The sequence below is a fragment of the Variovorax boronicumulans NBRC 103145 genome, assembly GCF_001591345.1.
Lineage (GTDB): Bacteria > Pseudomonadota > Gammaproteobacteria > Burkholderiales > Burkholderiaceae_C > Variovorax > Variovorax boronicumulans.
In genome coordinates, this window is the sequence record NZ_BCUS01000036.1 from 1 (window position 1) to 53,084 (window position 53,084).

Here is a 53,084-nt window from a genome sequence, read left to right on the forward strand (position 1 = left end):
CGCGCCGCTGGCGGGCGGCACGGCCAGCGGCGCGATCAGCTCGGGCAGGCGCACGCCGCGCAGCGCGGGCGGCGCAATGCCATCGTCGTCGTGCGATGGCATGGCACCGGCGCCCAGTAGCCGGAAGGCCGCGGCGTTGCCCGACCCGATGCGCCCCTCTTCGTCGCAGATCAGCATGGCCACGGGCATCGCCTGCATGGCCTTGTCCATGAGTTGCTGCATGCGCCGCAGGCGTGCAATGGCGCGGTCGAGCGCCTGCTTGGGATGCTCCGCCGGATCGGCAGGCGCCGGCGAGCGGGCCGGCATGACTTCGAAGGTGCCGCCGGGGAGGGCGTCGAGCACCTGCGCGCGCTTGCGCAGGTAGACGAACTGCGATTCGAGACGGCGCCAGCTCCACAGCAGGTAGAGGATGGCCAGGCCGAGCATCGGCGCCACAGGCGGCAGCCAGTGGTGCCACGCCAGCATGGCGACGCCGCTGATCAGCAGGCACGCGCTCGCGAGGCCGGCGGCGATCGGCAGTGCGTGCCGGCCCCGCCGGACCAGCAGCCACAGCGCGAGCCACAGCGGCACCACGGTCCAGGCTGCGTGCCACAGCGGCGGCGATACGCTCACGTTGCGGCCGTGCATCAGGTTGTCGATGGCATTGGCATGCACCTCCACGCCGGGCAGCACGCCGCGGATGCCGGCGTTGGGCGTGAGCGTCTGGTCGCCGAGGCCGGGCGCGGTGGCGCCCACGAGCAGCAGCTTGTCGCGCAGCAGCTCGGCGGGCACTTCGCCGCGCAGCACGCTCACGTAGGGCACGGTGCGGTAGCTGCCGCGCGGGCCGGCGAACAGCAGGCGCAACGGGCTCTGGCGCAGCCAGTCGACCGGCGTCGCTTCGGGGTCGACCACGGCCGGCGGGACGCGCTGCGCCATCAGCGCGCCCACGTAGGGCTGCAGCTGGTTCGGATAGCCCTCGAGCAGGTACAGCGTGCGCGCCACGCCGTCGGTGTCGGGCGCGAGGCCGGCGTGCCCCACGCCGCGGGCCTGGGCGGCAAAGTCGGGCAGCGGCGGCAGGAAGCCCGGCCATTCGTGGCTCGTGAAGGCCAGGGGGCTCGCATGCAGCAGCGGCAGGTACACGGGCAGCAGGCCCATGGCCCGCGCCAGGTGCGCGTCTTCGCGCGGGTCTGCGCTCGGCTCGGTCAGGAAGAGGTCGAGCAGCACCGCGCGCGGCGCCGCCGGCGCGAGCCGTTCGAGCAGGCGCGCGTGGGTCGCGCGGCTCCAGGGCCAGCGCCCGAGTTCGCGCAGGCTGTGCTCGTCGATGGCGATGATCAGGATGTCCGCCGACGCCCGGTGCGAGGCCAGGATCAGCAGGCGGTCGTGGATGTACGCATCCATCTGCAGCAGGCCCGGGCGGTGCGCCAGGCCGAGCATGGCCAGCGGCAGCAGCAGCGCCATCAGCAGGCGTTCGACGACGAGGCGCATGCGCGTGGCCCCGCTTCAGCGCACCGGGATGTCGAAGCTTCCGCCGAAACCGGTCGCTGCGGACGCAGCACCGTCGGGGGTGGCCTGGCGCGCACGCCAGTGGTAGCGCCCGCCGAGCGCGAAGGGGCCGACCGTCATGCCGGTGGCGTAGACCGCAGGCTCGTTCACCAGCAACACGGCGAAGTCAGGGCTGCGCGCGAGTTCGAAGGTGTAGCGCTGGCCTGCGATGCCCGGCCAGCGGACCTCCACGCGCCCGTCGGGCAGTGCGGTCGACGTGCTCTGGCCGCCCGCGCCGCCTTCGACCGTGGGCAGGTAGACCGTGCCGTCGCCCGGCAGCCCTTCGAGCCGGGCGGCATCGAAGGCCGTGAGGCGCAGCTGGTACAGGCCCGATGGCAGTTCCGCCGGCACCGTGAAGGAAGGTCCCGGGCCGCGTTGTTCGTGCACCGGCAGCAGGAAGCGCTCGTCGCGCGCCAACTGCAGGCGGTAGGTTTGCGCGCCCGCAACGGGCGTGAAGCGGAACGTTCGGTCGTTGCGCGCCGTCGTTTCGGGCACCAGCTGGGGCGCCGGCAGCAGCCCCTTCGCTTGCGACGGGCCGCTCTCCAGCAGCACCGCGCCGCGGCCTTCGCGCAGCACGAGCGGCGGTTCGGACTGTGCGGGGCCTTGCACGACCACCTCGCCCGAGATCACCTCACCCGTCAGCACGCCGTCTTCGTCGCGCACGCGAAAGTGCGTGCCGCGCACGCCCAGGCCCATCGACCGCGCGCGGATCTCGAACTGCTGGTTCGGCTGCTGCTTGTGCACCTGCGATTCGACGCGGCCTTCGATCAGCCGCAGCCGCACCGTGTTGGCGTCGATGGCCAGCACCTCGAGCGCGCTGCGCGAGGGCAGCACGACGCGGCTGCCGCCCGCCACCCCGAGGGTCACGAAGGCATCGGTGCCGGTGATGAGCGTGTCGCCGGCCTGGATCGGCAGGCCGGGCGTGAGGACCTGTTCAGGCACACCCGCGCGCTTGCGCGAGGCCCGGCCTTCGACCGCGGTGACCACGGCCGCGCCCTCGGGCACGAGCCGGCCGTCGGCAAAGTACAGCACCGTGCCCGGTTGCAACAGGCGCGGCTCGCCCACCTGGTTGCGTTGCTGCACTTCGGGCCAGCGCAGCGGCGTGTCCAGCTGCTGGCCCGAGATGCCCCACAGGGTTTCGCCGGGCTTCACCACGTGCGGCGACTGCGCGCCCGCCGCCGTGGCGACGAGCAGCGCGGCGCAGGCCAGGAGGCGGTGCGGGCGGAACGGGGTTGGGTGCGTCGTCGCCATCAGGAATCCGCCTGCGGTGCGTGTTGCGTGGCCTCGAGCCGATAGCCGCGGCCATACACCGTGCGCAGGCTCAGTCCGCTTTCGGCTTCGAGGCCGAGCTTGCTGCGCAGCCGGTAGATGTGGCTGTCCAGCGTGCGCGAAGGCAGTTCTTCGTTGCTGTAGCCAGCGCTTTCGAGCAGATGCGCGCGCGACACCGTGTCGCCCATGTGCTGGAACAGCGTCAGCGCGAGCTTGAACTCGCGGTCGGTGAGGGCATGCCGCTGCGGCGCGGCGTCGTCGCCCGGGGCCGGGTGGATCAGCACGCTTTGCGACACCCGTTCGAACTCCCAGCGGCCGAAGCGCTCGCCGTCGGACGGCGCCAGCGGCACGCGCCGGGCCATCAGGCGCTGCACGCGGGCCCGCAGTTCGAGCGGTCGGAAGGGTTTGACGATGTAGTCGTCGGCGCCGAGGTTCAGCGCCTGCACCACGTCGTGCTCGGAAGCGCGCGAACTCAGCATGAGCACCGGCACCTTGTCGGTCTGCCACTTGCGCAGCCACTGCAGCAATTCGACGCCGGCCAGGCCGGGCACGTTCCAGTCGAGCACCAGCAGATCGAAGCTTTCGCGCCGCAGTGCCTGTTGCAAGGTCGACCCGTTCGAAAACGTGATGCACGTCACATTCGTCTCGCCAATTGTTAACAGCTGCTCGAGTGTCCGCACGAGATGCGAGAGCTGGTTCGGGTCGTCTTCAAGGATGGCGATGCGCATGGACTCCAGGGGTGGCGGCGGCAATTTTGACAGTGAATCCACACCCGAAATCTGACGAATTCCGTAGCGTGAACGTTAGCAACATTGTTGGCGATGGTTATGAAGTAGTAAAGAAATTCACAAATGCAGACTAAAGCTGGCTGCAAATCTGACCAAACCTCACGCCGGCCCTTCGACCCTCGAAGGCCCTCGACATCATCCGCCCCCTGTAGCGCCACCCGGCGCTCCGATCACTCCACATCTCCGGTCATCTCCGCTCGCCATGTCGCGATCCTGCGGGGTAAGGCCGGCTTGCATCCGAGGAACAGGGGAAATGAACAAGTCTTATCGATCCATCTGGAATGAGGCGCTGGGCGCTTGGGTTGCCGCGTCGGAAACGACCCGAGCGCGGGGCAAGCGCGGCAGCGTGGTGCGTGCGGCCGTCACGGCCGGGGTGATGGGAGCGGCGCTGTTGGGCGGTGCCGGCAACGCAAATGCGCAGGCGACGATCACCGACTACACGGGGCACGCGTCGCCCGACCCCGTCCCCGGTGCCGTCCTCGACATCAACTCATACACCCGCGGCGTGATGATGCCGCGCGTCGCGCTCACCGACGCCACCACCTGGGGCCTGCCTGGCGGCGTGCCGGCCGACGGGATGATGCTCTTCAACACCACGCCCGGCACCACCACCAACGGCCTCACGCAAGGCCTGGTGACCTGGAAGGGCGGGCGCTGGGTGAGCGTCGACGAGACGCCGTACCTGCATGTGAATTCGACGGCTGTCGGCAATTCGACCCAGGCCAACTCGGGCGCCATCGGCGTCAACAGCGTGGCGATCGGCCCCGATGCGAAGGCGCTCGCGAACGACACCGTGGCCATGGGCAACGGCGCCGAGGCGCACAAGCTTGGCGACATCGCCATCGGCCGCGCCGCCATTGCGAGCGGTGGCGACCGCCTGACCGGACCGACCGAGAACTGGAGTTCCGTGGCGGTCGGCACCTATGCCTCCGCCACCGAAGGCAACTCCGTCGCCTTGGGCGGCTCGGCCAAGGCCGAGGGCCGCGGCACGGCGCTGGGTTCGCGCGCCGAAGCCGGCTACGACACCGTCGCGATCGGCACGTTCGCGGGCATGGGCCGCCCCGCCAAGACCGACCCGAACGATTTCAGCAATTCGCTCAACACCTTCGTCGGCAGCGGCTCGGGCGCGAGCGGCAATGGCGCGCGCAATTCCTACGTCGGCAACCAGGCGGGTTTTGCGGTGCAGGGCGACGAAAACGCCGGCATGGGCTACGGCGCGGGCGGGCTGTCGGCCGGCAACCGCAACGTCGCGGTGGGCCAGCGCGCCGGCCAGTTCGTGACGGGCGACCAGAACATCAACCAGGGCACGATGGCGGGCTTTCAGGCCAAGGGCAGCAACAACATCGCGCTCGGCACCCTCGCCAGTGCCAACCTGGCGCTGGCCGCGCAGGACCCGAACGCCCCGATCTCCCAGGCCGCCGTGCAGGCGGCGAGCCTGGCGGCGCAGACCGAGTACATGGGCTTTCTGGCCACGCGCGGCGTGACCGAGGCCGGCCTGGCCGACGGCACCTACACCCTGGACGCCAGCGGCAACGTCATCGAAGCCAGCAGCGGCAACGTGCTGGTCACCGCCGCCGAGCTGCAGACCTCGGTCACCCAGGCGTTCCAGCGCAACGGCGTGGCCGGCATCGACGCCAGCCGCACGACGGCTATCGGCCACCTGTCGCGCGCCACCGGCGACGACGCCGTGGCGCTGGGCTCGTCGGCGGTCGCCGGCGACAAGGCCGCCGTGGCCATCGGCACGGCGAGCAAGGCTTTCGGTGTGTCCAGCGTGGCGGTGGGCGACAGCGCCTTTGCGAAGGGCGAAGCCTCCATCGCCATGGGCAAGGGTGCCCAGGCCAACGGCACGCAGTCGATCAGCATCGGCACGGGCAACGTCGTCAACGGCAACAACAGCGGCGCCATCGGCGATCCGAGCACGATCGACGGCGCCAACAGCTACAGCGTGGGCAACAACAACACGTTGGGCGCTGCGGCGAACAACACCTTCGTGCTGGGCAACAACGTCAACGTCAACGTGGCCAACGCGACGGCGCTGGGCGACTCGACCAGCGTGACGGTGGCTGACGGCGCGGCGCTGGGCAGCAAGTCGGTGGCGAGCACGGACAAGGGCGTGGCGGGCTTCGACCCGGCCGCGGGCAAGGCCTCGACGGACACCTCGGCCACGTGGAAGAGCACGCTGGGCGCGGTGAGCGTGGGCGGCAATGGGCAGACGCGCCAGATCACGAACGTGGCAGCGGGCACGCAAGCCACCGATGCGGTGAACGTCGCGCAGCTCAAGGCGGGGCAGACGCATTACTACAGCGTGAACGACAACGGCACGCAGGGCGGCAACTACGACAACAAGGGCGCCACGGGCCTCAATGCCATCGCCTCGGGCGTCGATGCCAAGGCCGGCGGGGACCATGCGACCGCCATGGGCCACGGCGCGACGGCCGGCGGCCACTATGCGATCGCGCAGGGCTACCAGGCCAACGCGGCCGGCGCGAACGGCGTGGCGATCGGAACCCAGGCCTCTGCCGCCAAGGGCGGCACCGTGGCAATCGGCGCAAGCGCAGGCAAGGATTCGACCGTGCTGACGGGGACCTTCATCGGCTCCGGTGCCGGCAACAAGAGCGCGGGCGCGGACATCACCGCCATCGGCAACAACGCAGGGCAGGCGGCGTCGGGCAACAGCAACACCTTCATCGGGGCGACGGCCGGCAGCTCGTCGGAGGGCGACCTGAACAGCTTCATCGGCGCGGGGGCGGGCATCTTCTCCAAGGGCACCGCCAACTCGGCCTTCGGCAACCTGGCGGGCGCAAACACCGAGGGCGACAGCAATGCCGCATGGGGCTTCGCCGCGGGCGCGTTCGTGAAGGGCGACGGCAACATCGGCATGGGCACTTCGGCGGGCGCCAGCGTCGTGGGTTCGGGCAATGCCGCGATCGGGCAGGGGGCGGGGCTTGGCACCCAGGGTGATGCGAATCTCGCCATCGGCGCGGGGGCGGGCTCGATCGCCAAGGGCAACGGCAACGTGGCGCTGGGCCAGAACGCCGGTCTTGCCGCCGACGGCAACGAGAACATCGCTCTCGGCCAGACTGCAGGGGCCCTGGTGAGCGGCAACCGCAACCTGGCGATCGGCTCAGCCGCGGGCCTTGCTGGCGATGTGGCTTCCGGGAACATCACGCCGACGACGGCAAGCGACACGATCGCCCTGGGCACCCAGGCGTTTGCCAATGCCGAGCGCGCCATCGCGATCGGCACGGGCGCCCAGGCGCTGGGCACGCAGTCGATCAGCATCGGCACGGGCAACGTCGTCAACGGCAAGAACAGCGGCGCCATCGGCGACCCGACCGTGATCGACGGTGCCAACAGCTACAGCGTCGGCAACAACAACACGCTGGGCGCTGCGGCGAACAACACTTTCGTGCTGGGCAACAACGTCAAGGTCAACGTGGCCAATGCCACGGCACTGGGCGATTCGACCAGCGTGACGGTGGCTGATGGCGTGGCGCTGGGCAGCAAATCGGTGGCGAGCACGGACAAGGGCGTGTCGGGCTTCGACCCGGCCATGGGCCTGGCCTCGACGGACACCTCGGCCACGTGGAAGAGCACGCTGGGCGCAGTGAGCGTCGGCGGCAATGGCCAGACGCGCCAGATCACGAACGTGGCGGCGGGCACGCAAGCCACCGATGCGGTGAACGTCGCGCAGCTCAAGGCCGCGCAGACGCACTACTACAGCGTGAACGACAACGGCACGCAGGGCGGCAATTACGCCAACGACGGCGCCACCGGCATCAACGCACTGGCGGCGGGCGTGGGCGCGCAGGCCAACGGCGAGCGCAGCGTGTCCATCGGCTACCAGGCCGGTGTGGGCGCCAGCGCCGGCCTGGCCGGCCAGAACAACGTGGGCATCGGCACCGAAGCGGGTGGTGGTGTCGTGGGGTCCAGCAACACCGCCGTGGGTTCCGCTGCGGGCAAGGACGTGGCTGGCAGCTCGAACGCGGCGTTCGGCATTGCGGCGGGCCAGGGCGTCCAGGGCGACTACAACCTGGCGATGGGTGTCTACAGCGGCATCGGGACCAAGGGCACTTACAACACCGCGATCGGCGGCAGTGCGGGCCAGGCCGTGAACGGCAACGACAACATCGCCATGGGCGACTTGTCGGGTGCCTCCGTCGTCGGCGATGCGAACATCGGCATCGGTGCTCTGGCTGGTGCTGGAACAACAGGCAGCAGCAACATCGCCATCGGCAGCCTCGCAGGCATCGTCGACACCGCGACGTTTGCCGGCATCACTGCCAACAACACGGTGAGCATCGGCAACAGCGCCGTGGCCAGCAAGGACGACGGCGTTGCCGTCGGTCATGGCGCGCAGGCTGCCGCCGTCAACAGTGTGGCGCTGGGCGCGGATTCGAAGGCGACGCAGGACGCAGCCGCACTGGCGCTCAAGAACGCCTATGTGCCGGCAGGCGCGACGGCCGTGGCCGGCAGCGCGCCGGTGGGCGAGGTGTCGGTGGGCAGCGCGGGCAAGGAGCGGCGTATCACCAACGTGGCGGCGGGCTCGGACGATACGGATGCCGTCAACGTGAGCCAGCTCAAGGGCGCGCAGACGCACTACTACAGCGTGAACGACAACGGCACGCAGGGCGGCAACTACGACAACAAGGGCGCGACCGGCATCAATGCGATCGCGGCAGGCGTGGATGCCGTGGCCGCGGGCGTGGGCACCGTGGCGGTCGGCAACATGGCCGGCTCGGGCAGCACGGCGGCTGGCAATTCGCACAACACCTTCGTCGGGTACGGCGCGGGCCGGCAGGTTGCGGGAGCGGACAACACGGCCGTCGGCAACAGCGCCGGTGTGTCGGTGACGGGCGGGAACAACACTGCGCTCGGGTTGAGCGCGGGCGCCCGCGTCACCGGGGACTCCAACATCGGCATCGGCGTGAACGGCGGGGCAGTCACGACCGGTTTCTCCAACGTGGGCATCGGAAGTTCCGCGGGGCAGGGCACCAACGGCGCCTTCAACGTGGCGCTGGGCGGTCTTGCCGGCGGCGGGGTCCAGGGCAGCGCCAACGTCGCGATCGGCTTGAACGCGGGCGAGAGCGTCAGCGCCAGCAACACGGTCGCCATCGGCACCCGTGCCAAGGCCACGGGCGACAGCGGCGTCAGCATCGGCACCGATGCCAGCGCCACCTACGCGAACGCGGTGGCGCTCGGTGCCAACAGCACCACGGCCACGGACCTGGCGACGTTGAACGCTAACGCGGCCTACGTGCCGCCGGGCGCAACGTCGGTCGCCGGAGCGGTGCCGGTGGGCGAAGTGTCGGTAGGCGGCGTGGGTGCCGAGCGGCGCATCACCAATGTGGCGGCCGGCGCGGTCGATACGGATGCGGTGAACGTGAGCCAGCTCAAGGCCGTCGATGCGACCGCCAACGCGGGATGGAATGTGGCTGCCAATGGTGAAGCCACGGGCGGCAATGTGGCCCCAGGGGCCAAGGTCGACTTCAGCAACTCGGACAGCAACATCGCGATCACGCGCACCGGCACCAACCTCGACTTCAAGCTGGCTGACAACGTCAAGGTCAACAACAGCGTGATTGTGGGTCAGAGCGTGCTCAACACCACCGGCCTGACGGTCAACAACGGCACGACCACCACGGCGGTTGCGGCCGGCGGCGTGACCAGCGGAACGGTCAACCTGAGCGGCGTGACGAACGACATCCAGGGCTTGAGCAACAAGACGTTGACCGATCCGAGCTTCGCGACGGTGGGCCGTGGGGCTACGGAAGAGCAGCTCAAGATCGTCAATGACACCGCCAGCGCAGGCTGGAATGTCGCGGCCAACGGTGAAGCCACGGGAGGCAACGTCGCACCGGGCGGCAAGGTCGACTTCAGCAACTCGGACAGCAACATCGCGATCACGCGCACCGGCACGAACCTCGACTTCAAGCTCGCTGACGACGTCAAGGTCAACAACAGCGTGACAGTCGGCCAGAGCGTGCTCAACACCACTGGCCTGACGGTCAACAACGGAACGACCACCACCGCAGTCGCGGCAGGTGGCGTGACCAGTGGCTCGGTCAATCTGAGTGGCGTGACGAACGACATCCAAGGGCTGAGCAACAAGACGCTGACCGATCCGAGCTTCGCGACGGTGGGCCGTGCAGCGACTGAAGAACAGCTCAAGATCGTCAATGACACGGCCAGCGCAGGCTGGAACGTGGGAGCGAACGGTGAGGCCACGGGTGGCAATGTGGCGCCTGGCGGCAAGGTCGACTTCAGCAACTCCGACAGCAACGTCACGATCACCCGCAGCGGTACGAACCTCGACTTCAAGCTGGCGGATGACGTGAAGGTCAACAACAGCGTGACCGTGGGCCAGAGCGTGCTGAACACCACCGGTCTGACTGTGAACAACGGCACGACGACCACCGCCGTTGCAGCCGGCGGCGTGACCAGCGGGACGGTCAATCTGAGCGGCGTGACGAACGACATTCAGGGCCTGAGCAACAAGACGCTGACCGACCCGAGCTTTGCGACCGTGGGCCGTGGGGCCACGGAAGAACAGCTCAAGATCGTCAACGACACGGCCAGCGCAGGCTGGAACGTGGCGGCGAACGGCGAAGCCACGGGAGGCAACGTCGCACCGGGCGGCAAGGTCGACTTCAGCAATTCGGACAGCAACGTCACGATCACGCGAAGCGGTACGAACCTCGACTTCAAACTGGCCGACGACGTCAAGGTCAACAACAGCGTCACGGTGGGCCAGAGCGTGCTGAACACGACGGGCCTGACGGTGAACGACGGCGCGGGCAACGTCACGACGACGTCGGCGACGGGCACCACCGTGACCAACGGCACGACCACGACGGCGACGGCTGCCGGCGGCGTGACCAGTGGAACGGTCAGCCTGAGTGGCGTGACGAACGACATCCAGGGCTTGAGCAACAAGACGTTGACCGACCCGAGCTTCGCGACGGTAGGCCGTGCAGCGACTGAAGAGCAGCTCAAGATCGTCAATGACACGGCCAGCGCAGGCTGGAACGTGGCGGCGAACGGCGAAGCCACGGGCGGCAACGTCGCACCGGGCAGTAAGGTCGACTTCAGCAACTCCGACAGCAACATCGCGATCACCCGCACGGGCACGAACCTCGACTTCAAGCTCGCTGACGATGTGAAGGTCAACAACAGCGTGACAGTGGGGCAGAGCGTGCTTAACACCACGGGTCTGACGATCAACAACGGCACCACGACCACGGCCGTTGCGGCCGGCGGCGTGACCAGTGGAACCGTCAACCTGAGCGGTGTCACCAACGACATTCAGGGCCTCAGCAACACGACGTTGACCGACCCGAGCTTTGCGACCGTGGGGCGTGCGGCCACTGAAGAGCAACTGAAGAAGGTCAACGACACCGCCGGCGCAGGCTGGAATGTCGCAGCCAACGGCGAAGCCACGGGCGGCAACGTTGCACCGGGCGCCAAGGTCGACTTCAGCAATTCGGACAGCAACATCGCCGTCACGCGAAGCGGTACGAACCTGGACTTCAAGCTGGCCGATGACGTCAAGGTCAACAACAGCGTGACCGTGGGCCAGAGCGTGCTCAACACCACGGGCCTGACCGTGAACGACGGCACGACCACCACCGCAGTCGCGGCAGGTGGCGTGACCAGTGGCTCGGTCAATCTGAGTGGCGTGACCAACGACATCAAGGGTCTCAGCAACACGACGCTGACCGATCCGAGCTTCGCGACGGCGGGACGTGCAGCGACCGAAGAGCAACTGAAGAAGGTCAACGACACCGCCAGCGCAGGCTGGAATGTCGCGGCCAACGGTGAAGCCACGGGAGGCAATGTCGCTCCTGGCGGCAAGGTCGACTTCAGCAACTCCGACAGCAACGTCACGATCACGCGCAGCGGCACGAACCTCGACTTCAAGCTCGCTGACGACGTGAAGGTCAACAACAGCGTGACGGTGGGGCAGAGCGTGCTCAACACCACGGGTCTGACGGTGAACGATGGCACGACCACCACGGCTGTTGCAGCCGGCGGCGTCACCAGCGGCACCGTCAAGCTCAGCGGCGTCAGCAATGACATCCAAGGCCTGAGCAACAAGACACTGACCGACCCGAGCTTCGCGACCGTGGGCCGCGGGGCCACGGAAGAACAGCTCAAGATCGTCAACGACACGGCCAGCGCGGGTTGGAATGTCGCAGCCAACGGCGAAGCCACGGGCGGCAACGTCGCACCGGGTGGCAAGGTCGATTTCAGCAACTCGGACAGCAACATCGCCATCACGCGCACCGGCACGAACCTCGACTTCAAGCTGGCCAACGACGTGAAAGTCAACAACAGCGTGACCGTGGGCCAGAGCGTGCTCAACACCACGGGCCTGACCGTGAACGACGGCACGACCACCACGGCCGTCGCGGCGGGTGGCGTCACCAGCGGCACCGTCAAGCTCAGCGGCGTCAGCAATGACATCCAAGGCCTGAGCAACAAGACGCTGACCGACCCAAGCTTCGCGACCGTGGGCCGCGCTGCGACGGAAGAGCAACTGAAGAAGGTCAACGACACCGCCAGCGCAGGCTGGAATGTCGCGGCCAACGGCGAAGCCACCGGCGGCAACGTCGCACCGGGCGGCAAGGTCGATTTCAGCAACTCGGACAGCAACATCGCGATCACGCGCACGGGCACGAACCTGGACTTCAAGCTCGCCGACGACGTGAAGGTCAACAACAGCGTGACGGTGGGCCAGAGCGTGCTGAACACCACGGGCCTGACGGTGAACAACGGCACCACGACCACCGCGGTGGCCGCAGGCGGCGTGACCAGCGGCACCGTCAAGCTCAGCGGCGTCAGCAACGACATCCAGGGCTTGAGCAACAAGACGCTGACCGACCCGAGCTTCGCGACCGTGGGCCGCGCAGCGACCGAAGAGCAGCTCAAGCTGGTCGACGCCACGGCCAGCAAGGGCTGGAACCTCAGCGCGAACGGCGAGGCGAGCCCGCAGAACATCGCCCCGGGCGGCACGGCCAACTTCGCCAACGGCGACAACATGGTCGTCACCCGCAACGGCAACACGTTGACCGTAGCCACGGCCAAGGACGTGAAGTTCGACAGCGTGACGACCGGCGACACCGTGATGAACAACGCCGGCGTGACCGTCGGCCCGAACGTCACCCTCGGCGCCACCGGCCTGACCATCGTCGGCGGTCCGAGCGTGACCACGGCGGGTGTCAACGCGGGCGGCAAGGTGATCACGAACGTGGCGCCGGGCGTGGCCAACACCGATGCGGTGAACGTCAGCCAACTCAAGGACACGGTCGCCGAGAGCAAGACCAAGTACTACAGCGTGAACTCGACCGGCGGCGGCAACGAGAACAACGACGGTGCCACGGGCGCCGACGCGATCGCCGCGGGCAAGGACGCACAGGCGACGGCCGTCAACGCGGTGGCGATGGGCACGGCGGCGCAGGCCGCGGGCGTCAGCGCCACGTCGATCGGCAATGCCGCCTGGGCGATGGGCGACCGCAGCACGGCGGTCGGCTACTTCTCGACCGCCGACGGGATCGACAGCGCGGCCTTTGGCGCCTGGGCGCGGGCTGCGGGCAACGGCAGCGTGGCTGCGGGCGCGGCCTCGAACGCCTCGGGCGTGGCAAGCGTCGCGATGGGCGCGGCGAGCGCCGCTGTCGGCGATGTGAGCGTGGCAGTGGGTGCAGGCAGCACGGCCACCGCGACGGGTGGTGCGGCATTGGGCGCAGGCTCGGTGGCCGACCGCGCGGCCGGCGTGAAGGGCTATGTGCCGCCGGAGGCCACCGCCGCGCAGGCGGACGCCATCGCCGCCACCACCAGCACCACGGGTGCGGTGGGCGTGGGTGACGCGGCCCACGGCGTGTTCCGCCAGATCACCGGCGTGGCTGCCGGCTCCGCACCGAGCGACGCCGTCAACGTGGCGCAGCTGCAGGCGGTGGCCAGCCAGGCTGCGGCGGCGGGCAGCAAGTGGATCACCGGGTCGCCGACGACCTACGTGGCGCCCACGTCCACGGGCACCGACAGCACGGCGGTGGGCTCGGGCGCGGCCGTCAAGGCCGACCAGGGCGTGGCCATCGGCACCGGCGCCGTGGTCACGACGAAGAACAGCATCGCGCTGGGCAACGACGCGACCACGGCGGAGGCCAAGCCCACCAAAGAGGTCACGCTCCAGGGCACGACCTACCAGTTCGCAGGCACCAAGCCGGTGGGCGTGGTCAGCGTCGGCTCGAAGGACGCGGAGCGCCAGATCACCAACGTCGCGGCCGGCGAGATCAGCGCCACCAGCACCGACGCGGTGAACGGCAGCCAGCTGTACGCGACGAACCAGGCGATCAACAACATGACCACCGGCGGTGGCGGCATCAAGTACTTCCACGCCAACTCGAAGGCGGCCGACTCGAACGCCGCCGGCGCCGAGAGCGTGGCCATCGGACCGAACGCGGTGGCGCTGGGCAACAACGCCATCGCCACCGGCAACAACGCGCAGGCCAAGGCGGCCGGCAGCATCGCGCTGGGTGCCAACAGCACGGCCAGCACGGCCAACAGCGTGGCGCTGGGCGACGGCGCGGTGGCCAATCGCGCCGGCATGAACGGGCAGCGCGAGATGTTCTCGAACACCGTGGTGCAGTCGGCGCAGGGCGCGGTGTCGGTCGGCTCGACCGGCAACGAACGCCAGATCACCAACGTGGCCGGCGGCACGCAGGCCACCGACGCGGTGAACGTGCGCCAGCTGCAGGCCGTGCAGCAAAGCGCGGTGCGCTACGACACGAACGTGGACGGCAGCGTCAACTACAACAGCGTGACCATGGGCAACGGGGCCTCCACCGGCCCGGTCACGGTGCAGAACGTGGCGCCGGGCGTGGCGCCTACCGACGCGGTCAACGTGCAGCAGCTGAACCAGGCCGGCGCCGCCGGCATGGCCTACACCGACGCGCGCACCAACGCGCTGGGCAACGAGCTGCGCAACACCGCCAAGAACGCCTATGCCGGCGTGGCCGCCGCCATGGCCGTGCAGATGCCGGGCACCTCGGTGCCGGGCAAGACGGTGATGCGCGTGGGCTACGGCACGTTCAAGGGCGAGAGCGCGGTGGGCATCAGCTTCCGCCGCACGGCCGAGAACAACGGCTGGAGCGTGACCGGCGGCGTGGGCATGAGCCGCGCCGGGGCCGCGGCCACGGTCGGCGCCGAGTGGGTCTTCAATTGAAGCGGGAGAGAAAAAGAATGAAGCAGATGAACCGAACCCTGTCCGCCGTCGCATTGGCGGCCTTGCTTGCGGCCCTGCAGGGCTGCGCCTCGCCCGGCGCCGCCATCGACAAGGACGCGCAGGCGCGCGCCGCGGCCGAGAAGCCCGCGGCGCCCAGGCCCGAGGAGTTTCCGGCGCTGGACAGCGCCAAGTGGAAGCAGGGCGCCTTTCCGGGCACCGAGAAGTTCCAGCGCGTGCGCCCCGGCATGGGCAAGGACCAGCTGCGCGAGCTGCTGGGCTGGCCGCACTTCAGCGAAGGCCTGTGGGGCGTGCGCGAGTGGAACTACATCTTCCACTTCTACACGGGCAAGGGCAGCGACTACACCACCTGCCAGTACATGGTGCGTTTCAACGGCAGCGAGCTGATGACCGGCGGCTGGTGGAAGAACCCCGACTGCGCCTTGCTCGCGCAGCCGCCGGCGGCCACGCCGATCCCGGCCAGCACCAAGCTGGCGCCGCCGCAGAAGGTCACGCTCAATGCAGACGGCCTGTTCCGCTTCGACGGCGCCTCGCTCACCGACCTGCAGCCCGCAGGGCGTACGCGGCTGGAGCATCTGGCCGTCGAGCTGCGCAACAACTTCCGCTCGCTGCACTACATCGTGGTGACCGGGCACACCGACCGGCTGGGCGGCGACGCCTACAACGAGGCGCTGTCGCTGGAGCGCGCCAACACCGTGCGCGACCTGCTGGTGCAGCAGGGCCTGGACCGCAAGCTGATCCGCACCGCGGGCATGGGCAAGCGCCAGCCGGTGGTGTCCGACTGCGAAGGCAGCCGCAGCACGCCGGCGCTGCTGCAGTGCCTGCAGCCCAACCGGCGCGTCGAGCTCGACATCGCAGGGGAGCAGTGACGATGAACGCGCCTGCTCCCTCGGGCTACCGGATCGCGCTGGTCGATTCCGACGCCTTGCAGCGCGCCTGTACCGGCAACTCGCTGACGGCGCTGGGGGCCGACTTCATTCCTTTCGTGCGCATCGCGGACCTGATCCAGGCGCTGGAGGTGGGCCAGCGCTTCGACGGGGTCATCGTGGGGCTGCACGCCGACGCGCAGAAGACGGTGGCGCGGGTGCCCGCGATGCACCAGGCGGCCGACTGGATGCTGCCGCTGCTGTACCTCACGCACCGCTCGGAGCTGGAGAGCGTGGAGTCGGTGCCCGTCGCGGTGCGCGCGCAGCGTTCCTTCGAGCTGCTGCTGACGCCCGTGTCGAACGAGGACCTGGGCGTCTGGCTGGCGTCGCTGGACGGCCGGCTGAAGCCGGCGCGGCTGATTCGCGTGGGGGCGGACGCCTGACGCGCGCCCGGGGCCCGGCCCGCTGCGGGGCCGGGCCTGTCAGCAATTCACGGCAAGGGCGGCATGGCGTGGCCGGCCTCTTCGCGTGAACTCCCTCTCCTTGACGGGTTCGCGCCCGGGCAACACCGACACCAGCCGGTAGCCCTGCTTGTAGACCGCGCGCAGCTCGTAGCCGTTCGCGGCGCACAGGGCCAGGCGCTTGCGGATGTTGGCCGCGCACACGTCGAGCACGCGCGTGCCTTCATACGGCGTGGTCTTGTCCCAGATCGACTGCCACAGCCACTCGCGCGTGATCACCTGCCCGGCGTTGCGGAACAGCGTGACGGCGAAGGCGTACTGGCGCGGCTGCAGGCGGATGCGCCGCTCGTGCAGCAGCACCGTGTGGGCCATGTCGAGAAAGCGGTAGGGGCCCCAGCTCGCCGCGCCGAGGCTGGCGGTCTGCGCGGCCTGTCGGGCGCGCAGCAGCAGGGTGCGCATGCGCCAGGCCAGTTCGTTGATGGCGTCGTCGATGCCGGCGCCGTGCAGCTCGATGAAGTCGTCCCAGCCCGGCGCATCGCGCCAGGGCATGAGCTGCTCCCAGCGCCTGTCGCGCACGATGAGCAGCGTCGGAATGTTCAATGCCCTGCAGGCGGCGAAGAGGCTGCGCGAAGCCAGCTCGTTCTCGACCACCAGCAGCAGCAGGTCGATCGGCTGGCCGCTGTCCAGCAACGCAAAGAAGTCGCCCGCACTCGAGAACCGCAGGGTGTCGTAGCCCAGGCGGGGCAGGCTGTGCAGCAGCTGGGGGCCGGTGGTGCCTTGCGGGTCGAGCAGGGCCACGCGCGTGGTCACCGGCATGGCTCAGGACGCCTTCTTGCCGTCCCGGACCGCCAGCACCACGATGCCCACGGCGCACGCCGCGAACAGGAGGCCCGTCGGCACGGCGCCCAGGGTGCCCATCAGCCAGCCGTACAGGTCGGTCAGCATGGCGATGAGCCGGTTGCCGCGGGTCTGGCGGCTCAGGTCGTTGGCGATGAATGCGTTGAACGACAGCACTGAGAAAACCAGCGCCACAAAGCCAGCCACGATCCACTTCACGATGTTTTGCTCCCTTGGGTCCCCGGCGCGGCGCAGGCTGGCCGCCCGGGTCGTTCGATGCTAGCGGGGGCTTCGGGGTGGGAGTCTGATGAATTCTTTCAGCGCCGTTCGGGGCGGCGGCGGGCGGGTCTCGGCGGGGAAAACGGGCGGGAAAAATATTTTTCCGGGTTTTTTACCTTCGCTGCCTCTTTCGCAGGCACCGCGTTGCAGGCCCCGCCAGGCAAGGGTTTCGCGCGCTGCACACACGGTTTTCCACAACATTGTCCCCATCGGATTGGGAAAACCCGTCATGGCGATGTGGTAGGGCGACGGGCGGCCCGGTGGCGGGCAAAAAAATACCCGCCGGAGCGGGTATCTCGAGGGGCCCCCGAAGGGGCGCGCTCTAAGGCAAACAGAGAGCTCTTCTTTTGCGGCCCTGTTGCGTGACAGCAAGTGCATCCTCGGCGAGGACGCGCGCCCAGCATGTCAGCTGAAAAATGTCGTAACCGTAGGACAAGTTAAAAAGTGTGAAGAATTTGGCACTTTTTCGAGCTTCGGGGGATACCCGCGGTCCGCACGATCGTGCAGAACTGTCGGTGTTGTCCGACAAGCCGGGGGCGGCCCGGGCCCTAAATTTTGCGGACTCGCTTCAAGTGCGGGTTCTCTGTGCGTGACAGCAATCCAGAGATTCAGCCCAGCATCGTGCTGGGTTTTTTTTGCGCGTTTTCTGGCGTTTTCTGGGGTTTTGGGCCCGTCAGCGCAGGAAGACATGCTCCATGAACTGCCGGATCGGGTACTGGATCACCGTCTGCACCCGCGCCGGCAGCTCCAGCGGGCGCATCAGCATCTTCAGCGTGGCGGCGGGGCTCAGGTGGGTGCGGATGATGCGGTTCATGTGCGCGCTCAGCTGCTGCACGTAGGCCGCGTCGCCGGCGCGGTGCGGGGCGCGGGCCTGCAGCACGTGGCGGACGGCGCAGTCGGCGTCCTCGCTTTTCAGCTCCAGCGTGCGCCGGCCGATGGTGCCCATCACGCGGAAACGGTTCAGCCGCTCCTGCGCGCGGTAGCGGCGAAAGAACCGGTAGAAGTGCTTGTAGTGGTTGACCTCGTCGGTCGCGATGCGGGTGGCCAGGTCGCGCAGCACGGGCTCGGTGGTGCTGCGGGCCATGGCCCGGTAGTAGGTGGCGGTGCCGGTCTCGACCACGCAGCGGGCGGTCATTTCGAGGGCGCGGGTCGGGGCCAGCAGCTCGACCTTGCAATACGTGGCGTACTCGTCGAGGAAGCCGCGGTAGGCGGTTTCCCAGGGAAATTCGGGCCAGACGTGTTCCACGTAGGCGCGCAGGGCCTGGCCGTGTTGCAGCTCTTCCTGCTCCCAGTGGTTCGACAGCCACTCGGTGACCTCGTCGTCGCCCCGGAAGAAATCGACCAGGTTCTGCGTGTACAGGTCGGAGCCGCTCTCGATGAAGGAGGCCGACGCCACCAGGTAGAAGAGGTTCTCGTCCGTGCGCACCTGCTCGCGTGCGATGCGGGAGAAATCGAGGTCTTCGATCTTCCAGTGTTCCGACGCCTGACCCGCCATGCGTGCTCCTTGATTCATGGTTGCCGATGAAAACAGGGAAGAAACAGGCTGCAGCCGGGGAGGGCGCGCACCGCTTCAGCCGTCCATATTAGCCCCGGCTCCCGGATCGCGCGTGCGCAAGGCCCGCGGCGGGCCCGGGCACCATGCGCAAACCTATAATCGATTGTTCAAGCAAATCAAGCAGTTAGGCCGGTTCAACGCAGTGGTTTCGACGCAGGGTCGCCATCGCCAGGCCGCCCCCGACAGCAGACGAAATCCAAAGATGAGCCAGCCCACATTCACGGTCGCGGACATCCGCAAGACCTTTCTCGATTTCTTCGCCTCCAAGGGCCACACGGTGGTGCCTTCGAGCTCGCTGGTGCCGGGCAACGACCCGACGCTCATGTTCACGAACTCGGGCATGGTCCAGTTCAAGGACGTGTTCCTCGGCGAAGACAAGCGCCCCTACGTGCGCGCCGCCTCGGTGCAGGCCTGCCTGCGTGCCGGCGGCAAGCACAACGACCTCGAGAACGTGGGCTACACCGCGCGCCACCACACCTTCTTCGAGATGCTGGGCAACTGGAGCTTCGGCGACTACTTCAAGCGCGACTCGCTGAAGTGGGCCTTCGAGCTGCTGACCCAGGTCTACAAGCTGCCGGCCGAAAAGCTCTGGGCCACCGTCTACATCGAGGACGACGAGGCCTACGACATCTGGACCAAGGAAATCGGCCTGCCGCCCGAGCGCGTCGTGCGCATCGGCGACAACAAGGGCGGGCGCTACATGTCCGACAACTTCTGGATGATGGCCGACACGGGCCCGTGCGGCCCGTGCTCCGAGATCTTCTACGACCACGGCCCCGAGATCCCCGGCGGCCCGCCCGGCTCGCCCGATGAAGACGGCGACCGCTACATCGAGATCTGGAACAACGTGTTCATGCAGTTCGACATGCAGCCCGACGGCTCGGTCAAGAAGCTGCCCGCGCCCTGCGTCGACACCGGCATGGGCCTGGAGCGCCTGGCGGCGATCCTGCAGCACGTGCACAGCAACTACGAAATCGACATCTTCGACGCGCTCATCAAGGCCGCCGGCCGCGAGACCGGCACGCAAGACCTGTCGAACAACTCGCTGCGCGTGATCGCCGACCACATCCGCGCCACCTCCTTCCTGGTGGCCGACGGCGTCATTCCATCGAACGAAGGCCGCGGCTACGTGCAGCGGCGCATCGTGCGCCGCGCCATCCGCCACGGCTACAAGCTGGGCCAGAAGAAGCCCTTCTTCCACAAGCTGGTGCCCGACCTCGTGGAGCTCATGGGCGACGCCTACCCCAAGCTGGTGGCCGACGAGAAGCGCATCATCGACACGCTGAAGGCCGAAGAAGAACGCTTCTTCGAAACGCTGGCCAACGGCATGGAAATCCTCGACGCGGCGCTGGCCGGCGACGCCAAGGTGCTGCCGGGCGACGTCGCCTTCAAGCTGCACGACACCTACGGCTTCCCGCTCGACCTGTCGGCCGACGTGTGCCGCGAGCGCGGCCTGAGCGTCGACGAAGCGGGCTTTCACGCCGCGATGGAAAAGCAGAAGGCCGCGGGCCGTGCCGCCGGCAAGTTCAAGATGGACCGCAACGTCGAGTACGCCGGCGCGGGCAACACCTTCACCGGCTACGACCACCTGGAAGAAAACGCCAAGGTCGTCGCGCTGTACCTCGACGGCGTGGCCGTCGATGCGCTGAAGGAAGGCCAGAGCGGCATCGTGGTGCTCGACACCACGCCGTTCTATTCGGAGAGCGGCGGCCAGGTCGGCGACCAGGGCGTGCTCGTGGCCGAAGGCGTGCAGTTCGGCGTCGACGACACGCAGAAGATCAAGGCCGACGTGTTCGGCCACCACGGCACGCAGACGCAAGGCACGCTGAAGGTCGGCGACACGGTCAAGGCCGCGGTCGACACCGCGCGCCGCGCCGCCACCATGCGCAACCACTCGGTCACCCACCTGATGCACAAGGCCCTGCGCGAAGTGCTCGGCGACCACGTGCAGCAGAAGGGCTCGCTGGTCGACGCCGACAAGACGCGCTTCGACTTCGCGCACAACGCCCCGGTCACGCGCGAGCAGATCCTCGAGATCGAGAAGCGCGTCAACGCCGAGATCCTGGACAACGCGCCCACGCAGGCCCGTGTGATGGACCTCGAGTCGGCCCAGAAGACCGGCGCCATGATGCTGTTCGGCGAGAAGTACGGCGAGACCGTGCGCGTGCTCGACATCGGCACCAGCCGCGAACTGTGCGGCGGCACCCACGTGGGCCGCACGGGCGACATCGGCCTGTTCAAGATCGTCAGCGAAGGCGGCGTGGCCGCCGGCGTGCGCCGCATCGAAGCCGTCACGGGCGCCAACGCGCTGTCGTACCTGCAGGACCTCGAATCGACCGTGCACAGCGTGGCCGCCACGCTCAAGTCGCCGGCCGCCGAGCTGCAGGGCCGCCTCTCGCAGGTGCTGGAGCAGGTCAAGACGCTCGAACGCGAAGTGGGCGCGCTCAAGGGCAAGCTCGCGTCGTCCAAGGGCGACGAGCTCATCGCGCAGGCGGTGGACGTCAACGGCATCAAGGTGCTCGCGGCCAAGCTCGACGGCGCCGACGCCAAGACGCTGCGCGACACCATGGACAAGCTCAAGGACAAGCTGAAGACCGCCGCCATCGTGCTGGCCGCCGTGGACGGCGACAAGGTGCAGATCGCAGCCGGCGTCACGGCCGACAGCATCGCCAAGGTCAAGGCCGGCGAGCTGGTCAACTTCGTGGCCCAGCAGGTCGGCGGCAAGGGCGGCGGCAAGCCCGACATGGCCATGGCTGGCGGCACCGATGCCGCGGGCCTGCCGGCCGCGCTGCAATCGGTGCAGGCCTGGGTCGCCCAACGGACCTGAGGTCCTTTCCGCTCACTACCCACACAGCACTTCATGTCCGACGCGATCCCCGGTGAAGTGCTCGTGATGGGGGCGGGCACCATCGGCTGCTTCATCGGCGGCAGCCTGGCGGCGGCGGGCGTGCCCGTCACCTTCGTCGGCCGCCCGCGCGTGCTCGACAAGCTCGCACGCCACGGCCTCACGCTCACCGACCTCGACGGCGCCCGGCACAAGCTGGCGGCGCCCACGCTGCGCCTGTGCGAGCAGGTGCCGGTGGGCGCGCGGCCCGCGCTGGTGCTGCTGTGCGTGAAGAGCGGCGCCACGGCCGAGGCGGCGCGCGAACTGGCCTTTGCCTTGCCGGCCGGTACCACGGTGGTGTCGCTGCAGAACGGCATCTCGAACTGCGCCGCCGCGGGCCAGGCCGGCCCGTCGCTCAACATCCGTGCGGGCATGGTGCCGTACAACGTGGCCGAGATCGACGACGGTGCCTTCCACCGCGGCACGCCCGGCCGGCTGGCCGCGGAAGACGACCCCGCGCTGCGCGACTGGCTGCCCGTGTTCGAGCGCGCCGGCGTGCCGCTCGACCTGCATGCCGACCTGCTGCCGGTGCAGTGGGGCAAGCTGCTGCTCAACCTCAACAACCCGGTCAATGCGCTGTCGGGCCTGCCGCTGCGCGACGAGCTCATGCAGCGCGGCTACCGCCGCTGCTTCGCGGCGCTCATCGACGAAACGCTGGGCGTGTTGCGCACGGGCGGCATCGTGCCCGCGCAGGTGGCGGCCGTGCCGGCGCGGCGCTTGCCGGGCCTGCTGCGGCTGCCCGACTGGCTGTTTCGCATCGTCGCGGCGCGCATGCTGCGCATCGACGCGAAGGCGCGCTCCAGCATGGCCGACGACCTCGCACTGGGCCGTCGCACCGAGATCGACGCGCTGAGCGGCGAGGTGGTGCGGCTCGCGCAGGAGCATGGCCTGAGCGCGCCGCGCAACGCGCGCATGGTCGCGCTGCTCGAGGCCTGGCCGCAAAACCAGAAGCGCTGGACGGCACGCCAATTGCAGGACGCGCTGGGCCTGTAAGCGCCGACCCTGTACCCTCGGCCCATGGCGGCTTTCAAGAGGGAGGGGTTGTCATGCAGGTCCTGATTCTCGGCAGCGGTGTCATCGGCACCTCGGTGGCGTACTACCTGGCGCGCGCCGGGCACGCGGTGACGGTGCTGGAGCGCCAGCCGGCGCCCGCGCTCGAAACCAGCTTCGGAAATGCGGGCGAGGTCTCGCCCGGCTACTCGGCGCCCTGGGCCGGGCCCGGCGTGCCGGTCAAGGCGATCAAGTGGATGCTCATGCAGCACAGTCCGCTGGTCATCAAGCCGATGCTCGATCCGGCCATGTGGCGCTGGGGCCTGTCGATGCTGCGCAACTGCACGCAGGCGCGCTACGAACTCAACAAGGGCCGCATGGTGCGGCTGGCCGAATACAGCCGCGACTGCCTGAAGGCGCTGCGCGCTGACACCGGCATCCGCTACGACGAGCGCATGCAGGGCACGCTGCAGCTCTTTCGCACGCAGGCACAGCTCGACGGCACCGCCAAGGATGTCGAGGTGCTGAAGGCGTCCGGCGTGCCCTACCAGGTGCTCGACCGCGACGGCTGCGTGCTGCATGAGCCCGCGCTCGGCGCCGTGAAGGACAAGTTCGTCGGCGGCCTGCGCCTGCCGGGCGACGAGACCGGTGACTGCTTCAAGTTCACGCAGGCGCTCGCCAAACTGGCCGAAGCCGAGGGCGTGCAATTTCGCTTCGGCGTGAACATCCAGGCCCTCGAACACGAAGCGGGGAAGGGCGTGACGGCGGTGCGCACCGACCAGGGCAGCTTCACCGCCGACCGCTACGTGGTCGCGCTCGGCAGCTACTCGCCCGCGCTGGTGCGCCCGCTGGGCATCGACCTGCCGGTGTACCCGGTCAAGGGCTTCTCGATCACGGTGCCCATCACCGACGCGAGCGGCGCGCCCGAATCCACCGTGATGGACGAGACCTTCAAGGTCGCCGTCACGCGCCTGGGCGATCGCATCCGCGTGGGCGGCACGGCGCAGCTCTCGGGCTTCGACCTGGCGCTCGATGCGCGGCGGCGCGACACGCTCGAGCACGTCGTGACCGACCTGTTCCCGCGCGGCGGCCCGGTGCGCGACGCGTCCTTCTGGACCGGCCTGCGCCCCATGACGCCCGACGGCACGCCGGTGATCGGCGCCACCCGCGTGCCCAACCTGCTGCTGAGCACGGGCCACGGCACGCTCGGCTGGACCATGGCGGCCGGCACCGGCCGCGTGATGGCCGACCTGGTCGCGGGCAGGGCGCCCGAGATCGACATGGAAGGCCTGACCGTGGCGCGCTACGGCGGGTAGCCCAACCCCGCTTTCCCCCTCGAAGGGCGGCCCGAAACGGCCGCCCTTTTTCGTGGGCCGCGCCCCCCGGCGTCACCTCAACTAGGGTTTTTACCTAGTCATGAAGTTGTCTTCGTCGGTATTCTCGCGGTGTTCCATTAATAAATCGTTGTTTCGCTAGTGAAACAAACCGCCGATTCCACGGACCCCCGATGACACACACTCGCCGCCTCGCCATCGCCGCTGCCGTCTCCCTGGCCGCCGCTTGCGCTTCCGGACTCGCCTGGGCAGACACCTACCCCAGCAAGCCGATCACGCTGGTCGTTGCCTATCCGGCGGGTGGCGACACCGACGCCCTGGCGCGCCTGTACGCCGAGAAGCTCTCGGCCCGCGTCGGCCAGCCCGTGGTGGTCGACAACCGCCCCGGCGCCAGCGGCATCATCGGCAGCGCCTTCGTGTCGAAGGCCGCGCCCGACGGCTACACGCTGCTGCTCGCGCCCAGCACCTTCTCGATCGCGCAGCTGGTGCTCAAGACCGGCAGCACCTCGGGCTACGACGTGCTCAACGGCTTCACGCCGATCGTGCAGACCGGCAACCTGCCGCTCTTCCTCGTGGCCAGCGGCGCCAAGGGCTACACCGGCCTGAAGGACGCGGTGGCCGCGGCCAAGGGCGGCAAGTCGCTGAGCTACGCCAGCCCGGGCAGCGGTTCGCCGATGCACATCCTGGGCGAGATGTTCGCCCGCGCCTCGGGCACCAGCCTGGCGCACGTGCCGTACAAGGGCGTGGCGCCCGCCGTCAACGACGTGCTCGGCGGCCACGTGCCGGTGACCTTCATCACGCTCGGCCCCGTGGCGCCCTACATGCCCAACGGCAAGATGGTCCCGCTGGCCGTGGCCTCGCGCGAGCGCTCGCCGCTGGCGCCCAAGGTGCCGACCTTCGCCGAGCTGGGCTACAAGGACGTCGAGCTCACCGCCTGGAACGGCCTGTGGGGTCCGCGCAACCTGCCGCCCGAAATCGTGAAGACGCTCAACGGCCACTTCAACGAGATCCTGAAGATGCCCGACATCGTCGCGCGCATGGCCGTGCTGGGCACCACGCCCGTGGGCGGCGACGCCGACGTGCTGGCCAAGACCAACGCCGCCGACTTCGCGCGCTTCGGCAAGGTCATCAAGGAACTCGGCATCCAGGCCGACTGAACCTCACTCCACCCGACGTGACGCCCGCCATGACCGACCTCAAAGCCATCGCCGATCCCTCCAGCCTGCAGGCCCTGCTGGCTGAGATGCCCGCCAACCTGCTGGCCGGCCGCCGCGTGCTCGTGACCGGCGGTGCGCGCGGCCTGGGCCTGGCGTTCGCGCAGTGCGTGGCCGCGGCGGGTGCGAGCGTGGTGCTGGCCGACATCCTCGGCGAGCTGGCCGAGACCGAGGCGAAGGCGCTGCGCGATGCCGGCCGCACGGCGTACGCGCTGGCCATCGACCTGTCGGACCCGGCCTCCATCGAGGCGGGCGCGGCCGAGGCGGTGCGCCTGCTCGGCGGCCTGGACGGCCTCGTCAACAACGCCGCCATCACCAACTCGGGCGGTCGCGACGCGCACCAGCTCGAGATCGACATGTGGGACCGCGTGATGAACGTCAACGTGCGCGGCAGCTGGCTCATGGGCCGCGCTTGCCGCCCCGCGCTGGCGGCCAGCGGCCGTGGCGCCATCGTCAATCTCGCGTCGGACACGGCGCTGTGGGGCGCGCCCAACCTGCTGGCCTATGCCTCGAGCAAGGGCGCCGTCATCTCCATGACGCGCTCGCTGGCGCGCGAATGGGGCGGCGACAACATCACGGTGAACGCCGTGGCGCCCGGCCTCACGCTGGTCGAGGCCACCGAGTACGTGCCGATGGCGCGCCACCAGAAGTACCTCGAAGGCCGCGCCATCCCGCGCGAGCAGCAGGCGGCCGACGTCTGCGGCGCGACCGTGTTCCTGCTGTCCGGCCTGGCGCGCTTCGTCACCGGCCAGCTGCTCGCCGTCAACGGCGGCTTCGCGATGCACTGAACCCGTCACCACCGACCGAATTTCCCGACCAAGGAGTACACCCATGAGCGATTTGTCCGAACAGCAGAAGATCAACAACACTCTGGCGCAGCCCGAGGGCAGCAGCCTGGCCGAGTGGATGAACACCCGCATCGCCCGTTACGAAACCCGCAAGTACGACTGGGACGCGCTGAAGTTCCAGGCCGACTTCGACCCCAAGTTCCGCCGCGCGCAGATGCGCTACGTGGGCACCGGCGGCACCGGTGTCGCGGCCGACACCAACACCGTGCCCTCGGAGCACTTCACCTTCTCGACCATGGTGATCCCGGCCGGCCACGAAGGCCCGCCGCACATCCACACCGACGTGGAAGAGGTGTTCTTCCTGATCCGCGGCAAGCTCAAGGTCGTGATCGAGAAGGACGGCGAGCGCTTCGAAACCATCATGACCGACCGCGACCTGATCTCGGTGCCGCCCGGCGTGTACCGCGAAGAGATCAACATCGGCGACGAAGACGCGCTGATGTGCGTGATGCTCGGCGCCAAGAAGCCGGTCACGCCCACGTACCCCGCCGACCACCCGCTGGCCAAGATCAAGCGCTGAGCGAGCGAGCCAGCGAGCGAACAGGCCATGAGCACCGTCGACATCCCCGCGCAGACCCTGCCGGCTTCCGAGCTGGCGCGGCTCGACGCGCGCTTTCCGGCCCGCGACGTCGCGGTGGGCGGCGGCGCGGTGGTGTCGGTGCGCGAATGCGGGCAGGGCCCGGTCATCGTGTGCCTGCACGGCATCGGCTCGGGTGCGGCCTCGTGGCTCGACACCGCGGCGCTGCTGGCGCCGCAGGCCTGCCTCATCGCCTGGGACGCACCGGGCTACGGCCGCTCCACGCCGCTGGCCTCGGCCGCGCCGACCGCCGCCGACTACGCCGCACGGCTTGAAGAAATGCTCGATGCGCTGTCGATCCGTTCCTGCGTGCTCGTCGGCCATTCGCTGGGCGCCATCGTCGCCGCGTCTGCTGCGCGCAGCGAGTCGAGCGCCAGTGCCCGCATCCGCCGCCTCGTGCTCGTGAGCCCCGCCATCGGCTACGGCGCCGCCGGGCGCATCGACGCCCGCGCCAAGGTGCGCGCCGAACGCCTGGCCACGCTCGACGACCTCGGCATTGCCGGCATGGCCGCCAAGCGTGCGGGCCGCCTCGTGTCCGACGGTGCCAGCGAACACGCCCGCCAGTGGGTGCGCTGGAACATGGCGCGCCTGAACGACCACGGCTACCGCCAGGCCGTCGAGCTGCTGTGCAACGCCGACCTGCTGGCCGACCTGCCGCCGCCGATGCCCGTGCGCGTGGCCTGCGGCGCGCTCGACGTCGTCACGCCGCCCGCCGCCTGCGAAGAAGTCGCGCGCCGCTGCGGCGTGCCCCTCGAATTGGTGGACGATGCGGGTCACGCCGGCTATGTGGAACAACCGCAGGCCGTCGCCGCCTTGCTGCGCGAATCGCTCGCCGGCTGACCCGACACGAACAAGACAACCGAGAGGAATTCCAAGATGGCCACCGACAACGAAGTGATGGAAGAGGGCGCAGACCGCTACAACGTGCCCGCGCTGGAGCGCGGCCTGCGCGTGCTGTGCGAGTTCAGCCGCGAGAGCCGCACGCTGTCCGCGCCCGAGCTGGCGCGCCGTTTCGACCTGCCGCGCTCGACCGTCTTCCGCCTGCTCACCACGCTGGAGAACATGGGCTTCCTCGAGCGCGCCGAGGGCGGGCGCGACTACCGCCTGGGCCTGGCCGTGCTGCGCCTGGGCTTCGAATACCTGGCCTCGCTGGAACTCACGCAGCTGGGCACGCCGCTGCTCAACCGCCTGTGCGACGAGCTGCGCACGCCCTGCAACCTGGTGGTGCGCGACGGCCGCTCGATCGTCTACGTCGCCAAGGTGGCGCCGGCCACGCCGTTCGCCAGCTCGGTCACGGTGGGCACGCGCCTGCCGGCCCACGCCACGGTGCTGGGCCGCATCCTGCTGGAAGACCTCACGCTGCCGCAGCTGCGCGCGCTGTACCCCGAAGACAAGCTCGAGACCTTCTCGCCGAGCACGCCCAAGACGGTGAACGAACTGTTCGACATGGTGCAGGCCGACCGCCAGCGCGGCTATGTGCTGGGCGAGGGCTTCTTCGAATCGAACATCTCGACCATCGCCGCGCCGGTGCGCGACCACAGCGGCCACATCGTGGCGGCACTGGGCGCCACCATCACCTCGGGCCACATCGACGAGAACCGCATGGACGAGATGGTGCAGCGCGTGCGCGGCACCGCCGACGAGATCTCGGGCCTGCTCAATTACTCGCCCGCGCGCGCCAGCAAGGTGGTGCCGCTGCGCAGCGCCTGACGACTAATTTCAGATCGACCATGACGACCTTCGCCCCTTCCTCCTCCTTCTTCGCCGCCGACGCACTGGCCGGCCGCGTGGCCGTGGTCACGGGCGGGTCGTCGGGCATCGGCTTGGCCACCGTCGAGCTGCTGCTGGGCTGCGGCGCCGCCGTGGCGCTGTGCGGACGCAACGCCGAACGGCTCGATGCCGCCGTGGCCGGCCTGCGCGCGCAGTATCCGGATGCCAAGCTGTTCGCGCAGACCTGCGACGTGCTCGACGCCGCCTCGGTGCGCGCCTTCGCCGCCGCCAGCGAGGCCGCGCTCGGCCCGGCGTCGATGCTGGTCAACAACGCAGGGCAGGGGCGTGTCTCCACCTTCGCCGACACCGACGACGCGGCCTGGATGCAAGAGCTGAACCTGAAGTTCTTCTCGGTCATTCACCCGACGCGCGCCTTCCTGCCGCAGCTCACGGCGCAGCGCGCGGTGCTCGGCGATGCCGCCATCGTCTGCGCCAACTCGCTGCTCGCACGCCAACCCGAGCCGCACATGGTCGCCACCTCGGCCGCGCGCGCGGGCCTGCTGAACCTCGTGCGTTCGATGGCCACCGAGTTCGCGCCGCAGGGCGTGCGCGTCAACGGCATCCTGATCGGCCTGGTCGAGTCGGGCCAGTGGCGCCGCCGCTTCGAGGCGCGCGACGACAAGTCGCAGGACTGGGCCGCCTGGAGCCGCCAGCTCGCCACCACCAAACACATCCCGCTGGGTCGCCTGGGGCTTCCGACCGAAGCCGCGCGCGCGATCCTTTTCCTTGCTTCACCGCTCGCGTCGTACACGACCGGCAGCCACATCGACATCTCCGGAGGCCATTCCCGCCATGCATAACCCCAACAACACCGTCACGGTCGGCGCCGTCGTCGCCGCGTTCCTCGAGCAGTGCGGCGTCAAGGCAGCCTTCGGCGTGATCTCGATCCACAACATGCCGATCCTCGATGCCTTCGCGCAGCGCGGCACGGTGCGCTTCATCTCGGCGCGCGGCGAAGCCGGCGCGGGCAACATGGCGGACGCCTATGCGCGCTCCACCGCCAGCCTGGGCGTGTGCATCACCAGCACCGGCCCGGCCGCGGGCAACATCGCCGGCAGCATGGTCGAGGCACTGACCGCCGGCGCACCGCTGTTGCACATCACGGGCCAGATCGAGACGCCGTACCTGGACAAGGGCATGTCGTACATTCACGAGGCGCCCGACCAGCTCACGATGCTCAAGGCCGTGTCGAAGGCCGCGCTGCGCGTGCGCAGCGTCGAGACGGTGCTGGGCACGCTCAAGCGCGCGGTGCAGCTCGCCATGACGGCGCCGACCGGCCCGGTGAGCGTGGAGATCCCGATCGACATCCAGTCGGCGCTCACGACCATGCCGGCCGACCTGTCGCCGCTGCCCATCGAGCGCCCCGTGCCTTCGGCCGCCGGCCTCGATGCACTGGCCGCGCGCCTGGCCACGGCCAAGCGCCCGCTGCTGTGGGTCGGTGGCGGTGCCCGCCATGCGCGCAGCGCGATCCAGCGCCTGCAGAAGCTGGGCTTCGGCGTGGTCACGACCACGCAGGGCCGCGGCACGGTGCCCGAGGACGATGCCGGCTCGCTCGGCGCCTACAACATCCAGAAGCCCGTCGAGGCCTTCTATCAAACCTGCGACGCGATGCTCGTGGTCGGGTCGCGCCTGCGCGGCAACGAGACGCTCAAGTACGAACTGAAGCTGCCGCGTCCGCTGTACCGCATCGACGCCGATGCCGCCGCCGAAGGCCGCTGCTACGCGTCCGAGGCCTTTGTCTGCGGCGATTCCGCGCTGGCCCTCGACGGCCTGGCCGACCGCCTCGAAGCCGCGAAGTACCAGGCCGACCCGCAGTTGCTGGTCGACCTGCGCGCCGCGCACGACCAGGCCGTGGCCACGCTGCGCGACGGCCTCGGCCCGTACGCCGAGCTCGTGCGCCAGCTGCAGTCGGTGGCCGGCCGCAAGTTCAACTGGGTGCGTGACGTCACGGTGTCCAACAGCACCTGGGGCAACCGCGAGCTGCGCGTGTTCGAACCCAGCGCCGGCGTACACGCCACGGGCGGCGGCATCGGCCAGGGCATGCCCATGGCCATCGGCGCGGCCATCGGTGCGGCGGTGACGGGCTCGGGCCGCAAGACCTTCTGCCTGGCCGGCGACGGCGGCTTCATCCTGAACCTGGGCGAACTCGCCTGCATGGTGCAGGAGAAGGCCCCCATGGTCATCGTGCTCATGAACGACAAGAGCTACGGCGTGATCAAGAACATCCAGGACGCGCAGTACGGCGGCCGCCAGTGCTACGCCGAGCTGCACACGCCCGACTACGACCTGCTGTGCAAGTCGATCGCGCTGCCGCACGCCCGTGTGAAAGACCTGGCCGACCTGCCGGCGCAACTGGACCAGGCGCTCGCCGCCGACGGCCCGTTCCTGCTGGAGATCGACATGCTGTCGATCGGCGGTTTCAAGACCAGCTTCGCCGGCCCGCCGACCAACACGGTCACGCAGATTCCCGCGCTCGGCGCGGCCAAGTGAGCGAACGCGGAGCCCCACGCATGACCACTGCCATCACGCGCATCGCCCTCGTCGGCTGCGGAGCCATCGGCACCTCGGTGCTCGAACTGCTGCGCGGCGATCCCGCCCTGAAGGTGGTGGCCATCGTCGTGCCGGCCGAAGGCATTGCCGCCGCACAGAAGGTCGCCCCTGACGCGCAGGTGGGCAGCGCCGTGCCCGCCGACGGCATCGACCTCGTGGTCGAGACCGCCGGCCATGCCGCCATCGAGGAACACGTGCTGCCCGCGCTGGCACGCGGCACGCCCTGCGTGGTGGCCTCGGTGGGCGCGCTGTCGGCCACGGGCTTCGCCGAGAAGCTCGAAGCCGCCGCCGTCGCCGGCCGCACGCAGGTGCAGCTGATTCCCGGCGCCATCGGCGGCATCGACGCGCTGGCCGCGGCCCGCATCGGCGGCCTGGACAGCGTGCGCTACACCGGCCGCAAGCCGCCGCAGGCCTGGAAGGGCACGCCGGCCGAGCAGGGCCGCAACCTGGACACGCTGGCGCACGAAACCGTGATCTTCGAAGGCAGTGCGCGCGAAGCGGCCTTGCTCTATCCGAAGAACGCCAACGTGGCGGCCACCGTCTCGCTCGCCGGCTTGGGCCTGGACCAGACGCTGGTGCGCCTCATTGCCGACCCGGCCACCACCGAGAACGTGCACACCGTCGAAGCCGAAGGCGCCTTCGGCAGCTTCGCGCTGACCATGCGCAACAAGCCGCTCGCGGCCAACCCCAAGACCTCGGCCCTGACCGTGTACAGCGCCGTGCGCGCGCTGCGCAACCGCGTCGCGGCCCTTGCCATCTGAGCCATCCCATGATCTCCACCGAACTCCTTCCGATCTGCATCGCCGGCGAATGGCGCCTGGGCGGCGGCGACGTCTACGAAAGCCTGTACCCGGCCACCGGCGAGCCCATCGCGCGCCTGAAGGCCGCGAGCCTGGCCGACGTCGAAGAAGCCATCACGCGCGCCGACCACGCCTTTCGCACCAGCGGCTGGGCCCAGCGCCTGCCGCACGAGCGCGCCGCCGTGCTGCACCGCGTGGCGCAGCTGATCCGCGAAGAGGGCGAGTCGCTGGCGCAGAAGCAGCGCCTGGACAACGGCAAGCCGATCAGCGAAACCCGCAACCTCGTGGCCAGCGCCGCGGGCACCTTCCAGTTTTTCGCCGCCGCATTGGAGACGCTCGAAGAAACCATCACCCCCTCGCGCGGCGCCTTCGTCACGATGAGCGTGCACGAGCCCATGGGCGTGGTCGCGGCCATCACGCCGTGGAACTCGCCCATCGCGAGCGAAGCCCAGAAGCTGGCGCCCGCGCTGGCCGCCGGCAACGCGGTGGTCGTGAAGCCCGCCGAAGTCACGCCGCTCATGGCGCTGGAACTGGCGCGCATCTGCGAGCTGGCCGGCGTGCCCAAGGGCATCGTGAGCGTGCTGCCGGGCAAGGGCTCGGTGATCGGCGACGCCATCACCAAGCACCCGCTGGTCAAGCGCGTGTCGTTCACCGGCGGCACCACCACCGGCAAGCACATCGCCCACATCGCGGCCGACAAGATGATGCCGGTGTCGCTCGAGCTCGGCGGCAAGTCGCCGACCATGGTGCTCGACGACGCCGACCTCGACCATGCGGTGAACGGCGTGCTGTACGGCATCTTCAGTTCGTCGGGCGAGTCGTGCATCGCGGGCTCGCGCCTGTTCGTGGCGCGTGGCATCTACGACGAGTTCCTCACGCGGCTGGCCGAAGGCGCCAATGCGCTGCGCGTGGGCGACCCGGCCTCGGAGCGCACGCAGATGGGGCCGCTCATCACGGCGAAGCACCGCGAGGGCATCGAGCGCTACGTGGATCTGGGCGTGTCCGAGGGCGGGCGCATCCGCACGGGCGGCGTGCGCCCGCACGGCGCCGACTACGACAAGGGCTACTTCTACCAGCCGACGATCCTCGAAGGCCTGACCAACAACGCCCGCATCAGCCAGGAAGAAATCTTCGGCCCGGTGCTGGTCGCGATGCCGTTCGACAACGAGGAAGAACTGATCGCACAGGCCAACGACAGCGTCTACGCATTGGCCGCCGGCGTGTGGAGCCGCGACTTCAAGCGCGCCTGGAAGCTGGGCCGTGCGGTGCAGGCCGGCACGGTCTGGGTCAACACCTACAAGCAGTTCTCGGTCTCGACGCCGTTCGGCGGCTGGCGCGACAGCGGCCTGGGCCGCGAGAAGGGCCGCGAAGGCATCTTCCAGTACATGGAACAGAAGAGCATGTACTGGGGCACCAACGAACAACCGCTCCCGTGGGCGAACTGAACAGGAGCACACGATGAGCGTACTTGGCATCGACCAGATCACCTACGGCGCGGACGACCTGCCCGCCTGCCGCCAGTTCTTCCAGGACTGGGGCCTTTCACTCACGTCCGAAGCCGCCGACGAACTCGTCTTCGAGTGCCTCAACGGCTGCAAGGTGGTCGTTGCGGCGTGGGACAAGCCCGGCCTGCCGCCCGCGATGGAAGAGGGCCCGACGCTGCGCGAAGTGGTGTGGGGCGTGGAAAGCGACGCCGACCTGGACCGCTACGCCGCCGCCATCGCGCAAGACCCGGCCTTCATCGACACCACGGTCGACGGCGCGCGCCGCATCGGCTGCACCGACCCCAACGGCCTGGCCGTGCGCCTGCAGGTGAGCCGCAAGCGCGCGGTCGAGGTCGACTGCGGCGCCATGAACACCTGGAACGCCAAGCCGCGCGTGAACCAGCCCGCACCGATCTACGAACGCGCCACGCCGATCGAGGTGGGCCATGTCGTGTTCTTCGTGAGTGATGTGAAGGGCACGAGCGCGTTCTATGCGCAGCGCTTCGGCTTCGTGTCGTCCGACGGCTATCCGAACCGCGGCGCCTTCATGCGCTGTGCGCCCGAGGGCGGCCACCACGACCTGTTCCTGCTGCAGATTCCGTCGGGCAAGCGCGGGCTCAACCACGTGGCCTTCACCGTGCGCGACATCCACGAGGTGTTCGGCGGCGGCCTGCATTTTTCGCGCTGCGGCTGGGACACCCAGCTGGGCCCGGGGCGCCACCCGGTGTCGTCGGCGTACTTCTGGTACTTCAAGAACCCGGCCGGCGGCCTCATCGAGTACTACGCCGACGAAGACCAGCTCACCGCCGACTGGCAGCCGCGCGAGTTCGAACCCGGCCCGACGGTGTTCGCCGAATGGGCCGTCGACGGCGGCCTCGATGGCCACACCCGCCGACAGAAGAACGCCGAAGGCCCGAAAGGTGCTTTCCTGACCGAGAAGAAGTGAATCCGGTGACCCTCATGCAACGACGCTTTTCTTTCTCCCTGCTGGCCGCCGCGGCGCTGGCCATCGCCTTGCCCGCGCACGCGCAGAGCGACGCGCACAAGCAGCTGTCGAGCGACCGCTTCACCATCGTCTCGCCGTTCCCGCCCGGCGGCCCGGTCGACACGCTGGCCCGCATCCTGTCCGACGGCCTGGCCAAGCGCTACGGCCAGGCGGCCGTGGTCGAGAACATGGTGGGCGCGGCGGGCAACATCGGCATCGACAAGGTCAAGCGCGCCAAGGGCGACGGCCACACGCTGCTCGTGGTGCCGGCCGGCAACCTCACGATCAACCCGACGCTGATGCCGAACTTCCCGTTCAACATCGAGAAGGACTTCGTGCCCGTCACCATGCTCGCCAAGGCGCCCAACGTGCTGGTGGCGTCGCCGGCCTCGGGCATCAAGAGCGCGAAGGAACTGGTGGCCATGGCCAAGGCCAAGCCCAACACGCTGTCGTATGCCTCGCCCGGCGTGGGCAGCGGCCTGCACCTGGCGGGCGAGCTGTTCAAGCAGCAGGCCGGCATCGACCTGCTGCACGTGCCCTACAAGGGCACGGCGCCCGCGCTCAACGACGTGCTCGGCGGCTCGGTGCCGCTGATGTTCAGCAACCTGCCCGCGACCATGCCCTTCATCAAGAACGGCAAGCTCGTCGCGCTGGGCGTGACCGAAGCCAAGCGCAGCGCCGCCGCGCCCGACATTCCCACGCTGGCAGAGCAGGGCATCCAGGGCGTGACCGTGACCTCGTGGTACGGCCTCTTGGCCCCCAAGGGCACGCCGCCCGCGGTGGTTGAGCAGCTCGCCAAGGATGCGGCCGAGATGCTGGCCCAGCCCGACGTGCGCGAACGCCTGAAGGCACAGGGCATGACCGACGCGGCCATGAAGCCCGCCGAGTTCGCTGCCCACATCCGCGATGAGACGGCCGTCTGGGCCCGGATCATCAAGGCCCGCAACATCGTGGCCGAGTGAGCCGCGGACAAGAACAAAGAGAGACAGAGACCATGCAGACAAGTGAATCCACCATCGGCATCGTCGGTGCCGGCATCGGCGGCCTGGTCGCCGCCATCGCACTGCGCCGCGCCGGGCACGACGTGGTCGTGTTCGAGCAGGCCAAGCAGTTCGCCCGCGTCGGCGCCGACATCAACCTCACGCCGAACGCCGTGCGCGCCCTCGACGGCCTGGGCGTGGGCGACGCCGCCCGCGTGACGGCGGCCCGCCCGTCGCACCGCATCAGCCGCACCTACGACAGCGGCGAAGAAACCTCGCGCCTCGAGATGGCCGACTCGGCCGAGCAGCGCTACGGTGCGCCGCAACTCACCATCCACCGCGCCGACCTGCTGGCCGCGCTGGCCGACATGTTCCCTGCCGAGCGCGTGGCGCTGGGCAAGCGCGCCGAGAGCATCGCGGCCGACGACAACGGCGTGACCCTGTCGTTCAGCGACGGCACCAGCGCCCGCGTGGGTGCGCTCATTGGTGCCGACGGTATCCACTCGGGCGTGCGCACCGCGATGTTCGGCGCCGAGAGCCCGCGCTTCACGGGCATCGTCGCCTACCGCGCCGTGGTGCCCGCCGAGCGCGTGGCCGGCGTGCCCAACCTGGGCGCCTTCACCAAGTGGTGGGGCCCGAACCCGCAAAGCCAGATCGTCACCTTCCCGCTGAACCGCGGCAAGGACATCTTCATCTTCGCCACCACGCCGCAGGACACCTGGCACCTCGAGTCGTGGACCGCGCCGGGCAGCGTCGACGAGCTGCGCGAGCAGTACGTGGCTTACCACCCCGAGGCGCGCGCGCTGCTCGACGCCTGCGACACGGTGCTGAAGACCGCGCTGTACGAGCGCGACCCCATGCCTGCCTGGGCGCAGGGCCGCATGGCACTGCTGGGCGATGCCGCGCACCCGATGCTGCCCTTCATGGCGCAGGGCGCCGGCATGGCCATCGAAGACGCCGTGGTGCTGTCGCGCCACCTCGACGGCGTGGCCATGGCCGGCATTCCCGCCGCGCTGCAGGCCTACCAGACCGCGCGGATCGAGCGCGCCAGCCAGGTGCAGCTCGGCTCGCGCGGCAACAACTGGCTGCGCGAAGGCGGCAACGCCGACTGGGTGTACGCCTACGACGCCTGGGCCGTGCCGCTGGGCGTGCCGGCGCAAGGCGCTGCTGCCGCCGCCTGAAATTTTTCCCCTCGCTTACGGAGGCTCACGATGCAACAAGACCGCTTTCTCCAACCGCACCAGGCGCGCCAGCGCCCGGCGACCACTTACGAAGACCTGCTGGGCGACGTGATCGAACGCGCCTACGCCGACGGCATTCATGACCTGCCGGGCCTGGTGCAACGCCTGAACGACAGCGGCCTGGCCACGCCGGGCGGCCTCGCATGGACCGAGGCGCTGTACCGCAAGGAAATGGCCACGCTGGCCGCCTGAGGAGAACCATCATGACCATCGCCATCCATCCCGTCGCACCGGCCCCTGCCGATCCGGTCGATCACCTGCTCGAGATCGGCCTGAAAGACCTCTGGTACCCGATCTGCCCCTCGCACTTCATCAAGGAGAACCCGATCTCCCTGCGCCGCCTCGGCCGCAAGATCGCGCTGTGGCGCGACGGCGAAGGCGTGCTGCATGCGCTGGAAGACCGCTGCCCGCACCGCGGCGCGCCGCTGTCGCAGGGCGTGGTGCTGGGCGACCGGCTCTCGTGCCCGTACCACGGCGTCGAAGTGCGCCATGACGGCGTGGTCACGCGCGTGCCCGGCAGCCCGGGCTGCAAGCTTGAAGGCTCGCGCGCCACGCGCCACTTCCACGTGCAGGAGCGCGCGGGCGCCGTGTTTCTCTACAACTCGAAGGAGCCGGTCGACGTGCCGCCGCCGCTGGTGCTGCCCGAGCAGCTGACCGACGAGGCCGAGTACTCGAACTTCCTTTGCTACACGGAGTGGAAGGGCGACTACCGCTACGTGCTGGACAACGTGATGGACCCGATGCACGGCACCTACCTGCACAAGCAGTCGCACTCGATGGCCGAGGGCGACTCCAGCGCCAAGTTCGGCGTGCGCCCGACCGACATCGGCTTCGTGTTCGAGAAGGAAGGCCAGCGCAACGTCAACTTCGACTGGACCGAGTGGGCCGACACCGGCATCCACTGGATGCGCCTGGAAATTCCGTACCCGAAGACCGGCGGCCCCGGCGGCAACTTCATCATCATCGGCGCCTTCTCGCCCATGGCCAACGGCATGACGGCCACCTTCTTCTGGCGCGCGCGCAAGCTGGCGCCGGGCTGGGAGCGCGACACCTGGCGCTTCCTCTACAAGAACCGCCTCGAGGCGCGCCATTGGCACGTGCTGGAACAGGACCGCGTGATGCTCGAAGAGATGGAAGCCGACGCCAACCAGCACGAGAACCTGTACCAGCACGACCTGGGCATCGTCCGCCTGCGCCGCCACATGCGCAACCTCGCGCAGGCGCAGCTGGCGCAAGCCGAGGCCGCCACGGCCTGAACTGCAAGCAAGCGAGCATCGCCATGTCTTCTCCCACGCTGAACGCCCTCGTGCACACCATGCGCTACGAGGCCGACGGCATCGTCAGCGTCGAGTTCCGGCCGGCCACACCGGCGGTGGACTTTCCCGCCTTCGAGGCCGGCTCCCACATCGACCTGCACCTGCCCAACGGGCTGGTGCGCAGCTACTCGCTGTGCAACCCCTCGAGCGACCGCCAGCGCTACGTGGTGGGCGTGCTCAACGACCGCAAGAGCCGCGGCGGCTCGCGCTACGTGCACCAGCAGCTGCGCGTGGGCATGACGCTGCCGATCTCGGCGCCGCGCAACAACTTCAAGCTGGAAGAGGGCGCCGAGCGCTCGGTGCTCGTGGCCGGCGGCATCGGCGTGACGCCCATCTGGTGCATGCTGCAGCGGCTCATCGCCATCGGCAAGCCGGTGGAGTTCGTGTACTGCGCACGCACCCGCAAGGAAGCCGCCTTCTGCGACGCCATCGAAGCGCTGGCCGCCGAGAAGTCGGTGCAGCTCACCTGGCACTTCGACGACGAGAAGGGCGCGCCGCCCGACCTCGCGTCGCTGCTGGGCGGCAAGGGCACCACCAGCCACTACTACTGCTGCGGCCCCACGCCGATGCTCGACGCCTTCGAAAAGAGCTGCGAGCAACTGGGCTACGCCAACGCACACATCGAACGCTTCGCCGCCGTGCATGTGGAGGCGCCCAGCGCCACGCAGACCTGCGTGGTGCAGTGCGCCAAGAGCGGCAAGAGCGTCGAGGTGCCTCCGGGCAAGTCGATTCTCGACAGCCTGATCGACGCTGGCCTCAACCCCGACCACAGCTGCAAGGAAGGCGTCTGCGGCGCCTGCGAAACGGCGGTGCTCGAGGGCGAAGTCGATCACCACGACGGCATCCTCACCAAGATCGAACGTGCGTCCAACAAGACCATGATGATCTGCGTCTCTCGCTGCAAGGGCGAGCGACTGGTGCTGGACATTTGAGAAGCTGAGGCCACAACCCACAAGACGGCCGAGAAGAAAACCAACCGAGACATTCAATGAAAAAGTACTTGATCGCGATGGCTGCGGCCACCGCGGCTGGCGGAGCGCTGGCCCAATCTTCCGTGACGCTGTTCGGCGTCGTCGACGCCTCCGTGGTCTACACGCGTGGCAGCGGCAACGGATCGGCCCACAAGACGCAGCTGGGCAACAGCGGCAACATGTTCAGCCGCCTCGGTTTTCGCGGCACGGAAGACCTCGGCGGCGGCTACTCGGCCAACTTCTGGCTCGAGATGGGCCTGCAGAACGACAGCGGCACGGGCTTTCCGTCGAACTCGAACAACCAGGCCAGCGGCAACGGCACGCCTGGCGTGATGAGCTTCAACCGCCGCTCGACCGTGAGCCTGGCCGGCCCCTTCGGTGAAGTGCGCCTGGGCCGCGACTACGTGCCCGCCTTCTGGAACACCGCGATCTTCGACCCCTTCGGCACCGGCGGCGGCATCGGCGCCAACCAGATCTACTTCTCGGGCCTGGGCGGCCTGGTGGCACCCACTGGCACGCGCGCCTCGAACAGCATCGGCTACTTCCTGCCGGCCAACCTGGGCGGCTTCTACGGCCAGGTGATGTACGCGATGGGCGAGAACGATTCGACCTCGGTGCTGCCCGGCACCCGGGTGTCGAACAAGCGCGACGGCCAGCACACCGGCGCGCGCTTCGGCTACCAGAGCGGCGGCCTCAACGTGGCCATTGCCACCGGCCGCACGCGCTACGCCGCCGGCGACCTGCGCGTGACCAACCTCGGCGCGTCCTACACCTTCGATGCGGCGCTCATGAACCTCAAGCTCACGAGCGAGCTGTACAAGGAATCGAAGGGCAGCACCGATGCCAAGGGCGTGCTGGTCGGCTTCCAGCTGCCCATCGGGCCGGGCGAGATCAAGGTCTCGTACGCGCGCTACAAGCTGGAGCCCGCCAACGCGGTGCGCGAGCCCACGTCGTCGAAGCTGGCCATCGGCTACGTGCACAACCTGTCCAAGCGCACGGCGGTGTACGGCACCATCGCGCGCATCAGCAACAAGAACGGTGCGACGCAGGCCCTGGCCGGCGCCATCACCATGCCCAACCGCGCCTCCAGCGGCGTCGAGTTCGGCATGCGGCACATGTTCTGACGGGAAGGGGCCGGCATGCGCGCAACCCCCGTCTGGCTGCAGGTGCGGCGCCTCGCGGCGCTGGCCCTCGGATCGCTGCTCGTGGCCGGCTGCGCCGGCATGTCGCCGGCGGCGCCGCCCGCGCCCGGCCAGCTGCTGCTGGCCAGCCCCGACAAGCTGCACGGCCTGCCCGACGCAGGGCGCAACTGGGTCATATCGTACGCGTCCACCACCTTCGACGGCGCAAACGCGGTGGTCGTCGGCCAGGTGGCGCTGCCGCGCACGCGCGCGCCCGCCGGCGGCTATCCGGTGATCGCCTGGGCCAACGGCTCGACCGGGCTCGCGCCCCAGTGCGCGCCTTCGCTGGTCGTGAACCGCGAGCGCGATGCCTTCCTCAACGCCTGGGTGCAGCAAGGCTATGCCGTGGTGCGCACCGACTACGCAGGGTGGGGCGCCTTCGGTCCGGTGCCCGACCTGCACAGCCGCAGCAATGCCGAGAACCTGGCCGATGCCGTGGCGGCCGCGCATGCGCTCGACGGCGTGAAGCTGCGCCCCGACTGGATCGCCGTGGGCCACAGCAAGGGCGGTGGCGCCGTGCTGTGGGCCGCCGGCCTGCCGGACCGCAGCGCCGGCCGCTACCCGCTGCGCGCGGCGATCGCCATCGCCCCCACGGGGCCCGGCGTGCTGCGGTTCATGGACAGCGTGATGCGCGGCGAAGCGGTGGCCGTCCCGGCGTTGCCCTTCGTGTCGCTGACCGTGATGAGCGCCAAGGCGATGAACCCGGCCATCGACGTGCAGGCCCTGGCCTCGCCCGCGCTGCGCCCGCACCTCGAGGCGATGGGCTCGGCCTGCCTCTCGGGGCTGTTCGCGATGCCGCCGCTGCCGCCGGGGCCGTACCTGAAGCCCGGCGCGGCGTACGACGCGATGGCACGGCTGCTGGCCGCGCAGGATGCCTCGTCGCTCACGATGCGGGTGCCCGTGTCGGTCATCCAGGGCGAGAAGGACGAGACGACGGTCACGCCCGACACCACGGCGGCGATGGTGCGCAGCCTGTGTGCGCGCGGCGCGACCGTGCAACTGAAGCAGTACGCCGGACAGACCCACCGGTCGGTCATCGGCGCCTCGCAATCCGACGCGTTCGGGTTCGCCCGAACGGTCCTCGACGCAGGCAGGCCGGCGAGCGACTGTCCCTGAAGCCGCACCGGCCCCCGTGCAACCCACCTGAGAAGAATCCCATGTCATCCAAGGCCATGCGCTGGTACGGGGTCGTCACCCTGTTCGTGATCGTCGCGATCTCCTACGTCGACCGCATCAACATCGCGGTGCTGATCACCGATGCGGCCTTCCTGAAGCACGTGGCCCTCGACGCCTCCGACCGCGTGAGCCAGGGCCTGCTGGCCACGGCCTTCATGCTGGGCTACGGCATCTCGGCCTTCGTGCTCACGCCGTTCTGCTCGGCGCTGTTCGGCGTGCGGCGCAGCCTGATCTACGGCCTCGTGCTGTGGGGCGTGGTGACCTGGGCCTCGCCCATGTTCAACAGCTACGGCCTGCTGCTGGCCTCGCGCGTGCTGCTGGGCGTGTCGGAGGGGCCGCTGTTCTCGCTGGCTTCGTCGTACATCAAGGCGCACTTCAAGAGCGACGAGAACGGCAAGCCCAATGCGCTGGTGAACATGGGCACGGGCCTGGGCCTGGCGGTGGGCTATCCGCTGGTGGGCTACCTGCTCACGCAGTTCGAATGGGACAGCTCGTTCCACGTGCTGGGCGTGCTCAACATCGTGCTGGGCATTCCGCTGGTGCTGGCCTTCGTGCGCATGCCCGCAGGGCACGGCGACGGCATCAAGCCTTCGTCGCTGGGCGATGCGATGTCGCGCGTGGCGGGCATCGTGAAGGGCGCGTTGCACACGCGGCACCTGTTCCTCATCACGCTGCTGACCTCGGCGGCGCTGGCCTACCTCTGGGGCAGCAGCAACTGGCTGCCGACCTACCTGCGCGAGGCGCGCGGCTTCTCGCTGCGCGAGATGGGCTGGATCGCCTCGCTGCCGCAGTACGCGACGGTGCTCGCGGTGTTCACGGGCGGCGTGCTCATCGACAAGCTCGGGCGCGACCGCGTGCCCTTCATCTTCATGGGCGCGAGCGCGGGCGTGGCACTGTCGGTGCTGCTGGCGATCAATGCGCGTGACCCGTACATGGCCGCGACCTGCCTCGTGGCGGCGAACTTCTTCTGGGGCCTGCAAAGCCCCGCCATTCCAAGCACCGTGCAGCACTGCTCGCGGCCCGAGCACACGGCCAGTGCCTTCGGCGTGACCAACGGCGTGGGCAGCCTCGTGGCGGGCTTCATGCCGGCGCTGATGGGCGGCGTGATCAGCGCGGTGTCGCATGGCTCGGGCGCGGCGAGCACGGCGGTGACGGCGGCCTCGTCGGCGGCGGGTTTCTTCGCGGGCTTTGCACTGCTCATCGGCACGCAGGTCGTCGTGTTCGCATGCGGCTTTCTGCTGTGGTGGCGCGAGCGTGCGCAACGCACCGCTGCAGTCTCTGGTTCACAGCTTTCGTAGCCTTCGCCGCGGCTTGAACCTTCGTACTGTGGCCGCTTCGTCACAGTGAAGGCCCCGTGTCTTTGTCATCTGCGTGAGCAGGTGTTTCGGTCGCAGAACCATCTTCGTATCGCATGGCACGCGTCGCGTGCCATGACGCCATTCGGCCTATCGCGCGCGAACAATTGGAGAGAGAAAAGTTCCGCGGATCGTTGAGCTCATTGCATCGATCAGCTACAACTGCGTGCACTTCAACGGACGAGGGAATGCGCGTGAAATCAACCACAAGAGCCGCAGCCAGTCTTGCCGTCGCCATCGCTTTCGCCATGGCCCCGGCCGTTCACCTGACGGGTGAACGCATCGCGTCGATGCACGGGCACTGAGCCCGGCCCGCGACACCCCACCGCGTTCACACGCTCCCCCCACACCCCGCGTCCTGACGGGAATGGCGCCGCTCGCCCCGCGCATCCTGGGACCTCCGCAGCACCTGCGGTGCGGTTCGGCCTGAGCCTGCGTTCCTGACGAACTGGTTGTTCGCCGGGAGGGCGCTGTGCTGCCCGCATTTCCTGTTGATCTGTCGTTCCACTCATCCCGCGCGCGTCACGCGCATCGCCGGCTATCCGCCGGTGCCTGCGGTGCGGCGCATGTTCCTTACCAAGAGTACCCAGAGGCGATCATGAAATCACTGAATACACCTGTCGTTCATTGCCTGGCCCTCACGGCCGTGACCCTTGCCGCGTTGACGGCCTGCGGCGGCGGCGGAGACAGCGGCGGTGGCGCATCCTTCGGCGGCTCCGGCCTGAACGCGCCGTCGCTGGCCAACGCGCCCGCGGCCGACAGCGGCGACACCACCAAGAAGACACCCGACGACGGCGTGCCCGCCGCACCCGAATCGGCAGTGGCCGCGGTCGATCGTTCGGCCCGGCCGATGGAACTGCCCGACACGGTCTGGCCCGTGAACTACAAGCTGTGGTTCCGCCCCGATGCGGCGCTCAAGACTTTCGTGGGCCGCGCCGACGTGGAGATCGACGTGCTCAAGCCGGTCGACGCCATCGTCGTCGCCGCGCACGACCTCAACTTTGCGCGCGGGCGCACCACGCTGCGCAAGGTGTCCAAGCCGGGCGAGGTGATCCCGCTGATTCCCACGCCGCAGACGCGCGGCGACTTCGTGCAGCTGCGGCTGAACGACGGCCAGATCGCCAAGGGCAAGTACCTGCTGCACATGGAGTGGGACGGCAAGATCCAGTTCTCCGATGCCGAGTACTGCACGCCGGAAGTGATGGCGAAGAACCCGCTGTGCTCGGCCGCGTCGGGCATCTTCAAGGTGGGGCTCTCGACGCCCGAGGGCGTGAGCAGCGACGCCATCGTGACGCAGGGCGAAACCAACTTCGCGCGCCAGTGGTTCCCGGGCTGGGACGAGCCGGCCTTCCGCCACACCTTCGAGATCTCGGCCGAGGTGCCGGGCGACTGGAAGACCGTGTCCAACGGCGCGCAGACCGAGGCCGTGAAACTGCCCGACGGCTACCAGCGCGTGGCCTTCGAGAAGACGCCTTCGATGCCGATGTACCTGGCCTTCTTCGGCGGCGGCAAGTTCGACATCCTGGCCGACACCTTCAAGAACCCGCTCGATGGCAGCGACATGGCGCTGCGCTGGTTCACGCCGCCGGGCCGCTCCGACTGGGCCAAGTTCGCGATGGAGTGGACCAAGGTGTCGATGGACTACTACTACAAGTACACCGGCATCTCGCTGCCTTTCAAGAAGTTCGACACCGTGGCCGCCAACGACAGCTACGACAACAAACCCAACACCGGCTTCGGCGGCATGGAGAACTGGGGTGCGATCTTCGAGTTTGCCGATGCGGTGCTCACCAAGCCCGGCGACAAGCCCACGCTGTACTCGGTGACCGTGGTCACGCACGAGGTGGCGCACCAGTGGTTCGGCGACCTCGTCACGCTCGACTGGTGGGACAACGTGTGGCTCAACGAGTCGTTCGCGCGCTGGTTCGAACGACGCACCACGATCAAGTTCCACCCCGAGTACTACAGCTTCTCCGACTACGTGCTCGACAAGCACAACGTGATCGTGGCCGACCTGAAGCCGTCGGCCGTGCCGGTGCAGCGCAACCTGAACGACGCGGGTTCGTTCGGCTTCATCAGTCCGTCGATCTTCGTCTACAACAAGGGCAGCCACGTGCTGGAGACGATCCAGAACTACATCGGCGAAGAGGCGATGCAGAAGGGCCTGCAGATCTACCTGAAGGACTATGCGTACGGCAACGTCACGCCCACGCGCTTGTGGACCTCGCTGGAAAAGGCCACCAACAAGAAGGTCAGCGACATCGGCGACAGCCTCATCCGCCAGACCGGCGTGCCGCTGCTCACCGTGGACGCACAGTGCGCCGGCAACCGCACCTACGTGAACATCACGCAGGAGTCGTTCCCCAACCAGAACCAGTTCCCGGCCTCGACGTGGACCATTCCCGTCACGCTGGCGTACGGCGACGCGATGGAAAAGCGCGAGACCTTCGTGATGTCGAACAACGCCACGCAGGTCGAGCTGCCGGGCTGCACCGCGGTGCTGGCCGGGCCGACGGGGCAGGACTACTACGTGAGCAACTACAGCGCGCCCTCGTGGAGCAACCTGCTGGCTAAGGTGCAGAACTTCGCGGGCAACAAGCCGCTGCTGCTGAACATCGAGCGCGATGCCTTCCGCCTGCTGGGCGTGGGGCGCATCACGCAGGCGCAGTACGACCAGATCAAGGGTGTGCTCAACCTGCCGGCGCCGCTGCTCGCCAAGACGCAGCAGAGCCAGCAGAAGATGGCGGCGGTGGAGGCGGGCGGCAAGGAAGAGTACCCGCACGCGCTGCGCTTCCAGGGCAACCTGACGCTGCGCGAGAACCAGAAGCGTTGAGTTGTTGAGCCTTCTTTCGTGAATCTCGCATGTGCCGCTGGGCGTGCCTGGCGGCGCATGCGTCACCCCATTCGAATCTCATGAAAACACTTCTGAACTCTTTGCTGGCAGTGGCCTGCGTCTCGCTGCTTTCGGCCTGCGGCGCACGCGGCGGGCCCGAGACCGAGCTGGTCGGCGTCTACGCCGTCGAACGTAACGGCGTGCTCAAGGAGGTCGTCAAGATCGAGCGCGACGGCGACCGCTACATCATGCGCGACAAGGTGCGCACGCCCGAATGGAGCGAGCCCAAGATGCAGATGCAGCCGGTGACGCGCGAGCGCTGGAGCCGCATCACCACCGACACGGAGAACACGTCCTTCGTCGGCATCTCGAGCGACCAGCTCGGCATCTTCAAGGTGCCGCCCGGTTGGCAGAAGAACGGCTTCAAAACCCAGACGGGCTACTTCCTGTTCTATTCGCAGGGACCGGTGGAAGCGCACAAGCTTTGAGAGGCCGGCACCACGACAGCGCCCATCGTGCGCAGGACACTGGGTGCTTCCCGCAGCGAAATCAAGGAGGAGGCCGAAGGCCGGGGGACATTCGCGGAGGGAAGTACCCGGTGGCCTGTGCACGCGCCCTGAACAAGAGCGCCTAGTTACGGCGCAACGATCGCGCCTTCGATGCGATGGCGCTTCAACGCATCGGCCACGAAGCCCGAAGCCTTCATCTCTTCGACGAAGGCCGCAAGCAGCGCCTGCGCCTCGGCCCCCCGACTGGCCGGCGTCCCCATCGCCTGCTGGATCACCATGAAGCGCCCCGGCAGCACGCGCACCCCAGGTGCACGGGCCGCCTCGCTTTCGAGCAGCTGGCGGATGCCCGCCGCCACCTCGACCTCGCCCGCACGCAGTGCAGCGAGCGCAGGCCCCGCGCCCTGGAGGCGCACGATCTCCGCCGCCTTGATCTCGCGCGTGAGGAACAGGTCGTAGGCGCTCCCAGAGCCGACCGAGATGCGGTGGCCTTGGGCATCGACCTGCGCGTTGTCGGTCAGCGCAGAAGATTCGGGCACGAGGTAGCTGCCTTCGATCAGCACGTAAGGCGCCGTGAAGCGCAGCCCTTCGCTGCGCGCCGGATCGACCGCGAAGAAACCGATGTCGGCCTTCTCGTTCTTCACCGCGTCCACCGAGGCCGCGGCCTTCTCGAACACCACCAGCTCGATGCCCACGCCAAGGCGCCGCGCGAACTCGCGGGCCAGGTCGATCGACACGCCGACCGGTTCGCCCGTGGTGGCGTCCTTGTTGGCCAGGATCGGATTGCCGAGGTTGATCGAGGCGCGCAGCGTGCCGCTGGGCGCGAAGGCGGTCACGAGGGCGGAAGAGGGCGATGTGGTCATGGCGTCCGTTCGTCGGGAAGGCGGAAGGAGGGGATGAAGGGCGCCAGTTTACGGGCCGTGGGGCGCCGGATCAGCGTGCCGACAGGGGTTCCAGCCCCGTCTTCGCGATCGTCGGCGCCGCGGCCGGCGCGTTGAGGTAGCGGATCAGCTGGCGCGCCGCCTCGGGCTGCTTGGAGGCCGTGGCCACGCCGGCCGAGAACACCGTCACGCGCTGCACTTCGGCGGGCAGCGGGCCGATGTAGTCGATGCCCTCGATGGGCAGCAGCTCGCTCACCTGCTGCAGGCCGAGGGCCGCGTCGCCGCGCGCCACCACCGTGCCCACGCGCTCGCTGAGGATGCGCTTGCTCTTGGGCTTCACCTGGTCCTCGATGCCCAGCGTCTTGAGCAGCTCGGTCTCGTAGTAGGTGCCGCTCGCGCTCGCCGAGTAGGCGATCGACGGCGCCGCGAGCAGCGTGCGCTTGAGCGCATCGACCGTGCCGATGTCGGGCTTGGGCGCGCCCTTGCGCACCGCGAAGCCGATCGACGAACGCACCAGGTCGACCTGGCTGCCCGCCACCACCTTGCCCTGCGCCACCAGCGCATCGAGCGCGGGGCGCGCCAGGATCACCACGTCGGCGGGCTCGTTGCGGCCGAGGCGGCTGGGAATCGAATCGCTGGCGTTGCCCATCGACGCGCCGTACGCCGTCTTCACGATGCGGCCGGTGCTGCGCTCGAAGCCGGGGCGCAGCTCGTTGTAGGCGGCGGTGAAGCCGCCGGAGGTCATGACGTGGATGTCGCCTGTGGCGGCGGGTGGTGTGCTGACGCAACCGGCGAGCGCGAAGGAGGCGGCCAGCGCCAGGGCGGCGCGGCGGGTCAGGGCGGAACGGGGGAAGGCGAAGGCTGTCACGGCGTGTGTCTCCTGAAGATCGTGCCGTGCCATCGTAGGGGCCGAGGCTGTCAATCGGCCTTCAGGAAATTCGGGGTTACTACTAGCGCGAGGGCTTGGGCGGGTCCGCGTCCTTGGCGGGCGCAGCCGCCGCCGGCAGGCGCCCCCGCTTCGCCAGCCCTTCGCGCAGCAGGAACTCGACCTGCGCGTTCGCGCTGCGCAGCTCCTGGGCCGCCAGCCGCTCGATCTCGGCCCACAGGGCCGGATCGATGCGCAGCGGGTAGGACTTCTTACCGGGACTGGCCATCAGGGAACAACGACGTGGCGGCGGTGAGCGGGGGCCGTGGATGCATCAGGTGTAGAGCGTGCCCGTGTTGACCACGGGCTGGGTTTCGCGGTCCGAGCACAGTACCACCAGCAGGTTCGACACCATCGAGGCCTTGCGCTCGTCGTCGAGCACGACGAGGTTGCGCTCCGACAGCCCCTTGAGGGCGGCCTCGACCATGCCCACCGCGCCCGCCACGATCTGGTGCCGCGCGCTCACGATGGCCACGGCCTGTTGGCGCCGCAGCATCACCTGGGCGATTTCGGGCGCGTAGGCCAGGTGGGTGAGCTTGGCGTCGAGCACCTCGACGCCGGCGCTGGCAAAGCGCTGGTTCAGCTCGGCCTTGAGGGCGTCGGCCACCACGTCCAGGCCGGCGCGCAGCGTGACCTCGTCGCTTTGCAGGTCGTCGCCGCTGTCGTAGGCGTAGAGCGTGGCCAGGTGGCGGATGGCGGCTTCGGACTGGATGGCGACGAACTTGTTGTAGTCGTCGATCTCGAACACGGCCTGCGCCGTGTCGTGCACGCGCCAGACCACGGCCGCGCCGATCTCCACCGGGTTGCCGCGCTTGTCGTTCACCTTCAGCGGCGGCGTGTTCAGGTTGCGCGCGCGCAGCGAAATTTTCTGGCCGGCCTGGAACGGGTTGGTCCAGCGCAGGCCCTCGGTGCGGTCGGTGCCCTGGTACTTGCCGAAGAGCGTGAGGATGATGCCCTCGTTGGGCTTGAGCATGTACAGGCCCGGCAGCAGCGAGACGCCGACGACGATCAGCAAGATGCTCAGGGGCAGCGGCATCATCCGCCGCACGAGAACCCAGGCGCCGACCGCAAGGATCAGCAGCGCCACGGCGACGATGCCGTATCCGTTGACGGACCGGTACGGCCGCTCCCTGCGGACAGGGCGAGGGATGGACGGGGTCTGCTCGTGCATGAAGGCCTCCTGTTGAAAGTGATATCACTCTAATATCTTTTTTGAGGTCGTCAAGGCTTTCTTTCGCCCCGCCTTCGCGGGTTCGGCCGCGTCCCGCAGACACTGCGCAAATTGCGCGACGAGGGGCGGGCTGGCGCGTGGCTTGCGCTGCAGGAGGCCGATCTCGCGATGGAACGTGGCCTCGCCGAGGGACAGCATGCGCACGCCCGGCGGCAGCGGCAAGTGGGCCTCGACCCACGGCACGAGCGCAACGCCCAGGCCCTTGGAGGCCAGGTGGATGAGCCCGGAGATTTCGTCGACCTCGATGGCGTCGTTGACCACGAGGCCTTCGCGCTGGAGGAATCGTTCGACCATGCGCCCGCCGAACGATGCGCGGTCGTAGCGCAGGAACGGCTGTTCCTGCAGCAGCGTGCGCCAGTTCCTGCCCGGCACGCTCGCGGGGGCAATGAGCACATAGGGCTCGCGCACCAGGGTCTGCCAGGTCAGCTCGGGAAGAATGCCGAAAGGCGGCCGGATGATCACGGCCGCATCGATGCTGCCGGCGTCCAGGTCGTCCATCAGCCGCATCGACACGCCGGGCGAGATGTGCACGCGCAGCAGGGGGAAGCCGGCGCGCAATTTTTCGAGCGCCCGCGCCACCAGTGTCGGCTGCGCGGACGCAATGGCGCCGATGCGCAGCAGCCCGGCATTCGCAGCGTCGTCGGGCAGCTCGCCGAGCTTGGCGTAGAGGCCGCAGATTTCTTCCGCCCGTCCCAGCGTGGTCTCGCCCGCCGCATTCAAGGTGGCAGAGCGGCCTGTGCGGTCGAAAAGCGGGAACCCCAGGGATTCCTCGAGCCGCTTGATCTGGCTGCTGACGGCCGATTGCGTGAGGCCGATGCGCTCTCCCGCCGCGGCGAATGTGCCGTGGCGACACACGGCGATGAAGGTTCGAAGCTCGGTGATCATTCGGGATTCATCGAAATGGGTGGTGCTCAGCGATGAAATATATCGTTTTCGGTTATGTGGCCCGCTGCTTAGAGTTTGCTCACCCTGAACTCCTTGATCGATGAACCCCATGAGCACCCCCACTGCACGCATCCCGTTCCACCTGGCCTTTCCCGTGCGCGACATCGCCGAGGCGCGCGCCTTCTACGGCGAGTTGCTCGAATGTCCCGAAGGCCGCAGTTCGACCGAGTGGGTCGACTTCAACTTCCACGGCCACCAGATCGTGGCGCACCTGGCGCCCGACGAATGCGGCCACAAGACGCACAGCGCCGTGGACGGCCATGACGTGCCTGTGCGTCACTTCGGCGCCGTGCTGCCGATGGACCTGTGGCAGGCAATGGCCGACAAGCTCATCGCACGCCAGACGAAATTCGTGATCGAGCCCTACATCCGGTTCAAGGGCGAGCCCGGCGAACAGGCGACGATGTTCTTTCTCGACCCGTCGGGCAACGCCATCGAGCTGAAGTCCTTTGCGGACCTGGATTCGCTGTTCGCCGTCTGAAAGCGCCGACGTGAAAACAACCCACTGCCTTCTGGCGGCCGCAACGGCCGCGGCGCTCCTGCTGTGCGCCGGGCGTGCATCCGCCCAAACCGACGTGCTGAAGAAGATCAGGGAGTCCGGCGCCATCACCATGGGCGTGCGCGACGCCTCGGGCGCCATGTCCTTCACGCTGGGGCCCGGCAGCTACACGGGCTTTCACGTCGAGGTCTGCGAACGCGTCATTGCCGACATCGGGAAGGCGTTGCAGATCGGCAAGATCCACGTGAAGTACCAGCTCGTCACGCCGCAGAACCGCATGCCGCTCGTGCAGAACGGAACGGTCGACATCGAGTGCGGCACCACGACCAACAATGCGGCGCGCCAGAAAGACGTCGCGTTCGCCCCGACGCTCTATGTCGAGGGGGTTCGCATCGCGGTCAAGGCGACATCCGGCGTTGCTTCTGCGGCCCAGCTCGCCGGCAAGGCGGTGGCCGTCACGACGGGGAGCACCTCCGTCCAGCTGCTGAGAAAACTCAAGCGCGACAACGCCCCTGAGATCGCGCAGGTGTACGCCAAGGACAACAGCGAAGGGTTCCTGCTGCTCGAATCGGGCCGCGCAGAGGGCTTCGTCGCCGACGGGCAGATCCTTGCCACCTTGATTTCCAGGAGCAAGGAGCCGGCGCAGTACCGGTTGCTCGACCAGGTGCTCAGCGTCGAGCCGATCGCGATCATGATTCCCAAGGGCGATGCCGCGTTCAAGAAGCTGGTCGATCAAAGCGTCCTGGCGTTGGCAAGGAGCGGGGACGCCGCGCGGATCTACGACAAGTGGTTCATGCAGCCCATTGCGCCGCACGGCGCGAAGGTGGGACTGCCGGCCAGCGCCCTGACCAGGGCCGCCTGGGCCAACCCCAGCGACAAGCCGATGGAAGACTACGAGGTGCGATAGGGCGGCACCCGCAAGGCGACGAGGTCGAATCAGGCGATCAGGTCGAAGCAGCAGCCCGCGTAGTAAGGCTTGTCGCCGCCATCGACGAAGGGCACTTCGATCGGCTTGCCCTCGTTGCGCCACACGTCGCGCTTGCGGTAACCGGAGCGTGCCAGGTCGGCCAGCAGTTCGTCGTGGTGCTGGATGCGGTAGGCGCACACGGCCACGCCGATGCTGTTAAGCGTGTAGATCGTGCGCTCGGGGTGCACGGCCGTGGTGTTCATGACGATGCGCCGGGGCTTCACGGCGAGCGCGGAAAGAATCGCGTCCATGCGCATCGGCAGGTACTGCAGGCTGCCCGACACGTACAGCACGTCGCAGCCGCTCGCGTCGCGGTAGTCGGTGGTGAAGCCGAGCTGCCCGGTCGCTTCGCGCTTGACGGCCATCGCGCGGCCGCTCTCGACCACGCCGGGCACGTCGCAGACCGTCCAGCGCAGGGTGTCGGGGTAGCTCAGCACGCGCCGGAAGGCGTAGTACTTGATGCCGACGTGCCCGCCCAGGTCGAACACGCGCGTCAGGCCCGCATCGATGGAGCGGCCCAGCCAGAAGAGGCCGGGATAGTCGTAGAAATAGATCTGCGGGCTGTAGAGCTCGCCCGCGTCGGCGTTGGCGTAGCCGACGGCCTTGGTGGGCGGTGCGCCGGCCTCGGCCGCCTCGAAGCTCTCGAACGACCCCATGAAGAGGTTCTCGTCCGTGTTGTTCAGGAACTTGCGCCGGTAGGCGCTCTCGCGGGGCGGGAAGGTCAGCAGGCTTGAAAGCATGTCTCTCTCCTGTGGCTTTCGCATTCTGAGCGCAACCGGCGCCTTTGGGGCGATAGCCCAGTGCCGCAGGGGCGGTTACCCCGTGGGGGTTTACATGCCGCTCGCCAGTGCCGCCGCCGCCGCGCGGGTCTCCACCCCCAGCTTCTCGAAGATGTGCTCCAGGTGCTTGTTCACCGTGCGCGGGCTGGTGCCCAGGATCTCGCCGATGTCGCGGTTGGTCTTGCCCTTGGCGAGCCACGACAGCACCTCGGTCTCGCGCGGCGTGAGGGCCGCGTCGGCCAGGCGCGCGGCAGGGCCTTCACGCTGGATGGCGAACAGCAGCATGGTCTCGCCCAGCGCCGCCGCGCCCAGGTTGCGCACCGACAGGCGCATGCCCGTGGCGGTGCCGATGGCGATCGACGCACCCGGCGCCAGCGCAGGCTCCACCGACGCGGGCAGGCGCCCCGGCGCCACCGGGTCTTCGAGCGCATGCAGCCACAGCGCGGCCTGCGGCGAGCGCCAGGCGATGCGCCCGCGCGTGTCGACGAACACCACGCCCATGCCCGCCACGTCGACCGCGTCGCGCGCCATGCGCGTGATGCGGGCGTTGCGCGTGTGGGTGTGCAGCCGCGCCAGCACCTCCTGCGCGCGGATCGGCTTCACCACGTAGTCGACGCCGCCGCACTCGAAGCCCTCGACCACGTGCGCGGTTTCCGACAGGCCCGTCATGAACAGCACCGGAATGTGCGCCAGCGCTGCGTTGGCCTTGATGCGCCGGCAGGTCTCGAAGCCCGAGAGGCCGGGCATGAGGCCGTCGAGCAGGATCGCGTCGGGCACCACCAGTTCGAGCCGCTGCAGCGCGGCCTCGCCGTCGGCCGCCACCAGCACGGTGTAGCCGCTGGCCTCGAGCGTGTCGCACAGCATGCCCAGGCTGCTGGGGGCGTCGTCCACCACCAGCACGACGGGGCGTTCGGATTCATGACCGGGCGAGGGGAGTGTCTGCATCTTCTGCCAGTGCGTTGCGGAGGGTGTCGAGTTCGAAGCGCGCGACCATGCCGCGCAGCCAGGTGCAGGTGGCCGCCGCGGCGGGCGAGGCCGCGGCCAGCC

General features: G+C 68.8%; 41 protein-coding genes. 28 read left to right on the plus strand and 13 right to left on the minus strand.

Going from position 1 to position 53,084, the window contains the following annotated elements; all coding sequences use genetic code 11:
- The 3 genes from VBO01S_RS12765 to VBO01S_RS12775 form a co-directional block, all read right to left on the minus strand.
- A partial coding sequence (locus tag VBO01S_RS12765) for a CHASE2 domain-containing protein (RefSeq protein WP_157627360.1) occupies positions 1 to 1,464 on the minus strand: 1,464 nt, incomplete at its 3' end.
- Positions 1,465 to 1,479: 15 nt separating this feature from the next.
- Positions 1,480 to 2,772, minus strand: coding sequence for a FecR family protein (locus tag VBO01S_RS12770; RefSeq protein WP_062474553.1), 1,293 nt, complete (start codon positions 2,770 to 2,772; stop codon positions 1,480 to 1,482).
- A complete protein-coding gene (locus tag VBO01S_RS12775; protein ID WP_062474555.1) occupies positions 2,772 to 3,518 on the minus strand; it encodes a response regulator transcription factor in 747 nt (248 codons plus the stop codon). The genes VBO01S_RS12770 and VBO01S_RS12775 overlap by 1 nt, the downstream gene beginning before the upstream one ends.
- 313 nt (positions 3,519 to 3,831) lie before the next feature.
- Here VBO01S_RS12775 and VBO01S_RS32395 point away from each other — a divergent pair, with 313 nt between their 5' ends.
- From VBO01S_RS32395 to VBO01S_RS12790, 3 genes are read left to right on the plus strand one after another with little or no spacing between them, the layout of a single operon-like run.
- Entirely contained in the window at positions 3,832 to 14,799 is a 10,968-nt protein-coding gene (locus tag VBO01S_RS32395) for an ESPR-type extended signal peptide-containing protein (RefSeq protein ID WP_169805051.1), read from the plus strand.
- A gap of 26 nt (positions 14,800 to 14,825) precedes the next feature.
- A complete protein-coding gene (locus VBO01S_RS12785; protein ID WP_062474631.1) occupies positions 14,826 to 15,686 on the plus strand; it encodes an OmpA family protein in 861 nt (286 codons plus the stop codon).
- A 2-nt stretch (positions 15,687 to 15,688) separates the two neighbouring features.
- Positions 15,689 to 16,126, plus strand: coding sequence for a hypothetical protein (locus VBO01S_RS12790; RefSeq protein WP_062474559.1), 438 nt, complete (start codon positions 15,689 to 15,691; stop codon positions 16,124 to 16,126).
- A gap of 39 nt (positions 16,127 to 16,165) precedes the next feature.
- On the opposite strand, the gene VBO01S_RS12795 is transcribed toward VBO01S_RS12790, so the two are convergent.
- The 3 genes from VBO01S_RS12795 to VBO01S_RS12805 form a co-directional block, all read right to left on the minus strand.
- Positions 16,166 to 16,960, minus strand: coding sequence for a winged helix-turn-helix domain-containing protein (locus VBO01S_RS12795; RefSeq protein ID WP_062474561.1), 795 nt, complete (start codon positions 16,958 to 16,960; stop codon positions 16,166 to 16,168).
- A 3-nt stretch (positions 16,961 to 16,963) separates the two neighbouring features.
- A complete protein-coding gene (locus VBO01S_RS12800) occupies positions 16,964 to 17,200 on the minus strand; it encodes a hypothetical protein (protein WP_062474563.1) in 237 nt (78 codons plus the stop codon).
- A 733-nt stretch (positions 17,201 to 17,933) separates the two neighbouring features.
- The gene (locus VBO01S_RS12805; protein WP_062474565.1) at positions 17,934 to 18,755 is read right to left on the minus strand and encodes a ferritin-like domain-containing protein; all 822 of its coding nucleotides are present in this window, start codon (positions 18,753 to 18,755) and stop codon (positions 17,934 to 17,936) included.
- Positions 18,756 to 19,017: 262 nt separating this feature from the next.
- On the opposite strand from VBO01S_RS12805, the gene alaS reads away from it, so the two are divergent.
- From alaS to VBO01S_RS12920, 23 genes are all read left to right on the plus strand, one after another.
- Positions 19,018 to 21,642: an alanine--tRNA ligase gene (gene alaS, locus VBO01S_RS12810; RefSeq protein WP_062474567.1), complete on the plus strand. Its 2,625-nt coding sequence runs from the start codon at positions 19,018 to 19,020 to the stop codon at positions 21,640 to 21,642.
- A 33-nt stretch (positions 21,643 to 21,675) separates the two neighbouring features.
- Entirely contained in the window at positions 21,676 to 22,692 is a 1,017-nt protein-coding gene (locus VBO01S_RS12815) for a 2-dehydropantoate 2-reductase (protein ID WP_062474569.1), read from the plus strand.
- Between the two features lie 53 nt (positions 22,693 to 22,745).
- Positions 22,746 to 24,005 carry a D-amino acid dehydrogenase gene (locus VBO01S_RS12820; RefSeq protein WP_062474571.1) on the plus strand — a complete coding sequence of 420 codons (1,260 nt, stop codon included), beginning with the start codon at positions 22,746 to 22,748 and terminating at the stop codon, positions 24,003 to 24,005.
- Positions 24,006 to 24,196: 191 nt separating this feature from the next.
- A complete protein-coding gene (locus tag VBO01S_RS12825) occupies positions 24,197 to 25,180 on the plus strand; it encodes a Bug family tripartite tricarboxylate transporter substrate binding protein (RefSeq protein WP_062474573.1) in 984 nt (327 codons plus the stop codon).
- Positions 25,181 to 25,209: 29 nt separating this feature from the next.
- Complete coding sequence (locus VBO01S_RS12830) at positions 25,210 to 26,025, plus strand: SDR family oxidoreductase (RefSeq protein ID WP_062474575.1); 816 nt, start codon at positions 25,210 to 25,212, stop codon at positions 26,023 to 26,025.
- Positions 26,026 to 26,068: 43 nt separating this feature from the next.
- Complete coding sequence (locus VBO01S_RS12835; protein WP_062474577.1) at positions 26,069 to 26,605, plus strand: cupin domain-containing protein; 537 nt, start codon at positions 26,069 to 26,071, stop codon at positions 26,603 to 26,605.
- A gap of 27 nt (positions 26,606 to 26,632) precedes the next feature.
- Complete coding sequence (locus VBO01S_RS12840; protein ID WP_062474579.1) at positions 26,633 to 27,502, plus strand: alpha/beta fold hydrolase; 870 nt, start codon at positions 26,633 to 26,635, stop codon at positions 27,500 to 27,502.
- Between the two features lie 36 nt (positions 27,503 to 27,538).
- On the plus strand, positions 27,539 to 28,372 hold the full coding sequence (locus VBO01S_RS12845) for an IclR family transcriptional regulator (protein WP_062474581.1): 834 nt from the start codon (positions 27,539 to 27,541) through the stop codon (positions 28,370 to 28,372).
- 20 nt (positions 28,373 to 28,392) lie between these two features.
- Positions 28,393 to 29,232, plus strand: coding sequence for an SDR family oxidoreductase (locus tag VBO01S_RS12850; protein ID WP_062474584.1), 840 nt, complete (start codon positions 28,393 to 28,395; stop codon positions 29,230 to 29,232).
- Positions 29,225 to 30,922: a thiamine pyrophosphate-binding protein gene (locus tag VBO01S_RS12855; protein ID WP_062474586.1), complete on the plus strand. Its 1,698-nt coding sequence runs from the start codon at positions 29,225 to 29,227 to the stop codon at positions 30,920 to 30,922. Before VBO01S_RS12850 ends, VBO01S_RS12855 begins: the two co-directional genes overlap by 8 nt.
- 20 nt (positions 30,923 to 30,942) lie before the next feature.
- Positions 30,943 to 31,743 carry an aspartate dehydrogenase gene (locus tag VBO01S_RS12860; protein ID WP_062474588.1) on the plus strand — a complete coding sequence of 267 codons (801 nt, stop codon included), beginning with the start codon at positions 30,943 to 30,945 and terminating at the stop codon, positions 31,741 to 31,743.
- Between the two features lie 8 nt (positions 31,744 to 31,751).
- Positions 31,752 to 33,227, plus strand: a complete 1,476-nt coding sequence (locus VBO01S_RS12865; RefSeq protein ID WP_062474590.1) for an aldehyde dehydrogenase — start codon at positions 31,752 to 31,754, stop codon at positions 33,225 to 33,227.
- Positions 33,228 to 33,240: 13 nt separating this feature from the next.
- On the plus strand, positions 33,241 to 34,212 hold the full coding sequence (locus VBO01S_RS12870) for a VOC family protein (RefSeq protein WP_062474592.1): 972 nt from the start codon (positions 33,241 to 33,243) through the stop codon (positions 34,210 to 34,212).
- Between the two features lie 14 nt (positions 34,213 to 34,226).
- Entirely contained in the window at positions 34,227 to 35,213 is a 987-nt protein-coding gene (locus VBO01S_RS12875; protein WP_062474594.1) for a Bug family tripartite tricarboxylate transporter substrate binding protein, read from the plus strand.
- A 32-nt stretch (positions 35,214 to 35,245) separates the two neighbouring features.
- On the plus strand, positions 35,246 to 36,412 hold the full coding sequence (locus tag VBO01S_RS12880; RefSeq protein WP_062474596.1) for an FAD-dependent monooxygenase: 1,167 nt from the start codon (positions 35,246 to 35,248) through the stop codon (positions 36,410 to 36,412).
- Between the two features lie 30 nt (positions 36,413 to 36,442).
- Positions 36,443 to 36,664, plus strand: coding sequence for a recombinase-like helix-turn-helix domain-containing protein (locus VBO01S_RS12885; protein WP_062474598.1), 222 nt, complete (start codon positions 36,443 to 36,445; stop codon positions 36,662 to 36,664).
- Between the two features lie 11 nt (positions 36,665 to 36,675).
- Entirely contained in the window at positions 36,676 to 37,728 is a 1,053-nt protein-coding gene (locus VBO01S_RS12890) for a Rieske 2Fe-2S domain-containing protein (RefSeq protein WP_062474600.1), read from the plus strand.
- Between the two features lie 23 nt (positions 37,729 to 37,751).
- Complete coding sequence (locus VBO01S_RS12895) at positions 37,752 to 38,720, plus strand: PDR/VanB family oxidoreductase (RefSeq protein ID WP_062474601.1); 969 nt, start codon at positions 37,752 to 37,754, stop codon at positions 38,718 to 38,720.
- Positions 38,721 to 38,776: 56 nt separating this feature from the next.
- Positions 38,777 to 39,883 (plus strand): porin, encoded by a 1,107-nt coding sequence (locus tag VBO01S_RS12900; protein WP_062474603.1) that lies wholly within the window; start codon positions 38,777 to 38,779, stop codon positions 39,881 to 39,883.
- Positions 39,884 to 39,898: 15 nt separating this feature from the next.
- Positions 39,899 to 41,056 carry an alpha/beta hydrolase family protein gene (locus tag VBO01S_RS12905; protein ID WP_062474605.1) on the plus strand — a complete coding sequence of 386 codons (1,158 nt, stop codon included), beginning with the start codon at positions 39,899 to 39,901 and terminating at the stop codon, positions 41,054 to 41,056.
- A 41-nt stretch (positions 41,057 to 41,097) separates the two neighbouring features.
- A complete protein-coding gene (locus VBO01S_RS12910; RefSeq protein ID WP_062474607.1) occupies positions 41,098 to 42,414 on the plus strand; it encodes an MFS transporter in 1,317 nt (438 codons plus the stop codon).
- Between the two features lie 655 nt (positions 42,415 to 43,069).
- The gene (locus VBO01S_RS12915; protein ID WP_062474608.1) at positions 43,070 to 45,304 is read left to right on the plus strand and encodes a M1 family metallopeptidase; all 2,235 of its coding nucleotides are present in this window, start codon (positions 43,070 to 43,072) and stop codon (positions 45,302 to 45,304) included.
- Positions 45,305 to 45,384: 80 nt separating this feature from the next.
- The gene (locus tag VBO01S_RS12920; RefSeq protein WP_062474612.1) at positions 45,385 to 45,792 is read left to right on the plus strand and encodes a lipoprotein; all 408 of its coding nucleotides are present in this window, start codon (positions 45,385 to 45,387) and stop codon (positions 45,790 to 45,792) included.
- A gap of 146 nt (positions 45,793 to 45,938) precedes the next feature.
- On the opposite strand, the gene VBO01S_RS12925 is transcribed toward VBO01S_RS12920, so the two are convergent.
- From VBO01S_RS12925 to VBO01S_RS12945, 5 genes are all read right to left on the minus strand, one after another.
- A complete protein-coding gene (locus VBO01S_RS12925) occupies positions 45,939 to 46,673 on the minus strand; it encodes a transporter substrate-binding domain-containing protein (protein WP_062474614.1) in 735 nt (244 codons plus the stop codon).
- Positions 46,674 to 46,743: 70 nt separating this feature from the next.
- Entirely contained in the window at positions 46,744 to 47,592 is an 849-nt protein-coding gene (locus VBO01S_RS12930; protein WP_062474616.1) for a substrate-binding domain-containing protein, read from the minus strand.
- A 49-nt stretch (positions 47,593 to 47,641) separates the two neighbouring features.
- On the minus strand, positions 47,642 to 47,845 hold the full coding sequence (locus VBO01S_RS12935; protein WP_062474617.1) for a type II toxin-antitoxin system antitoxin: 204 nt from the start codon (positions 47,843 to 47,845) through the stop codon (positions 47,642 to 47,644).
- A gap of 45 nt (positions 47,846 to 47,890) precedes the next feature.
- Positions 47,891 to 48,787, minus strand: coding sequence for an SPFH domain-containing protein (locus VBO01S_RS12940; protein WP_062474619.1), 897 nt, complete (start codon positions 48,785 to 48,787; stop codon positions 47,891 to 47,893).
- A 24-nt stretch (positions 48,788 to 48,811) separates the two neighbouring features.
- Positions 48,812 to 49,732: a LysR family transcriptional regulator gene (locus tag VBO01S_RS12945; RefSeq protein WP_062474621.1), complete on the minus strand. Its 921-nt coding sequence runs from the start codon at positions 49,730 to 49,732 to the stop codon at positions 48,812 to 48,814.
- Between the two features lie 109 nt (positions 49,733 to 49,841).
- Here VBO01S_RS12945 and VBO01S_RS12950 point away from each other — a divergent pair, with 109 nt between their 5' ends.
- Together VBO01S_RS12950 and VBO01S_RS12955 are read left to right on the plus strand one after the other, a co-directional pair.
- On the plus strand, positions 49,842 to 50,273 hold the full coding sequence (locus VBO01S_RS12950) for a VOC family protein (RefSeq protein ID WP_062474623.1): 432 nt from the start codon (positions 49,842 to 49,844) through the stop codon (positions 50,271 to 50,273).
- A 10-nt stretch (positions 50,274 to 50,283) separates the two neighbouring features.
- A complete protein-coding gene (locus VBO01S_RS12955; protein ID WP_062474625.1) occupies positions 50,284 to 51,198 on the plus strand; it encodes an amino acid ABC transporter substrate-binding protein in 915 nt (304 codons plus the stop codon).
- 29 nt (positions 51,199 to 51,227) lie between these two features.
- Here the strand turns inward: VBO01S_RS12955 and VBO01S_RS12960 are convergent, their stop codons facing one another.
- Both VBO01S_RS12960 and VBO01S_RS12965 read right to left on the minus strand, forming a co-directional pair.
- Positions 51,228 to 51,998, minus strand: a complete 771-nt coding sequence (locus VBO01S_RS12960; RefSeq protein WP_062474627.1) for a TIGR04325 family methyltransferase — start codon at positions 51,996 to 51,998, stop codon at positions 51,228 to 51,230.
- 90 nt (positions 51,999 to 52,088) lie between these two features.
- Positions 52,089 to 52,982, minus strand: coding sequence for a response regulator transcription factor (locus tag VBO01S_RS12965; protein ID WP_062474629.1), 894 nt, complete (start codon positions 52,980 to 52,982; stop codon positions 52,089 to 52,091).
- Positions 52,983 to 53,084: the final 102 nt, after the last annotated feature.

Coding starts and splice junctions, on each gene's coding strand:
- VBO01S_RS12895 (WP_062474601.1), top strand. CDS start 37,752: ATGTCTTCTCCCACGCTGAACGCCCTCGTGCACACCATGCGCTACGAG.
- VBO01S_RS12820 (WP_062474571.1), top strand. CDS start 22,746: ATGCAGGTCCTGATTCTCGGCAGCGGTGTCATCGGCACCTCGGTGGCG.
- VBO01S_RS12825 (WP_062474573.1), top strand. CDS start 24,197: ATGACACACACTCGCCGCCTCGCCATCGCCGCTGCCGTCTCCCTGGCC.
- VBO01S_RS12845 (WP_062474581.1), top strand. CDS start 27,539: ATGGCCACCGACAACGAAGTGATGGAAGAGGGCGCAGACCGCTACAAC.
- VBO01S_RS12840 (WP_062474579.1), top strand. CDS start 26,633: ATGAGCACCGTCGACATCCCCGCGCAGACCCTGCCGGCTTCCGAGCTG.
- VBO01S_RS12880 (WP_062474596.1), top strand. CDS start 35,246: ATGCAGACAAGTGAATCCACCATCGGCATCGTCGGTGCCGGCATCGGC.
- VBO01S_RS12905 (WP_062474605.1), top strand. CDS start 39,899: ATGCGCGCAACCCCCGTCTGGCTGCAGGTGCGGCGCCTCGCGGCGCTG.
- VBO01S_RS12945 (WP_062474621.1), bottom strand. CDS start 49,732: ATGATCACCGAGCTTCGAACCTTCATCGCCGTGTGTCGCCACGGCACA.
- VBO01S_RS12965 (WP_062474629.1), bottom strand. CDS start 52,982: ATGCAGACACTCCCCTCGCCCGGTCATGAATCCGAACGCCCCGTCGTG.
- VBO01S_RS12795 (WP_062474561.1), bottom strand. CDS start 16,960: ATGCCGGTGACCACGCGCGTGGCCCTGCTCGACCCGCAAGGCACCACC.
- VBO01S_RS12875 (WP_062474594.1), top strand. CDS start 34,227: ATGCAACGACGCTTTTCTTTCTCCCTGCTGGCCGCCGCGGCGCTGGCC.
- VBO01S_RS12885 (WP_062474598.1), top strand. CDS start 36,443: ATGCAACAAGACCGCTTTCTCCAACCGCACCAGGCGCGCCAGCGCCCG.
- VBO01S_RS12785 (WP_062474631.1), top strand. CDS start 14,826: ATGAACCGAACCCTGTCCGCCGTCGCATTGGCGGCCTTGCTTGCGGCC.
- VBO01S_RS12830 (WP_062474575.1), top strand. CDS start 25,210: ATGACCGACCTCAAAGCCATCGCCGATCCCTCCAGCCTGCAGGCCCTG.
- VBO01S_RS12835 (WP_062474577.1), top strand. CDS start 26,069: ATGAGCGATTTGTCCGAACAGCAGAAGATCAACAACACTCTGGCGCAG.
- VBO01S_RS12770 (WP_062474553.1), bottom strand. CDS start 2,772: ATGGCGACGACGCACCCAACCCCGTTCCGCCCGCACCGCCTCCTGGCC.
- VBO01S_RS12855 (WP_062474586.1), top strand. CDS start 29,225: ATGCATAACCCCAACAACACCGTCACGGTCGGCGCCGTCGTCGCCGCG.
- VBO01S_RS32395 (WP_169805051.1), top strand. CDS start 3,832: ATGAACAAGTCTTATCGATCCATCTGGAATGAGGCGCTGGGCGCTTGG.
- VBO01S_RS12860 (WP_062474588.1), top strand. CDS start 30,943: ATGACCACTGCCATCACGCGCATCGCCCTCGTCGGCTGCGGAGCCATC.
- VBO01S_RS12890 (WP_062474600.1), top strand. CDS start 36,676: ATGACCATCGCCATCCATCCCGTCGCACCGGCCCCTGCCGATCCGGTC.
- VBO01S_RS12960 (WP_062474627.1), bottom strand. CDS start 51,998: ATGCTTTCAAGCCTGCTGACCTTCCCGCCCCGCGAGAGCGCCTACCGG.
- VBO01S_RS12940 (WP_062474619.1), bottom strand. CDS start 48,787: ATGCACGAGCAGACCCCGTCCATCCCTCGCCCTGTCCGCAGGGAGCGG.
- VBO01S_RS12935 (WP_062474617.1), bottom strand. CDS start 47,845: ATGGCCAGTCCCGGTAAGAAGTCCTACCCGCTGCGCATCGATCCGGCC.
- VBO01S_RS12850 (WP_062474584.1), top strand. CDS start 28,393: ATGACGACCTTCGCCCCTTCCTCCTCCTTCTTCGCCGCCGACGCACTG.
- VBO01S_RS12775 (WP_062474555.1), bottom strand. CDS start 3,518: ATGCGCATCGCCATCCTTGAAGACGACCCGAACCAGCTCTCGCATCTC.
- VBO01S_RS12915 (WP_062474608.1), top strand. CDS start 43,070: ATGAAATCACTGAATACACCTGTCGTTCATTGCCTGGCCCTCACGGCC.
- VBO01S_RS12815 (WP_062474569.1), top strand. CDS start 21,676: ATGTCCGACGCGATCCCCGGTGAAGTGCTCGTGATGGGGGCGGGCACC.
- VBO01S_RS12910 (WP_062474607.1), top strand. CDS start 41,098: ATGTCATCCAAGGCCATGCGCTGGTACGGGGTCGTCACCCTGTTCGTG.
- VBO01S_RS12870 (WP_062474592.1), top strand. CDS start 33,241: ATGAGCGTACTTGGCATCGACCAGATCACCTACGGCGCGGACGACCTG.
- VBO01S_RS12925 (WP_062474614.1), bottom strand. CDS start 46,673: ATGACCACATCGCCCTCTTCCGCCCTCGTGACCGCCTTCGCGCCCAGC.
- VBO01S_RS12790 (WP_062474559.1), top strand. CDS start 15,689: ATGAACGCGCCTGCTCCCTCGGGCTACCGGATCGCGCTGGTCGATTCC.
- VBO01S_RS12950 (WP_062474623.1), top strand. CDS start 49,842: ATGAGCACCCCCACTGCACGCATCCCGTTCCACCTGGCCTTTCCCGTG.
- VBO01S_RS12865 (WP_062474590.1), top strand. CDS start 31,752: ATGATCTCCACCGAACTCCTTCCGATCTGCATCGCCGGCGAATGGCGC.
- VBO01S_RS12900 (WP_062474603.1), top strand. CDS start 38,777: ATGAAAAAGTACTTGATCGCGATGGCTGCGGCCACCGCGGCTGGCGGA.
- VBO01S_RS12920 (WP_062474612.1), top strand. CDS start 45,385: ATGAAAACACTTCTGAACTCTTTGCTGGCAGTGGCCTGCGTCTCGCTG.
- VBO01S_RS12805 (WP_062474565.1), bottom strand. CDS start 18,755: ATGGCGGGTCAGGCGTCGGAACACTGGAAGATCGAAGACCTCGATTTC.
- alaS (WP_062474567.1), top strand. CDS start 19,018: ATGAGCCAGCCCACATTCACGGTCGCGGACATCCGCAAGACCTTTCTC.
- VBO01S_RS12930 (WP_062474616.1), bottom strand. CDS start 47,592: ATGGCACGGCACGATCTTCAGGAGACACACGCCGTGACAGCCTTCGCC.